Origin of the sequence: Actinomadura sp. NPDC048021 (genome assembly GCF_040653135.1) — a bacterium.
GTDB classification, from domain to species: domain Bacteria; phylum Actinomycetota; class Actinomycetes; order Streptosporangiales; family Streptosporangiaceae; genus Spirillospora; species Spirillospora verrucosospora.
Genome location: NZ_JBEZJQ010000010.1, coordinates 268,064 through 319,019, shown reverse-complemented (window position 1 = coordinate 319,019; position 50,956 = coordinate 268,064). Strand labels below are relative to the sequence as shown.

42 protein-coding genes (1 of these 42 only partly in view) are annotated in these 50,956 nt (G+C 73.5%); 28 read left to right on the top strand and 14 right to left on the bottom strand.

What is annotated here, in order from left to right:
- Positions 1 to 1,109, bottom strand: a 1,109-nt coding sequence (locus AB0C87_RS19475; protein WP_360578754.1) for a maltotransferase domain-containing protein, incomplete at its 3' end; no start/stop codon positions are given.
- A gap of 378 nt (positions 1,110 to 1,487) precedes the next feature.
- Between AB0C87_RS19475 and glgP the strand changes: the two genes are divergently transcribed.
- Positions 1,488 to 4,085 carry an alpha-glucan family phosphorylase gene (gene glgP, locus AB0C87_RS19470; RefSeq protein WP_353835048.1) on the top strand — a complete coding sequence of 866 codons (2,598 nt, stop codon included), beginning with the start codon at positions 1,488 to 1,490 and terminating at the stop codon, positions 4,083 to 4,085.
- Here the strand turns inward: glgP and AB0C87_RS19465 are convergent.
- Both AB0C87_RS19465 and AB0C87_RS19460 read right to left on the bottom strand, forming a co-directional pair.
- Complete coding sequence (locus AB0C87_RS19465; RefSeq protein WP_353835047.1) at positions 4,082 to 4,657, bottom strand: hypothetical protein; 576 nt, start codon at positions 4,655 to 4,657, stop codon at positions 4,082 to 4,084. The genes glgP and AB0C87_RS19465 overlap by 4 nt on opposite strands.
- Positions 4,654 to 4,926 carry a helix-turn-helix transcriptional regulator gene (locus AB0C87_RS19460; protein WP_360578752.1) on the bottom strand — a complete coding sequence of 91 codons (273 nt, stop codon included), beginning with the start codon at positions 4,924 to 4,926 and terminating at the stop codon, positions 4,654 to 4,656. The genes AB0C87_RS19465 and AB0C87_RS19460 overlap by 4 nt, the downstream gene beginning before the upstream one ends.
- Before the next feature lie 116 nt (positions 4,927 to 5,042).
- Here AB0C87_RS19460 and AB0C87_RS19455 point away from each other — a divergent pair, with 116 nt between their 5' ends.
- Positions 5,043 to 6,212: a sensor histidine kinase gene (locus AB0C87_RS19455; RefSeq protein ID WP_360578750.1), complete on the top strand. Its 1,170-nt coding sequence runs from the start codon at positions 5,043 to 5,045 to the stop codon at positions 6,210 to 6,212.
- A gap of 6 nt (positions 6,213 to 6,218) precedes the next feature.
- On the opposite strand, the gene AB0C87_RS19450 is transcribed toward AB0C87_RS19455, so the two are convergent.
- The 3 genes from AB0C87_RS19450 to AB0C87_RS19440 all read right to left on the bottom strand — a co-directional run bounded on the left by AB0C87_RS19450 (position 6,219) and on the right by AB0C87_RS19440 (position 10,933).
- Positions 6,219 to 7,004 (bottom strand): ABC transporter ATP-binding protein, encoded by a 786-nt coding sequence (locus AB0C87_RS19450; protein WP_360578748.1) that lies wholly within the window; start codon positions 7,002 to 7,004, stop codon positions 6,219 to 6,221.
- Between the two features lie 153 nt (positions 7,005 to 7,157).
- Positions 7,158 to 7,934, bottom strand: a complete 777-nt coding sequence (locus tag AB0C87_RS19445) for an SWIM zinc finger family protein (RefSeq protein WP_360578746.1) — start codon at positions 7,932 to 7,934, stop codon at positions 7,158 to 7,160.
- Complete coding sequence (locus AB0C87_RS19440; protein WP_360578745.1) at positions 7,934 to 10,933, bottom strand: DEAD/DEAH box helicase; 3,000 nt, start codon at positions 10,931 to 10,933, stop codon at positions 7,934 to 7,936. The genes AB0C87_RS19445 and AB0C87_RS19440 overlap by 1 nt, the downstream gene beginning before the upstream one ends.
- A gap of 106 nt (positions 10,934 to 11,039) precedes the next feature.
- Here AB0C87_RS19440 and AB0C87_RS19435 point away from each other — a divergent pair, with 106 nt between their 5' ends.
- Entirely contained in the window at positions 11,040 to 11,822 is a 783-nt protein-coding gene (locus AB0C87_RS19435; protein WP_345174775.1) for an enoyl-CoA hydratase-related protein, read from the top strand.
- On the opposite strand, the gene AB0C87_RS19430 is transcribed toward AB0C87_RS19435, so the two are convergent.
- Positions 11,809 to 12,195, bottom strand: coding sequence for a winged helix-turn-helix transcriptional regulator (locus AB0C87_RS19430; protein WP_353835043.1), 387 nt, complete (start codon positions 12,193 to 12,195; stop codon positions 11,809 to 11,811). The genes AB0C87_RS19435 and AB0C87_RS19430 overlap by 14 nt on opposite strands.
- Before the next feature lie 82 nt (positions 12,196 to 12,277).
- Here AB0C87_RS19430 and AB0C87_RS19425 point away from each other — a divergent pair, with 82 nt between their 5' ends.
- The 8 genes from AB0C87_RS19425 (at position 12,278) to AB0C87_RS19390 (ending at position 21,229) form a co-directional block, all read left to right on the top strand.
- Entirely contained in the window at positions 12,278 to 12,943 is a 666-nt protein-coding gene (locus AB0C87_RS19425) for an NAD(P)-binding domain-containing protein (RefSeq protein ID WP_345174779.1), read from the top strand.
- A 67-nt stretch (positions 12,944 to 13,010) separates the two neighbouring features.
- Positions 13,011 to 13,778 carry an SDR family oxidoreductase gene (locus AB0C87_RS19420; RefSeq protein ID WP_345174782.1) on the top strand — a complete coding sequence of 256 codons (768 nt, stop codon included), beginning with the start codon at positions 13,011 to 13,013 and terminating at the stop codon, positions 13,776 to 13,778.
- A gap of 119 nt (positions 13,779 to 13,897) precedes the next feature.
- A complete protein-coding gene (locus AB0C87_RS19415) occupies positions 13,898 to 14,902 on the top strand; it encodes an acyl-ACP desaturase (RefSeq protein WP_345174784.1) in 1,005 nt (334 codons plus the stop codon).
- 98 nt (positions 14,903 to 15,000) lie between these two features.
- Positions 15,001 to 15,813: a protein kinase gene (locus tag AB0C87_RS19410; RefSeq protein WP_353835041.1), complete on the top strand. Its 813-nt coding sequence runs from the start codon at positions 15,001 to 15,003 to the stop codon at positions 15,811 to 15,813.
- A gap of 48 nt (positions 15,814 to 15,861) precedes the next feature.
- Positions 15,862 to 17,820 carry a serine/threonine-protein kinase gene (locus AB0C87_RS19405; protein ID WP_345174787.1) on the top strand — a complete coding sequence of 653 codons (1,959 nt, stop codon included), beginning with the start codon at positions 15,862 to 15,864 and terminating at the stop codon, positions 17,818 to 17,820.
- A 62-nt stretch (positions 17,821 to 17,882) separates the two neighbouring features.
- Positions 17,883 to 19,202 (top strand): hypothetical protein, encoded by a 1,320-nt coding sequence (locus AB0C87_RS19400; protein WP_360578741.1) that lies wholly within the window; start codon positions 17,883 to 17,885, stop codon positions 19,200 to 19,202.
- Between the two features lie 275 nt (positions 19,203 to 19,477).
- Positions 19,478 to 20,257, top strand: coding sequence for an electron transfer flavoprotein subunit beta/FixA family protein (locus AB0C87_RS19395; RefSeq protein ID WP_345174791.1), 780 nt, complete (start codon positions 19,478 to 19,480; stop codon positions 20,255 to 20,257).
- A gap of 21 nt (positions 20,258 to 20,278) precedes the next feature.
- Complete coding sequence (locus tag AB0C87_RS19390; protein ID WP_360578740.1) at positions 20,279 to 21,229, top strand: electron transfer flavoprotein subunit alpha/FixB family protein; 951 nt, start codon at positions 20,279 to 20,281, stop codon at positions 21,227 to 21,229.
- A 48-nt stretch (positions 21,230 to 21,277) separates the two neighbouring features.
- On the opposite strand, the gene AB0C87_RS19385 is transcribed toward AB0C87_RS19390, so the two are convergent.
- From AB0C87_RS19385 to AB0C87_RS19375, 3 genes are all read right to left on the bottom strand, one after another.
- On the bottom strand, positions 21,278 to 23,086 hold the full coding sequence (locus AB0C87_RS19385; RefSeq protein WP_360578738.1) for a serine/threonine-protein kinase: 1,809 nt from the start codon (positions 23,084 to 23,086) through the stop codon (positions 21,278 to 21,280).
- Between the two features lie 48 nt (positions 23,087 to 23,134).
- Positions 23,135 to 24,358: an MFS transporter gene (locus AB0C87_RS19380; RefSeq protein WP_345174794.1), complete on the bottom strand. Its 1,224-nt coding sequence runs from the start codon at positions 24,356 to 24,358 to the stop codon at positions 23,135 to 23,137.
- 178 nt (positions 24,359 to 24,536) lie between these two features.
- Entirely contained in the window at positions 24,537 to 25,058 is a 522-nt protein-coding gene (locus tag AB0C87_RS19375) for a TetR/AcrR family transcriptional regulator (RefSeq protein ID WP_345174797.1), read from the bottom strand.
- A 143-nt stretch (positions 25,059 to 25,201) separates the two neighbouring features.
- Between AB0C87_RS19375 and AB0C87_RS19370 the strand changes: the two genes are divergently transcribed.
- Together AB0C87_RS19370 and AB0C87_RS19365 are read left to right on the top strand one after the other, a co-directional pair.
- Positions 25,202 to 26,377, top strand: coding sequence for a cysteine desulfurase family protein (locus AB0C87_RS19370; protein ID WP_345175205.1), 1,176 nt, complete (start codon positions 25,202 to 25,204; stop codon positions 26,375 to 26,377).
- A 39-nt stretch (positions 26,378 to 26,416) separates the two neighbouring features.
- Positions 26,417 to 27,244 (top strand): DUF1206 domain-containing protein, encoded by an 828-nt coding sequence (locus AB0C87_RS19365; protein ID WP_345174799.1) that lies wholly within the window; start codon positions 26,417 to 26,419, stop codon positions 27,242 to 27,244.
- Between the two features lie 10 nt (positions 27,245 to 27,254).
- Here the strand turns inward: AB0C87_RS19365 and AB0C87_RS19360 are convergent, their stop codons facing one another.
- Positions 27,255 to 28,340 carry a DUF695 domain-containing protein gene (locus AB0C87_RS19360; RefSeq protein ID WP_345174800.1) on the bottom strand — a complete coding sequence of 362 codons (1,086 nt, stop codon included), beginning with the start codon at positions 28,338 to 28,340 and terminating at the stop codon, positions 27,255 to 27,257.
- Between the two features lie 67 nt (positions 28,341 to 28,407).
- Here AB0C87_RS19360 and mnmA point away from each other — a divergent pair, with 67 nt between their 5' ends.
- The 5 genes from mnmA to AB0C87_RS19335 all read left to right on the top strand — a co-directional run bounded on the left by mnmA (position 28,408) and on the right by AB0C87_RS19335 (position 35,955).
- On the top strand, positions 28,408 to 29,484 hold the full coding sequence (gene mnmA, locus AB0C87_RS19355) for a tRNA 2-thiouridine(34) synthase MnmA (protein WP_353834078.1): 1,077 nt from the start codon (positions 28,408 to 28,410) through the stop codon (positions 29,482 to 29,484).
- Between the two features lie 24 nt (positions 29,485 to 29,508).
- On the top strand, positions 29,509 to 30,327 hold the full coding sequence (locus AB0C87_RS19350; RefSeq protein WP_360578734.1) for an LLM class F420-dependent oxidoreductase: 819 nt from the start codon (positions 29,509 to 29,511) through the stop codon (positions 30,325 to 30,327).
- A gap of 33 nt (positions 30,328 to 30,360) precedes the next feature.
- Complete coding sequence (locus AB0C87_RS19345; protein WP_360578732.1) at positions 30,361 to 31,362, top strand: methionine synthase; 1,002 nt, start codon at positions 30,361 to 30,363, stop codon at positions 31,360 to 31,362.
- A 51-nt stretch (positions 31,363 to 31,413) separates the two neighbouring features.
- Complete coding sequence (gene ligA, locus AB0C87_RS19340) at positions 31,414 to 33,582, top strand: NAD-dependent DNA ligase LigA (protein ID WP_345174808.1); 2,169 nt, start codon at positions 31,414 to 31,416, stop codon at positions 33,580 to 33,582.
- Between the two features lie 258 nt (positions 33,583 to 33,840).
- The gene (locus tag AB0C87_RS19335) at positions 33,841 to 35,955 is read left to right on the top strand and encodes an EAL domain-containing protein (RefSeq protein WP_353834074.1); all 2,115 of its coding nucleotides are present in this window, start codon (positions 33,841 to 33,843) and stop codon (positions 35,953 to 35,955) included.
- Between the two features lie 140 nt (positions 35,956 to 36,095).
- On the opposite strand, the gene AB0C87_RS19330 is transcribed toward AB0C87_RS19335, so the two are convergent.
- Positions 36,096 to 36,344 (bottom strand): DUF6458 family protein, encoded by a 249-nt coding sequence (locus AB0C87_RS19330; protein ID WP_345174811.1) that lies wholly within the window; start codon positions 36,342 to 36,344, stop codon positions 36,096 to 36,098.
- A 178-nt stretch (positions 36,345 to 36,522) separates the two neighbouring features.
- Between AB0C87_RS19330 and gatC the strand changes: the two genes are divergently transcribed.
- The 3 genes from gatC (at position 36,523) to gatB (ending at position 40,011) form a co-directional block, all read left to right on the top strand.
- The gene (gatC, locus tag AB0C87_RS19325) at positions 36,523 to 36,822 is read left to right on the top strand and encodes an Asp-tRNA(Asn)/Glu-tRNA(Gln) amidotransferase subunit GatC (RefSeq protein ID WP_345174812.1); all 300 of its coding nucleotides are present in this window, start codon (positions 36,523 to 36,525) and stop codon (positions 36,820 to 36,822) included.
- A 235-nt stretch (positions 36,823 to 37,057) separates the two neighbouring features.
- Complete coding sequence (gene gatA, locus AB0C87_RS19320; protein ID WP_360578767.1) at positions 37,058 to 38,512, top strand: Asp-tRNA(Asn)/Glu-tRNA(Gln) amidotransferase subunit GatA; 1,455 nt, start codon at positions 37,058 to 37,060, stop codon at positions 38,510 to 38,512.
- A gap of 14 nt (positions 38,513 to 38,526) precedes the next feature.
- Positions 38,527 to 40,011, top strand: a complete 1,485-nt coding sequence (gene gatB, locus AB0C87_RS19315) for an Asp-tRNA(Asn)/Glu-tRNA(Gln) amidotransferase subunit GatB (RefSeq protein WP_345175209.1) — start codon at positions 38,527 to 38,529, stop codon at positions 40,009 to 40,011.
- 97 nt (positions 40,012 to 40,108) lie between these two features.
- Here gatB and AB0C87_RS19310 read toward each other — a convergent pair whose 3' ends face one another.
- Positions 40,109 to 41,248, bottom strand: a complete 1,140-nt coding sequence (locus AB0C87_RS19310; protein WP_360578730.1) for a PQQ-dependent sugar dehydrogenase — start codon at positions 41,246 to 41,248, stop codon at positions 40,109 to 40,111.
- A gap of 366 nt (positions 41,249 to 41,614) precedes the next feature.
- Between AB0C87_RS19310 and AB0C87_RS19305 the strand changes: the two genes are divergently transcribed.
- From AB0C87_RS19305 to ilvC, 4 genes are all read left to right on the top strand, one after another.
- The gene (locus tag AB0C87_RS19305; RefSeq protein ID WP_353834072.1) at positions 41,615 to 44,440 is read left to right on the top strand and encodes an EAL domain-containing protein; all 2,826 of its coding nucleotides are present in this window, start codon (positions 41,615 to 41,617) and stop codon (positions 44,438 to 44,440) included.
- A gap of 151 nt (positions 44,441 to 44,591) precedes the next feature.
- On the top strand, positions 44,592 to 46,463 hold the full coding sequence (locus tag AB0C87_RS19300) for an acetolactate synthase large subunit (protein ID WP_353834071.1): 1,872 nt from the start codon (positions 44,592 to 44,594) through the stop codon (positions 46,461 to 46,463).
- 5 nt (positions 46,464 to 46,468) lie between these two features.
- Positions 46,469 to 46,993, top strand: a complete 525-nt coding sequence (gene ilvN, locus AB0C87_RS19295) for an acetolactate synthase small subunit (protein ID WP_345174819.1) — start codon at positions 46,469 to 46,471, stop codon at positions 46,991 to 46,993.
- Positions 46,994 to 47,063: 70 nt separating this feature from the next.
- Positions 47,064 to 48,047, top strand: coding sequence for a ketol-acid reductoisomerase (gene ilvC, locus AB0C87_RS19290; protein ID WP_345174821.1), 984 nt, complete (start codon positions 47,064 to 47,066; stop codon positions 48,045 to 48,047).
- Between the two features lie 80 nt (positions 48,048 to 48,127).
- On the opposite strand, the gene AB0C87_RS19285 is transcribed toward ilvC, so the two are convergent.
- Positions 48,128 to 48,916, bottom strand: a complete 789-nt coding sequence (locus AB0C87_RS19285; RefSeq protein ID WP_360578727.1) for a hypothetical protein — start codon at positions 48,914 to 48,916, stop codon at positions 48,128 to 48,130.
- A gap of 140 nt (positions 48,917 to 49,056) precedes the next feature.
- On the opposite strand from AB0C87_RS19285, the gene AB0C87_RS19280 reads away from it, so the two are divergent.
- The 3 genes in view from AB0C87_RS19280 to AB0C87_RS19270 are tightly spaced (each overlapping or abutting the next) and all read left to right on the top strand, a layout consistent with a single transcriptional unit that may run on beyond the window.
- Complete coding sequence (locus AB0C87_RS19280; RefSeq protein ID WP_360358647.1) at positions 49,057 to 49,641, top strand: PadR family transcriptional regulator; 585 nt, start codon at positions 49,057 to 49,059, stop codon at positions 49,639 to 49,641.
- Positions 49,638 to 50,354 (top strand): ABC transporter ATP-binding protein, encoded by a 717-nt coding sequence (locus tag AB0C87_RS19275; RefSeq protein WP_345174825.1) that lies wholly within the window; start codon positions 49,638 to 49,640, stop codon positions 50,352 to 50,354. The genes AB0C87_RS19280 and AB0C87_RS19275 overlap by 4 nt, the downstream gene beginning before the upstream one ends.
- Positions 50,351 to 50,956, top strand: the 5' portion of a protein-coding gene (locus AB0C87_RS19270) for an FtsX-like permease family protein (RefSeq protein ID WP_360578725.1). 1,371 nt of this gene lie beyond the right edge of the window; the window shows 606 of its 1,977 coding nt (coding positions 1–606); its start codon is at positions 50,351 to 50,353; its stop codon lies off the right edge, out of view. The genes AB0C87_RS19275 and AB0C87_RS19270 overlap by 4 nt, the downstream gene beginning before the upstream one ends.

The following is a 50,956-nucleotide window of genomic DNA, read 5'->3' as shown; positions in this document are numbered from 1 at the left end:
TCGAAGTTGAGGGGGTAGATGTCCTGGTATTTCTTGGGCGGGTTCTCGGCGTGGGCGATGGTGCCGTCGGCGCGGGTGGTGAACCATTCGGGGTGTTGGGTCACCCAGGGGTGGTCGGGGGAGCATTGCAGGGCCAGGTCCAGGGCGACTTCCAGGCCGCAGTCGCCGGCGTGGGCGACGAAGGCGTCGAAGTCCTCCAGGGTGCCCAGGTCGGGGTGGACGGCGTCGTGGCCGCCGTCGGGTGAGCCGATGGCCCAGGGGGAGCCGGGGTCGTAGGGGCCGGCGTCCAGGGTGTTGTTGGGGCCTTTGCGGTGGGTGGTGCCGATGGGGTGGATGGGGGGCAGGTAGACCACGTCGAAGCCCATGTCGGCGATCGCGGGCAGGCGTTTCATCGCGGTGCGCAGGGTGCCCGAGGTCGGGCCGCGCCGCCCCAGGGGGTCGAAGGTCGCGCCTTCGGAGCGGGGGAAGAACTCGTACCAGGCCCCGTACAGGGCTCGTTGCCGGTGCACCACCAGCGGATACCAGTCACTGACCGTCAACAGATCCCGCAACGGATGGCGTTCCAGGACGTCCTCGACATCGGGATCGGCAACGGCCTCCATCCGGTCGGCGACCGGAACGGTCTCGTCCCCGAGGCGCTTGGCCAGCCGCCCCACGGTCGGGCGGTCCTTGCTCGGGACGGCCTCCGCCGCGCGGGCGAACAGCCGCGCCCCTTCCGCGAGCATGAGCTCGACGTCCTGGCCGCGCGGAACCTTGATCTCGGCGTCGTGGCGCCAGTGCGCGATCGGATCGCCCCAGGCCTCCACCCGGAACGACCACGACCCCATCTCCGTCGGCGTCACCCGCGCCGACCACCGGTCGAGCCCGACCCCGACCTCGCTCATCCGCTGCGGCGGCAGTTCCTCGCCGTCCGGCGTCCGCAGCACCACCGCCGCGCCCAGCCGCTCGTGCCCCTCCCGGAACACCGTCGCCGACACCTCGACGGTCTCGCCCACCACCGCCTTCGCCGGCCACCGGCCGCAGTCCACCACCGGCTCGACGTTGACGATCGGGATGCGTCCCAGCCTCGGAATCCCGGGCATGCTGGACGTTCCGGACTCGACGTGCATGTGCCACCCCTACCCTCTCGAGAGATCCAAAACGTCCATGCCCGGAACGCGCCGCCTACTGCCGAGTAGTCGCGGAAGTTTTTCCACGTTCGCCCGATGGTCGCCGTGGCGTGCGGCTCGTCCCCTGGCCGACCTGCGACACGGCTCCTGGCCGACCCCGGCCGTGCCGCGCCGGTCTTGGGAGGGTCGAGATTGGGCAAACGGTCGGCCCGGACGCGGGAGCCCGCCCAGGTGACGAGCGCCCGGGACCGGGCGGGAGCCCCTGTGGGGACGGGGATTCCGGGGACTCGTGCCCCCGGCGGGCCGATCGGTCCGCGAGGTGACGGTGTGGTCCCCGCCGTCGCGCCCATGCCCCCGAAGCGCATAGCGTGACGTTGCGTGAAGGCAATCCGACGTTTCACGGTACGCACCGTCCTTCCCGAGCCCCTCAGGCAGCTCGAGGAGCTGGTCCTCAACCTGCGCTGGTCGTGGCACCACGAGACGCTCGACCTCTTCCGCGACGTGGACCCTGCGCTCTGGAAGGCCGTCCACCACGATCCGGTCAGGCTGCTCGGCGAGGTCGCCCCCGAGCGGCTCGCGCGGCTGGCGGAGGACCGGCGGTTCCTGCGACGCCTCCAGGACACCGCCGAGGACCTGCGCGAGTACCTGACGGCGCCGCGCTGGTACCAGTCGCGCCCAGGGGACTCGCCGGTGAGCATCGCCTACTTCTCACCCGAGTACGGGATCACCGCCGCGCTGCCGCAGTACTCCGGGGGCCTCGGCATCCTCGCCGGCGACCACCTGAAGACCGCCAGCGACCTCGGCGTGCCCATCCTCGGGGTCGGGCTCCTCTACCGGCACGGCTACTTCTCCCAGTCGCTGTCGCCGGACGGCTGGCAGCTGGAGCGCTATCCCCCGATCGACCCCAACGGGCTGCCCCTGACCCTCCTGCGCGAGCGGGACGGGACGCCGGTGCGCGTCGTCATCGGCCTGCCCAAGGGCGGCGGCCTGCACGCGCAGGTGTGGATCGCGCGGGTCGGCCGCGTCCCGCAGCTGCTCCTCGACTCCGACGTCGAGGAGAACGACCAGGCCGCCCGGGACGTCACCGACCGGCTGTACGGGGGCGGCGGCGACCACCGCCTCCTCCAGGAGATGCTGCTCGGCATCGGCGGCGTGCGGGCCATCCGCGCGTACTGCCGCATCACCGGGCATCCGGCGCCGGAGGTGTTCCACACCAACGAGGGCCACGCCGGGTTCCTCGGCCTGGAGCGCATCCGCGAGCTGGCAAAGGAGGAGGCCCTGACCTTCGACGAGGCCCTGGAGGCGGTCCGGGCGGGCACGGTGTTCACCACCCACACGCCCGTCCCGGCCGGTATCGACCGGTTCCCCCGCGAACTGATCGCCCGCTACTTCGGCGGCGCGAACGAGGAGGAGCAGGTCCCCGTCGACCGGATCCTCGCGCTCGGCGCCGAGGACTACCCCGGCGGCGACCGCACCGTGTTCAACATGGCCGTGATGGGCATGCGGCTGGCGCAGCGCGTGAACGGCGTCAGCCGGCTGCACGGCGAGGTCAGCCGGGAGATGTTCGGCGGGCTGTGGGGCGGGTTCGACACCGCGGAGGTCCCCATCGGGTCGATCACCAACGGCGTGCACGCCGGGACGTGGGTCGCGCGCGAGGTGCTGGAGTTCACCGCCCGCGAGCTGCCGTCGGTGATGGAGTCCGGGCGCGGCTGGGAGGCCGTGCGCGACGTCCCCGAGCCGGAGGTCTGGCGGATGCGCAACCTGCTGCGCCGCCGCCTCGTGACGGACGCGCGCCGCCGCCTGCGCGAGTCGTGGCGCCAGCGCGGCGCCAGCGAGGCCGAGACCTCGTGGATCGACGACGCCCTCGACCCCGACGTCCTGACGATCGGGTTCGCGCGGCGCGTCCCGTCCTACAAGCGGCTCACGCTGATGATGAGCGACCCGGACCGGCTCCGCGCGATCCTGCTCGACCCCGACCGGCCCGTGCAGATCGTCATCGCCGGGAAGGCGCACCCCGCCGACGAGGGCGGCAAGCGGCTCATCCAGGAGATCGTCCGGTTCACCGGGTCCGAGGACGTCCGGCACCGGATCGTGTTCCTGCCCGACTACGACATGGCCCTCGGGCAGCTCATGGTGCAGGGCTGCGACGTGTGGATGAACAACCCGCTGCGCCCGCTGGAGGCGTGCGGCACGTCCGGGATGAAGGCCGCGCTGAACGGCGGGCTGAACCTGTCGATCCGCGACGGCTGGTGGGACGAGTGGTACGACGGCCAGAACGGCTGGGCGATCCCCTCCGCCGACGGCCTCGCCGGCCCCGACCGGCGGGACGAGCTGGAGGCCGCCGCCCTCTACGAGCTGATCGAGGACCACGTCTCCGTCACGTTCTACGACCGCGACTCGGCCGGGTTGCCGCGCCGCTGGCTGGAGATGGTCAAGCACACCATCGCCACCGTCGGCCCGAAGGTGCTCGCGTCCCGGATGCTGCGCGACTACGTCGACGACCTCTACACCCCGGCCGCCGTGTCGGAGCGCTCCATGGTCGCCGACAAGTTCGCGGGCGCCCGTGAGCTGGCGGCCTGGAAGCGGCAGGTCCGCTCGGCGTGGCCGCGGGTCGCCGTCGAGCACGTCGAGTCGACCGGGGAGGAGAGCCCCCAGGTCGGCGCGCGGCTGACGGTCCGGGTCGTGGTCGACCTCGACGGGCTCGCCCCCGAGGACGTCGCCGTCGAGGTCGCCTACGGCCGGGTGGACGACGCCGACGCGCTCGTCGACCCGTCCTACCTGGAGCTGGAGGACGGCGGCCCGGCCGAGAACGGGCGGCGCCGCTACACCGGAGAGGTGCCGCTCGGGCGCAGCGGCGCGTTCGGCTACAGCGTGCGGGTGGTGCCGAGCCACCCGCTGCTGTCCGGACGGGCCGAGATGGGCCTCGTCGCGCTGCCGCCCGCGCCGCAGGGCATGACCAACGGCGACCTGCGCTAGCCGGCCTCCCCCTCGTCGTCGGCGGGCGGCGGATCGGGCGTCTGCCAGGCCGCGACGACGAGGGGGAGCAGCGTGTGCGTCGCCAGCAGCGCGAACAGGATCAGGAAGAGCGCGGCGCCGGGGATCTGCGACTCGCGGCCGTCCCGGTCGGCGATCATCGTCGCCACCAGCACCGCGACCAGCACGAACGTGGTGGCCTGGTGCGACGTCGCGAAGGCGCGGAGCCGCGCAGTGAGCTGCCGCTCGTCCAGCTCGCGCTCCCGCCTGGAGGTCAGGCCCCGGGTCACCGCGATCAGCTGGCCGGCCAGCGGTATCCCGCCCACCACCAGGACGCCGAGGATCACGAAGTTGACGATCATCGCGGTGTCGCTCGGGGCCAGCGCCCACGACACGGCGGCGTCCACCCAGAACAGGCCCAGCATGGCCGCGCCCGCCCCCGCCAGCATCCGGCGGGGCCGGCGGCGCGCGTAGCGGGCGGGCAGCCGCCGCTCCAGCTCCTCGTCGAGGGCGGCGAGGCGGTCCGAGCGCCTGCGGCGGGACCGCTCCCTCCATCCGGCGGTGCGGTTCGTCATGACGTGCCTCCGATTCTCGGGAACGGCTTGAGGGAGAAGACGACCTCGACCGGCACCTCGAAGTACTCGGCGATGCGCAGGGCGAGGTGCAGGCTCGGGCTGTACTCGCCCCGCTCCAGGTAGCCGACCGTCTGGTAGTGCACCCCCAGCGCGGCGGCGAGGTCGCGGCGCGAGACGCCGCGCTCCGCCCTCAGCACCGTGATCCGGTTGTGCACGGTCTCCTTCTCGGCGGGCACCGGATCGGCCTTGCGGTTCACCGGCTCGCTCATGCTCACTCCCCGTACGGGTCCTTGGACGGATCACCGTAAGTCTGCATCTGTTGATAGTAGAAGTACTACATCCCGTATCGGATGTGCAAGCGAGCCGAAGCTGGCAGGATGGACACGTGCGACTTGCGAACCGGGGCGGGCGGCCGGTCCCCTGGCCGCCGACCGGCCGCACCGCGGACGCCGCACTGGCCGGCGGGGCCTTCGCCGTCCTGGCCGCGATGACCCTCGTGTCGGTCCACACGGGCCCGCCCTCGCGGATGCCCCTCTACAGCTGGGCGCTGCTGGCGGTCGCCTGCGGGGCGCTGTACTTCCGCCGGAGCCATCCCGTCGCGGTCGCCGCCGTCACGCTCGCCGCCTGCGCCGTCTACTACCCGGTCACCGAACCCGACGGGCCGGCCGTGCTCACGTTCGTCGTCGCCCTCTACACCGCGGCCGCCGAGGGCCACATCACCGCGGCCGTCGTCCTCGTGGGGATCGCGGTGGCCGGGACGGTGGCCGGCGACCGCCGCGACGACGTCAACCACCTCGCCGACGCGGCCGGCTTCCTGCTCATCGGCTGGTTCGTCGCGGTCGTCGCCATCGGCGGCGTCGTCCGCAACCGCCGCGCCTACCTGCGCGAGGCGCAGGAGCGCGCCCGCGTCGCCGAGCGCGGACGCGAGGCCGAGGCCCGCCGCCGGGCCATCGAGGAGCGCCTGCGCATCGCCCGCGAGCTGCACGACGTCCTCGGCCACAACATCTCGCTCATCAACGTGCAGGCCACCGCCGCGCTGCACGGCCTGCGCCGCGAGCCGGAGCGCGCCGAGGACGCCCTCACCGCGATCAAGCAGGCCAGCAAGGACGTGCTCCGGGAGATGCGCGCCACGCTCGGCGTCCTGCGGCAGGTCGACGAGGCCGCCCCGGTCGCGCCCGCCCCCGGCCTCGCCCGGCTGGACGAGCTGACCCGGGGCCTCGCGGCGGCCGGCCTGGAGATCCGCACCGAGGTGGAGGGCGAGCCGCGCCCGCTGCCCGCCGAGGCCGACCTCGCCGCGTACCGGATCGTCCAGGAGGCGCTCACCAACGTCACCCGGCATTCCGGCGCGACGTCCGCCGTCGTCCGCGTCGGCTACGGCGCCGACGGCGTGGTCGTCAGCGTGGCGGACGACGGGACGCCCGGATCCGGCGCGCCGTCGTCCGACGGCAGCGGCATCCGCGGGATGCGGGAGCGCGCCGAGGCGCTCGGCGGCGACCTCGACGCCGGGCCCGGCCCGGACGGCGGCTTCACCGTCCGCGCCCGCCTGCCGCTCTAGTAGGCCCTAGCCCGCCTCCCGGCGCCGGGACCCGAGCGGCTCCGGAACCTGAGCGGCCGCGGAACCCGGCGCGCGAGCCGCGGCCGCCTGCGCCCAGAACCGGGCGGCGCCGGGACCGCCGGACGGGGCGCGCCTCCTGATCGAGATCATGCCGGTCCCGCCCCCGCCCGGCGCCACGGGCCGCGCCCGGTCGACGACGCCGACACCGTCGGCGCGGCGGGCCTCGGCCGCGTCGCGCGTGGTGAGCAGGACTGTCGTGCCGGACGCGGCGATCCGGCGCAGCGTCGCCCAGATCAGGTGGACCGTTCCACTGTCGAGGCCGGACGTAGGTTCGTCCAGGAAGAGCACGTCCGAGCGCCCCAGCAGCGCCAGCGACAGGTCGAGCCGCCGCCGCTGCCCGGCCGTCAGCCGCTCGAACCGCACCCCGGCGGACGCCTCCAGGCCGGTCAGCGCGAGCGCCTCGTCCGCCGCCAGCGGGTCCAGCGTCCAGCGGCGCCAAGCCGTGACGACCTCGGAGACGGTGAGGCCGGGGAAGAGCCCGCCGTCCCGCCACACCGCGCCGATCCGCAGCCCCTCCCGCTCCGCGTACGGGTCGGCGCCCCGGACCCGCACCGTGCCGCCGCAGGGGCGGCGGAGGCCCGCCAGCGCCTCCAGCAGCAGCGTCTTGCCCGACCCCCCGTGGCCGAGCAGCGCGTAGACCTGGCCCTCCGGCACCCCGAACGAGAAGTCCCCGACCGTCCGGGCGCCGCAGCGGACGCGCAGTTCACGCGCCTCCACGACGATTCCACTCATCCCTCGTCGCTCCCCCCAAGGCGGCGCCCGGCCCTCCCGGGGCGCCCACGTGCTGAAAGCCTAGGGAGCGGCCCCTCCGGCAGGCGGTCGAGCCGCGCCGGCGTTCGCACTCCGTAAGATCATCCGTGGCCCGCAGGCGCCGGAGACCTCGGGTCAGTCCTCGTCCTGCCCGGCGAGTGCCTCGTAGACGGGCGCCAGCACGTCGGTCAGCGCGCGGCGCCGGACGCGGACCGGCGGGGGAGCGGCGACGTGGAGCACGAACCCCGGCGGGACGGGCGGCGCCGGCGGGCGCTCGCGCAGCCGGGCCAGCCCGGACGGCGGTGTCCAGAAACCCTCGGCGGTAAGCGGCTCGGCCCGCATCTCCAGCGGGTCGGGCTCCGTCCCGGTGGCGCGCCGCAGCGCGCCGAGCAGCTGGTCCCGGCGCCGCCCGTTCCACTGGAGGACGAGGAACGGGTCGTCGTCGAACGCCTCGGCGAGCAGGTACAGGACGGCGGCGGCGTGCTTGCACGGGTCGCCCCAGTCGGGGCAGTCGCACATCAGGTGCAGGTCGGACGCCGAGTCCGGGAACAGCGCGAGCCCCAGCTCGGCGAACACCCACTCGATCTCCGGTGGCATCTCCCCGGCCAGCAGCCGGGCCCGGAACAGCGCGCGGGACGCCAGCTCCGCCTCCACCGCGCGCCAGCCGTCCTCGTCGATCGCCTCGATGCCGAGCGCCACCTCGTACGGCTCCGGCGCCGAGCCCCGCACCTTCGCGGTCACCTCGTACGCCTCCACCCGCAGGTCGAACACGGTGCCCTTGCGGGCGTAGGCGCGGCCCCGCTCCAGGCGCCCGGCGTCGGCGAACGACTCCACCAGGTCGATGAAGCGCCGCGACCACCACCGCGCCCCGATCGAGCCGCGCCTCGTGCGCGCCCTGACGCCCTCGTCCATCAGTCGCTCACCGCCTCCGGCGACAGCCGCAGGACGTCGCGCAGCTCGGCGACCGACAGCTCGGTCAGCCAGTCCTCACCCGTGCCGACGATCGAGTCGGCCAGGGCCTTCTTGCGTTCGATCATCTCGTCGACGCGCTCCTCCATCGTCCCCACGCAGATGAACTTGCGGACCTGGACGTCGCGGGTCTGCCCGATGCGGAACGCCCGGTCGGTGGCCTGGTCCTCCACGGCCGGGTTCCACCAGCGGTCGACGTGCACGACGTGGTTGGCGGCCGTCAGCGTCAGGCCCGTCCCGGCGGCCTTGAGGGACAGCAGGAAGATGGCGGGTTCGCCGTCCTCCTGGAACCGCTGGACGAGGTCGTCGCGCCCCTGCTTGGACGTCCCGCCGTGCAGCCACAGCACCGGGCGTTCGAGCCGCGCCGCCAGGTAGGGCTGGAGCATCGACCCGAACTCGGCGTACTGGGTGAAGACGAGCGCCTTCTCGCCCTGCTCCAGGACCTCGGAGCAGATCTCCTCCAGCCGTTCGAGCTTGCCCGACCGTCCGGGCAGGCGCGAGCCGTCCTTGAGCAGCTGCGCCGGATGGTTGCAGACCTGCTTGAGCTTGGCCATCGTCGCCAGCACCAGCCCGCGCCGCTTGGCCTCCTCCGCCTCGGCGATCTGCTGGAGCATGTCGTCCACGGTCGCCTGGTAGAGCGACGCCTGCTCGGTCGTCAGGTTGCAGTAGACCTTGATCTCCTGCTTCTCCGGCAGATCCGAGATGATCGACTTGTCGGTCTTGAGGCGGCGCAGGATGAACGGCTGCGTCGCCCGCCTGAGCGCCAGCGCCGCCTGCTCGTCGCCCTCCCGCTCGATCGGGATCGCGAACCGCCGCCGGAACGCGCTCCGCGGCCCGAGCAGCCCCGGGTTCGCGAACTCCATGATCGACCACAGCTCGGTCAGGTGGTTCTCCACGGGCGTGCCGGTGAGCGCGATCCGGCTCCGCGCCGGGATGCTCCGCACCGCCCGGGCCTGCCGCGTCCCGCTGTTCTTGAGCGCCTGCGCCTCGTCGCAGATGACCCGCTCCCACGCGATCGGCGCGAGCATCTCCGCGTCGCGCGCCGCCGTCCCGTAGGTGGTGAGCACCAGATCCGCCCCCGCCACCGCCTCGGCGAGCTCCTCGCCCCGGTGCCGCCCCGTCCCGTGGTGCACGTACACCCGCAGCTTCGGCGTGAACCGCGCGGCCTCCCGCTGCCAGTTCCCCACCAGCGACATCGGGAGAATGGCCAGCGTCGGAGCGGTCGTCGCACCATCTTTTCGTTCGTGAACAAGCAGTGAGAGCACCGAGATGGTTTTCCCGAGGCCCATGTCGTCCGCGAGAAGGGCGCCCAGGCCGAGTTCGTTCATGAACGTCAGCCAGGCGAGCCCGCGCTCCTGGTAGGGCCGCAGCTCGGCGTCCAGGTCCTCCGGGGTGCGCATGGGGGCGAGGCGGCGGTCGGCCTCACCGGAGAGGAGGTCGCCGAGGGGGCCCGCGGCGTCCACCCCGGTCAGGGGGAGGGCGTCGTCGCCGGCGTGCACGATGGCCCTGATCGCCTCGGCGGCCGTCATGCGGCCGCGGCGCGGGTGGCGCAGGAAGTCGAGGGCCGCCTCCAGCTGGTGCTCGTCGAGCTCCACCCACTGGCCGCGCAGGCGGACGAGGGGGGTCTTCAGCCGGGCCAGCTCCTCCAGCTCGGCCTCGTCGATGCTCTCGTCGCCGATGGCGAGGTCCCAGCGGAAGTCGACCATCGACTTCAGATCGAAGCCCGAGGGCGCCGCCGACCCCGCGGAGGCCTCCGGGTCCTCGGGGCGGGTGGTGAGCCTCATGCCGAGCTTCGCCTTGCCCGCCCACTGGGGGAGCAGGACGCCGAAGCCCGCGGCGGCGAGCATGGGGGCCGCCTGGCGGAGGAAGCGGAACGCGCCCGCCGTGTCGAGGAGGAGCTCGCGCGGCGCGGGGCCGTCCAGGGCGGGCGCCAGGTCGGGGAAGAGGCGCAGGGCCCGGCCGAGGCCGGCGAGGAGGGTCTCCTCGGCCTGCGGGATCGACGTGGCCTCGCCGTCCCAGACCAGCGCGGCGGGGACGTAGAGGCTCGGGTCGTCGGTGCCCTGGAGGGCGAACTCGACCCGCCAGGAGCCGCCGTCGCGGGGCTCGGCGTCCTCCTCGAACTCCTCGGCGCCCGGTTCGGCGAGGCGGAAGCAGACACGCAGCGGGCCGGACGGGCGGCGCGCGGCGGCGGCCCACGCGTCCAGCTCGGCGATGAGGTCGTCGGGGTCGTCGCGGGGTTCGCGGGCGACCTCGGGGGACGGGCCGGTCAGCGCCATCACCCAGCGCTCGGCGAGCGGGAGCCGGTCGGGCTCCTTGCGCCGCGATACCAGCAGCGGATGCGGGACGGTGCCCCGCACGGCCGTGTCGACCAGGGCCGACAGCGCCTCGCGCAGGACCTCGGCGGCGGGCCGCCCGCCGTCGGCCGCGCGGCAGGCGGCGGGCATGGCGCGGGCCAGCGCGCGGAACCGCGCCGGGTCGTCGATCACCGGGCGCCAGCGGGCGACGAGGTCGCCGTCCTCGCGCAGCAGGGCGGGCAGGACGTGGCCGCGCCCGGCGAGGTGCACCGCCTCGTCGGCGAGCAGGCACAGGAAGCGCAGGTCGGTGCCCGCGACGACGTCGGCGCTGTGCTCGGCCGCCTGGAGCAGCGCCATCGCGGGGAACGGGGCGAGGACCAGGGCCGGGACCCGCCACGGGCGCAGCTCGGGCTCGTCGCGCACCGGCTCGGGGCCCAGCTCGGCCGACGGCAGCGGATGGTCGCCCGCGGTGGGCAGCGACATCGCCAGCTCGACGCGGAACGCGGCGCGCAGGAGCGGCTCATAGGACGTGCCGGTGAAATCGCAGGTCGCGAAGGGGTGGACGTCCGGGGAGGGCTCGTACGGGCCGGTGCGTTCGGCCCACAGGCAGAGCGCACCGCCATGCCAGGTGGCGTGGGCGACGAGCATGGTCCCCGAAGCTACCAGCAGCCTCGGACACCACCGGGGCCCGCTCCGTGACCGGCCGCTGGTTAGGCTCGGGGCGTCCGCACCGAGTTGCACTGGGAGGGTCGCCGTGGGCGAGTTCGTACGGGTCGAGGTCGAGGACGGGATCGCGACGATCAGGCTGGACCGTCCGAAGATGAACGCCCTGAACGCCCAGATGCAGCGGGAGCTCATCGACGCGGCCCGGCAGGTCACGCAGGACGAGGCGGTCGGCGCGGTGGTGCTGTACGGGGGCGAGCGGGTCTTCGCCGCGGGCGCGGACATCAAGGAGATGGCCCCGATGTCGTACGCGGAGATGTCGGCGGGGCACTCGCGGCTGCTGCAGGACTTCGCCAAGGCGCTCGCCGGGATCCCCAAGCCGGTCATCGCCGCGATCACCGGGTACGCGCTCGGCGGCGGGCTGGAGGTGGCGCTGACCGCCGACTTCCGCGTCGCGGGAGAGGGCGCGAAGGTGGGCCAGCCGGAGATCCAGCTCGGCATCATCCCCGGCGCGGGCGGCACGCAGCGGCTGGCCCGGCTGGTCGGGCCGTCGAAGGCCAAGGACCTGATCTTCTCGGGACGGCACGTCGCGGCGGACGAGGCCCTCGCGATGGGCCTGGTGGACCGGGTCGTCCCCGACGACGCCGTCTACTCCGCCGCCCGGAAGTGGGCGGCGACGTTCGTCGGCGGTCCCGCGATCGCGCTGCGCGCCGCCAAGCAGGCCATCGACCGGGGGCTGGAGGCCGACCTCGACACCGGGCTGGAGATCGAGCGGACGCAGTTCGCGGCCCTTTTCGCCACCGAGGACCAGGCGGCCGGGATGAAGAGCTTCATGGAGGAGGGCCCGGGCAAGGCCACGTTCACCGGCCGCTGAGTTCACCGTCGCCGGGCGCGCGGTCACGCGTGCCCAGCACCTCGTCGGCGTAGCGTTCGGTCCAGCGGCCGAGGGCGGCGAGGGGTTCGAGCATCCCGCGCCCGGGCGGGGTGAGCTCGTACTCGACGCGCGGGGGCGCCTCGGCGTACCGGCGGCGGACCACCAGGCCGTCGCGTTCGAGGCGGCGCAGCGTCTCGGTCAGCACCTTGTGGCTGATGCCGCCGATCCGCTCGCGCAGTTCACCCGGACGCAGCGGGCCGTGCTGGAGCGACCACAGCACGACGCCCGTCCACGTGCCCGAGAGCACGTCGAGGCCGAGCCTCGTCTGGCAGTCGGCGATGTACTCGTACTCGTCCATGGGTTCGCCCGCCATCCTGCCCCCTCCGATACGCACCGGATGGTGCGGAACGGACCGCCTAACGTCCCGACCGACGGTAAACGAACGGGAGGACGTCATGCGGATCGGAGTGCTCGGCGCGGGCGCCATGGCGGACGCGCTCGCCACGCAGTGGGCGCGCAAGGGACATCGGGTGCGGATCGGGGCAAGGACCCCCGCGAAGGCGGTCGCGCTGGCCGGACGGATCGGGCACGGCGCGGCCGGCGGCACGCTGCGGGAGGCGGCGGAGCACGGCGACGCGGTGCTCCTCGCCGTCTGGCACGAGGGCGTCCCGGACGTCCTGCGCGAGGCGGGGCCGCTGGAGGGGCGCGTGCTGATCGACTGCACCAACCCGATGGAGCCGCCGTTCGAGCGGCTCAAGACGGCGGGCGGCCCGTCCGCGGCGCGGCGGATCGCCGACCTCAGCGGCGCGCGGGTCGTGAAGGCGTTCAACACCTGCCACGAGAGCGTGTGGCGGATGACGCCCCCGGCGTTCGGGGGGCGTCCGCTCGGCGTCCCGCTGTGCGGGGACGACGAGGAGGCCCTCGCCGCGGTGCGCGGCCTGGTGCGCGACCTCGGCTGCGTGCCGATGGACGGGGGGAGCCTGGAGCGGGCCGGGCTCCTGGAGGCCGCCACCGCGTTCATGGTGGGGCTGTGGGTGGCGGGCGAGGATCCGGCCGCCATGCTGCCGCCCCCCGAGTACGCTGGGGGCGATCCGGAGCGCACCTCCGAACTCGCGGGCTGAAACGTTATCGGTGTTTTTTGGGCGTGCTGTGGGGGTGCGCGAAGAACCGCCGATAGCATCTGCCGCCATGCGACATGCGTACCGGACCGCGCTCGTGACGGGGGCGTCCAGCGGTATCGGCGAGAGCTTCGCCCGCCTCCTGGCCGGCCGCGGCACCGACCTGGTGATCGTGGCCCGCCGGAGCGACCGGCTGGACGGGCTGGCCCGCGAGCTCGTCGAACGGTACCGGGTGGCCGTGGAGGTCGTGGCCGCCGACCTCACCGATCCCGCGCGGCGCGCCGAGGTCGAGGCGCGGCTGCGCGCCGAGCCGGTCGAACTGCTCGTCAACAACGCCGGGTACGGCGCCTTCGGGGCGTTCGCGGAACTGCCGCTCGACGACCACCTCGCGCAGATCGAGCTGAACGTGGCCGCGCTCGTGCGGCTCACCCACGCCGCCCTGCCCGGCATGATCGCGCGCGGCCGGGGCGGGGTGCTGAACGTCGCGTCGATGGCGGGGTTCGCGCCCTCGCCCGGCAGCGCGACCTACGGGGCGACGAAGGCGTACGTGGCGTCGTTCTCCGAGAGCCTGCACTCGGAGGTCTCGGGCAAGGGCGTCCACGTGACGGCGCTGTGCCCCGGCTTCACCCGCACCGACGACGACGTCCCGGCCAACCTGCTCTGGCTGCGGCGCGACGACGTGGCGCGGGCGGGGCTGGAGGCCGTGGCGACCGGACGCGCGCTGTGCGTTCCCGGCATGCAGTACAAGGCGGCGCTCCCGGCGCTCCGCCTCGTTCCGCGGCCGCTGCTCAGGGCGGCCGTGAACCGGATGTGGCAACAGGCCGCCGACACGCGGTGACGAGGCGTCATGCCGATTTCGCGCGGACCTACAAAAGTTCCGGCGCCTTGCTTGTCGCGGTGCTGACTTGACGGGGCTCGCGCCGACTCGCGACCATCGAACCTACGCTTGAGTAGGTTGTGAACGGCCTGCTGGGCGCCCGCAAAGACGACCTCGTCCAGCGAAGGAACCGCATGTCCGTGACCCCCGAAGAGAAGTCCCAGACCGGCCTCATGCTCGACCTCGAGCCGGTGGTCGAGCAGGAGCTGAACCGGCACCTGTCCATGGCCAAGGAATGGTTCCCGCACCAGTACGTCCCGTGGAGCGAGGGCCGCGACTTCGACGGGCCGCTGGGCGGCGAGCCGTGGTCCATCGAGCAGTCGAAGGTGACTCCCGAGGCGCGCGACTCCCTGATCGTCAACCTCCTCACCGAGGACAACCTGCCCGGCTACCACCGCGCCATCGCCACCGTCTTCGGCCGCGACGGCGCCTGGGGCACGTGGGTGAACCGCTGGACGGCCGAGGAGAACCGGCACGGCATCGCCCTGCGCGACTACCTCACCGTGAGCCGCGCGGTCGACCCGATCGCGCTGGAGCGCGCCCGCATGCACCACATGGAGGCGGGCTACGAGGCCGACCACGGCGACTCGTTCCTGCACGGGACGGCGTACGTGTCGTTCCAGGAGCTCGCGACCCGCGTGTCGCACCGCAACACCGGCAAGGCGTCCGGCGACCCCGTCTGCGAGCAGATGATGACGCGCATCGCCGCCGACGAGAACCTCCACATGATCTTCTACCGGAACCTGATGGGCGCCGCGCTGGAGGCCTCCCCGAACGAGACGATGCGGGCGATCACCGACGTCGTGACGACGTTCCAGATGCCCGGCCACAGCATCGACGGCTTCCTGCGCAAGTCGGTCGTCATCGCCAACGCCGGCATCTACGACCTGCGGCTCCACCACGACGACGTGCTCGTCCCGGTGCTGCGCAAGTGGGGCGTCTTCGACCGCACCGACCTGACGGGCGACGGCGAGAAGGCCCGCGAGGAGCTCGCCGAGTTCCTGGAGCAGCTCGACGCCGCCGCCACCAAGTTCGAGACCCGCCGCGAGGAGCGCCGGGCCCGCCAGGCGGCGCGCAAGGGCTAGCCGGCCCGCGAGGCGGACCCGCGGGAACCCGGGTGACCTGAACCGGACTCGCGCGGACGCCGGGAACCCGGAGGGCGTTTCCTGGCGTCAAAGGGTGCATGGGGACGCACAGGAGACTGGGCGGGTACCGGTTGCTGGGCGAGATCGGCCGGGGGAGCACGGCGGTGGTCCACCTGGCCATGGACGCCGCCGGCCGGGAGGTCGCGGTCAAGGAGCTCGTTCCGGAGCTCGCGGGGGAGCCGGAGGCGATCAGCCGGCTGGCGCGGGAGATGCGGGCGCAGGCGCGGGTGCGCAGCGCCCACGTCGCCCGCCTGCTGGACGGGGCGGTCTCGGCGCCGAGGCCGCACGTGGTCATGCAGTACGTGCCGGGGTGCCCGCTGAACGACCTCGTCCCGGCGTACGGGCCGCTGCGCGGCGACCGGCTCGTCCGGTTCGCGCGGCGGCTGGCGCTGGCGCTCGGGGACGTCCACGACGCGGGCGTGCTGCACCGCGACGTGTCGCCCGGCAACGTCATCGTTCTGGGCGACCGCCCGACGCTGATCGACTTCGGGATCGCGCACGAGTCCGGCGCGGAGCAGATCACCAGGCGCGGCATGGTCGTGGGGACGCCCGCCTACCTGGCGCCCGAGCTGATCGAGGGGGAGCGCGCCACCGCCGCGTCGGACGTGTTCTCGTGGGCGTCGACCGTGGCCTACGCGGCGACGGGCCGCCCGCCGTTCGGGCGCGGGTCGCTGCAGGGGGTGTGCTTCCGGATCCTGCGCGGCCAGGCCGACATCGACGGCGCGCCCGAGCCGCTGGCGGGGCTGCTGCGGGCGGCGTTCCGCCGCGACCCCGCGGAGCGTCCCTCCGCGCGCTGGTTCGCCGGGGCGCTGGCCGGGGCGGCCGAGGGCCACGGGGTGGTGGCGGCCTGATGGCTGGATCTCCCCGGCAGGATGGGCAAGGGTAGGGTTTCGGAAACGATGAGGGGAGCCGTCACGTCCGGGGACCGAATCGGCCACTACAGCGTCCAGCGAACCCTGGGGGAAGGGGGGATGGGCGTCGTCTACCTCGGCGCCGACCCCGAGGGGCGCAACGTGGCCATCAAGGTGCTGCGGCCCGCGGTCGCCGGAGACGCCACGGCGCGTCGCCGGCTGGCCCGCGAGGTCGACTCGATGCGCAGGGTCCACAGCCCGCACGTCGCGGAGATCCTCGACGCCGACGTGACCGCCGACCAGCCCTACATCGTGACCCAGTACGTGCCCGGCCGGACGCTGGAGGAGATCGTCGAGGAGTCCGGCCCGATCTACGGGCCGGCGCTGCAGCGGCTCGGCGTGGGGCTGGCGTCGGCGCTGTCGGCGATCCACGGCGCCGGGATCGTGCACCGCGACATGAAGCCCGGCAACGTGATGCTCGTGGACGGCGAGCCCGTCGTGATCGACTTCGGCATCGCGCAGGCCGCCGACGCGACCCGGCTGACCGCGACCGGCATGGTCATCGGCACCCCCGGCTACCTCGCCCCGGAGATCATCGAGGGTGAGGACGCGGGCCCGCCGTCGGACGTGCACGCCTGGGGCGGGACGGTCGCCTACGCCGCGACCGGCCGCCCGCCCTTCGGCTCCGGCACCTTCGAATCGATCTTCTACAAGATCATGCAGAGCACGCCCGATCTGGACGGCGTGCCCGAGGCGATGCTGCCCGTGCTGCGGTCGGCGATGGCGCGGCACCCGGCCGAGCGGCCGACGGCCGTCAACCTGGTGCAGCTCACGCGCCGCATCCATCTCGAAGCCACCATCACCGACCAGACGCGCGTCGACCGGCACTACCCGGCGGCCGGGGCCGCCGGCGCGGCGGGTGCGGCCGGTGCGCCGGGCGGGCCGGGGCAGCCGGGGCCGGAGGAGACGGCCGCCGACCACTCCCGGCAGTTCTCCATGCCGGCGCCGCAGGACCCGCCGTCGTCCGGGACGTCGTCGGCGTCGCCCGGGATGCCGGTCCCGGCGCCCGCACCCGTCCCGACGCCCGCGCCCGTCCCGGCGCAGCCGAAGGACTTCGTCGGCCAGCTGCCGCCCGCGGCGCCGCCGCCCGTCCCGCCGCCCGGCCCCGCGCCGTTCAAGGCGGGGGAGCAGTACGGGCAGCGCGGCTACGGGCCGCCCGCCCCCTACGACCAGGGCCCCTACCAGGGCGGGTATCCGCCGCCGCAGTACGGGCCCCCGCCGAACCAGCCGCCGCAGGGCGCGCTCCAGCGCGGCCCGTACGAGCCGGAGGCGCGGCAGCGCCCCGACCAGGCCCGTCCCGACCGCGCCGACGGGTCCGAGCGCGACAAGGAGCGGCGCAAGCCCTACGGCTGGTACCGGGTGCTCAGCTTCATCGTCCTGGTGGCGCTGCTGGGGTTCGCCCACATCGCGCCGCTGCTCGCCCTCGGCGTCACCGTCGCCGGCGTGTTCGTCCTGCGGGCGGGCGACAAGGCGGCCAAGGGCATGGAGGGCCGGCAGACGCGGCGGGGCCCGCGCTCGGGCGACGCCGTCGCGGCCGCGTTCCGGACGCCGCTGCACCTTCCCGGCGCGCTGATGTCGACCGTGCTGTGGACGTCGCTCAGCGGCCTCGCGGGGCTGATCTTTCTCGGTGTGCTGATCTTCGCCGATCCGGCGATGACCGCCTCCCGGGCCATCGCCTACGCGGCGATGGCCGTGATCGGGCTGCTCTGCCTCGCGCCGGGCAGCGGCGCGCCCCGCCGCCAGCTGGCCCGCATCTGGGGAGCGGTGCTGCCGCGCGCCGAGGCCGCCCTCGTCGGGGCCCTCATCCTCGGGATCTTCGCCGCGGTGCTGGTCGGGCTGTCGCAGCGGCAGCCGCCCGACACCACGCCGGTGGACGGGATGAGCCAGGATCTGGAGAGCCTGCGCGCCGACGTCCACGACCTCGTGGCGAGCATCCCCGGGACGTGACGCGCGGCGCCTCCGGCGACGGGGGCGCGTCCCCTCTCCGGTCGATAGGGTGGCGACCCATTATGAGCGGTGAGACGAGCCACCAGGCGCACATCGGTCCGTACAGGCTGCTGTCCAGGCTGGGCGGCGGAACCGGCGACGTCCACCGCGCCGCGGGCCCCGACGGCCGCGACGTGGCGATCCGGCTCCTGCCGCCGGGCGCCGCGCCCGACGTCCCGCGGATGCGCGAGGTGCTCAGCCCCTACGTGGCGGACGTCCTGGACGGCGAGGCCGCCGGTCCGCGCCCCTACGTGGTGTTCCGGTTCGTCCCCGGGCGTCCGCTCGCCGAGACGGTCGCCGAGCAAGGGCCGATGGCGGGGGACGCGCTGCGCCGCATGGCCTTCGGGCTGGCCAAGGCTCTCGCCGCCATCCACCTGGCCGGCCTCGCGCACGGCGAGCTGGGGCCGGGAACGGTGCTGGTGGTGGACGACGCGCCGGTCGTCGTCGACTTCGCGTTGACCTCCGGCGCCGGCGCCGCGGACGATGTCCGCGCGTGGGCGGCCACGGTGGCGTTCGCCGCCACCGGCCGTCCGGACGCGCCCGCCGAGGCGCTGCCCGCCGATCTGCGCCCGCTGGTGGCGGCCGCCTCGCATCCCGACCCGGCCGCCCGCCCGTCGGCGGCCGAGCTGGCGGAGGCGGCGTCCCGCCTGAAGCTTCCGGCGGCCGCCGCGTCCCCGGCCGCCGCCCGTCCCGCCGCCGAGGCGCTGGCGCCGCAGGTCCCGGCCCCGGCTCCGGCGGACGTCCCGACCGCGTCCCCCGCCGGAACACGGGAGACGGCGGCGCACGAGGCGGCGGCGCACGACATGGCGGTGACGCAGGGCTGGGCACGGCTGCTCGCGGCCCTGGTCGTGGTCGCCGGCGTCGGGGTCGTGATCATGCTGCCGATCGCGGGTCTCGTCCTGACGCTGGCCGCGGTGACGCTGCTGCGGGTGGCGGGCACGACGGCGCGCGGCTGGGCGTGGGCGGTCGGGCGGACGCTGCTGACCGTCCCCTACGCGGCGGTGTTCACGGTCGCCGTCCCGCTCGGGCTCGCCGCGGTGTCGGCGGTCGGCGGGAAGCTCGACTCGCTGACGTCCTGCGCGTTCGGCGCGGGGGCGGGGGCCGCCGTGCTGTGGACGGCGCCGGGCGTCAGCGCTCCGCGGCGCCAGCTGGAGCGGATGTTCCTGCCGGTGGCGCGGCGGCCGCGCGCGGTCGCCGCCGCGGTCGTGGGCCTCGGCGTGCTGTGCCTGCTCGTCGGCGTCGGCGCGATGACGCTGACGCCGAGCTTCTCCCCGACCTACGGCCTGCAGCGGACGCTGGAGAGCTCGATGGACCGCCTCCAGCACGCCGTCAACGGGGTGTGAGGCATGATGTCCGTCACGTCCGGTTCGGGACGCCGCATGCACCGCAAACCCGCCGCACACGTGGGTAAGGTCTCACGAACTGGGATTTGCCAGTAGGCTACCGACGAGTAACATTATCGTGCACGGCCGAACCGGGGACCCGGCTCCGAAGCACGTTCGGGTGTTTGGCAGGCTGTGACTGCGAAAGCGCATGTCCGCGTCGACCCGCCATGGGCGGCGCCCCTCTGCCGCTTACCTCAGCGGCCAACTGAGTGCAGGGAGGTCGGCCACCGGCCATGAACATCGTCGTCCTGGTGAAGCAGGTTCCCGATACGGAGAGCCCGCGCAAGCTGAAGTCCGATGACAGCACGCTCGACCGCGCCGCGGCGGACGGAGTCATCAACGAACTCTGCGAGTACGCCATCGAAGAGGCGCTGCGCATCAAGGAGGCCCACGGCGGCGAGGTGACCGTCCTCACCATGGGTCCCGACAAGGCCACCGACTCCATCCGCAAGGCGCTGGCGATGGGCGCCGACAAGGCCGTCCACCTCCTCGACGACGGCCTCGCGGGCTCCGACGCGCTGCAGACCTCGTACGCGCTGGAGCAGGCGCTCGGACGCACCGGGTTCGACCTGGTCGTCCTCGGCGCGGAGTCCACCGACGCGCGCACCGGCATGATCGCCGCGATGCTCGCCGAGCGCCTCGGCGTCCCGCAGCTCTCGCTCGCCAACAAGGTCGAGATCGACGGGACGTCCATCAAGGTGCAGCGGCAGACCGACTACGGCTTCGACCGGGTCGAGGCGAGCCTGCCCGCGGTCGTGTCCGTGGTGGAGAAGATCAACGAGCCGCGCTACCCCTCGTTCAAGGGGATCATGGCGGCCAAGAAGAAGCCGGTCGAGACGCTCGGTCTCGGCGACGCCGGCATCGACGCGTCGCGGGTCGGCCTGGCGAACGCCGCGACCGAGGTGGTCGACTTCGCCGAGGCGCCGCCGCGCGCGAAGGGCGAGATCGTCACCGACGAGGGCGACGGCGGTGCGAAGATCGCCGAGTTCCTCGCGTCGAAGAAGTTCGTCTGACCGAGGAAGGGGATTGCAACCATGGCCGAGATTCTCGTCCTCGTCGACCACGTCGACGGTGAGGTCAAGAAGGTCACGCTCGAACTGCTGACGCTGGCGAACCGGCTCGGCGAGGCCGCCGCCGTATGGGTCGGCCCGGGCTACGAGAACGCCAAGGACAGGCTCGCCGAGTACGGCGCCGGCAAGGTCTACGTGGCCGCCGACGAGGAGCTGGCCTCCTACGTCGTCGCCCCGAAGGCCGCGCTGCTGGCCCAGCTCGTCAGCGAGAAGTCCCCGGCCGCGGTGCTGGTGGCCGCGACCGGCGAGGGCAAGGAGATCGCGGGCCGCCTCGCCGTCAAGACCGGCTCCGGCGTGCTCAGCGACGTCGTGGACGTCGCCGACGGCTTCGTCGGCGAGCACTCCATCTTCGGCGGCGCGATCATCGCGCACGCCAGGGTGCGGACGGGCACGCCGATCATCGCGGTGCGGCCGAACTCCGTCGCCCCCGAGGCGGCCCCGGCCACCCCGGCCGAGGAGCAGGTGTCGGTCACGCTCTCGGACGCCGACAAGGGCGCCAAGATCGTGGAGAAGGTCGTCCAGGAGAAGGGCGAGCGCCCGGACCTGACCGAGGCCGCGATCGTGGTCTCCGGCGGCCGCGGCGTCGGCGGCGCCGAGAACTTCAAGATCATCGAGGGGCTGGCCGACTCGCTCGGCGCGGCCGTCGGCGCCTCCCGCGCCGCGACCGACGCCGGCTGGTACCCGCACTCGTTCCAGGTCGGCCAGACCGGCAAGACGGTGTCGCCGCAGCTGTACATCGCGGTCGGCATCTCCGGTGCCATCCAGCACCGGGCCGGCATGCAGACCTCGAAGACCATCGTCGCGGTCAACAAGGACCCCGAGGCGCCGATCTTCGAGCTGGTCGACTACGGCGTGGTGGGCGACCTGTTCCAGGTCGCGCCGCAGCTCACCGAGGAGATCAGCAAGCGCAAGTGATCTCATGCGGACGGCCCGGCGACGCTCGCGTCGCCGGGCCGCCGTCGTTCAGGAGCGCTTGGGCGACGGGTACGGAACCTCCTTGAGCAGCGCGGGCTTCAGAATGTCGTTGACCTCGGCGTAGGGGAGCACGTTGTCGAGCTGCCCGCACGCCGACTCGTACCCCAGGGTCGAGAGGTAGAAGGCCACGCGCAGCCCCGTCGGGGTGAGGGCCATGGTGACCTCGCCGGACCCGACGAACGCGGACGGGTTGTCGGTGCCCTGCGGCAGGCCCGCGCCGCCCGCCTGGCCTCTGCCGCAGTAGGCGCCGCCGGGCTGGCGGGCCTTGATCCTGCCGTCCAGCGGCTTCAGGCCCTGGCCGCTCGGGACGCGGAACAGGTCGGTCGGCCGGTAGGAGGCGCCGGTCCGCAGGTCGACGGTCGCCGCCTGGGACTGGTCCCAGCCCGTCCCGCGCTCGCCGCGCAGCTCGACCTTGTACCAGACCGACAGCAGCCGGTCGCCGCGCAGGAGGATCGCCGGCGTCACGACATCGGTGTAGGCGCCGCGGCCGATGTCCTTCAAGCCGTTGCGGGTCTTCGCCCAGCGCCGTTCGAGCGGCGCCCGCAGCGCCTGGTTGATCTTCCGGTTGAGCGTGGCGTCCCCGCCCGTGACGCGCACGACCCGGCCCTGCGCCTGGAACGTCATCCCGCCGCCGAGTTCCCGCCGCGGCTCGCTGAGCGCCACCAGCCGCGCGACGATCGGCTTGGGCGCCTCCTGCGCCGTGGCGACGTAGACCGCCGCGCCGCCGCCCACGGCCACGGCCGCGGCGCCGCCCGCGACGGCCGCCGTGCCCTTCACGCCGAGCGTGCCGATGACGCCCTTGCCCGCCGCGCCCGCCGCTCCGGCTCCGCCCGTCCCCGCGGCGCCCCCCGACCCGGCGACCCCGGCGGCCCCGGCGGTGCCCGCGGCCCCGGCCGCGCCCGCCGAGGCGCCGCCCCCGCCGAGGCCGAGCGCGGTCAGGGGGAACAGCACCGACAGCGCGGCGGCGGCGCCCGCGAGCGTGCGGATGCCGCGTCCCTCCCAGTCGGTCCCGTACGCGCCCGCCGCGACCGACTCCAGTTCGGAGACGAACGCGGCGGCGCCCGGCGGACGGTCCCACGGGTTCTTCGCCAGCCCGCGCTCGATCAGCGGGCGGAGCGGCCCGGGGACGTCCCCCACCGGGATCGGGGCCGTGAGGTGGCGGCCCATCAGCCCGGCCGGGTTCCCGGCGGTGTACGGGCGGTGTCCCGTCACGCACTCGTAGAACACGCACGCCGCCGCGTACACGTCGGTCGCGGGGGAGGCGGGCTCGTCCCGCCACTGCTCGGGGGCCATGTAGACCGGCGTCCCCGACCGCCCGGACGCGCCCGCGTCCACCGCGATGCCGAAGTCGATCAGCTTGCTCAGCCCGTCGCCGCGCACGATCACGTTCGCGGGCTTGTAGTCGCGGTGGACGATGCCGAGGCCGTGCGCGGCGGCGAGGCCCAGCAGCGAGCCCTTGAGCACCGCCAGGGCGGCCTCGGGCGCCAGCGGCCCCCGCTCGGCGAGCACCGACTTCAGCGGCGCCCCGTCCACCGCCTCCATGACGATCGCCGCGCCGTCCGGCGTCTCGACGAGACCGAACAGCTGGGCGACGTACGGGTTGCGCAGCCGGCTGAGCAGGTCGGCCTCGCCGCGGAACCGTTCGCGGAACTCCGCGTCACCGGCGAGGGCCGGCGCCAGGTACTTGATCGCCGCTGGACGCCCCGTCGCGTCGTGCCGCGCGAGCACGACGCGACCCTGCGCGCCCTCGCCGAGAACGCGCATCTCGCTGTAGCCGGGAACCCGCCATCCGTCCATACCGCCCCCACACACCCGTCGTGGAAGGGGTTATATCGGATGTGGGCCTCAGGCGGCGACGGGTTCCGGCCGGGAGTCGCCCGCCGCCGGAGCCTGCGCCGGGGGCTCGGCCGGGGCGGGGACGGAGATGTCCGCGGTCGCGCGCAGCGGCGCGTACCGGGCGCCCGCCGCGATCAGCAGCGCCAGCACGACGACCACGCCGACGCCGACCCGCAGGGACGTCGCCTCCGACAGGAAGCCGACCACGACCGGCCCGAGCAGCAGGCCGCCGTAGCCCATCGCGCCGACCTGGGCGACGGCCGCGCCGGGACGGTCCGGAGCGGCGGAGCCCGCCAGCGAGATCGTCGTCGGGACGACCGTGCAGACCACGAGCCCGGTCAGGAAGAACCCGGCGATCGCCACCGCGGGGACCGGGGCCAGCACGACGACGGTCATGCCGGCGGCGGTCCCGAGGCCGGCCCCGACCAGCAGCCGGCGGGTGCCGACCCGCATCCGGACGCGGTCGCCGACGAGCCGCCCGAGCAGCATCGCCAGCTCGAACATCGGGTAGCCGGCCGCGGCGACGGCCTCGGTCGCGCCGAGCTCGTCGTGCAGCAGCAGCCCGCTCCAGTCGGCGATCGACCCCTCGGTCATGAAGGCGATGAACGCGAGGACGCCGATCAGGTAGACGGCGGGGGGCATCCGGCGCGCCCCGCGTCCCGTCCCGGACGCGGCGGGCGCGGCGGGGTCGGGCAGGTAGGTGCGGCCGAGCGCGAGCCCGGCGGGCACCGACAGCACCGCGGTGACCAGCACGGTCTCGGTGAACCCGAAACCGGCGGCGGCGGTCGCGACGCCGAACAGGCCGCCGCTCATCGCGCCGACGCACCAGCCGGCGTGCATGCCGCTCATGACGGACCGGCGGTACGCCTGCTCGACGACGCTGCCCTGCGCGTTCATCGCGATGTCGGTGATCCCGAACGTCATGCCGAACAGCGCGACGGCGCCGAGGAGCACGCCGTAGGTGGGGGCGAGCGCCACCGCCGCGTACGACAGGCCCGTCAGCGGCAGGGCGATCCGCAGGACGGCGCGGCTGCCGGCCCGCGCCATCACGCCGCGCAGCGCCTGCATGGCCGCGATCGCGCCGAGCCCCCAGACGAGGACGACGATGCCGATCTCGCCCTCGTTCGTCCCGAACTTGCCGGCCAGCGCGGGCATGCGCGCCACCCACACTCCGGTCAGCAGACCGGCCAGTGCGAAGGTCAGGAACGTCCCCGAACGGGCACGGAACAGCATTGTTCACCTCTTTCTCGTCTCGGCGGGGCGAACCCCGGCGTGTGGCATGCGGCGTCCGCGACGTGCGCCGTCGCGGGACGTGCGCCGTCGTGTGACATAGGTCATGGAACGCTCCAAACCCGTGTGGGCCCGGAACGCCCGGAAGGTCGGGCGGGGCGCGGGCGGCGCGCCCCCGGCGTCAGCGCTCCAGCAACCCCAGAAGCCGCTGTTTCAGCGCTCTGAGCTGCTCGGCGTCGTACAGCCCGGGATCATGGCTGACCACCTCCCAGAGGCCCTCGGCCGCCAGCCTGACGACCGCCGCGTCGCCCGGGTCGGGATCGTCCGCCGGGTCGTGGCCGTGCCAGCGGCGCATCGCCTCGTTCAGCGGCTCGGCCTGCTCGGGGTCGGCGGCCGCGGCCGTGATGGCCGACCACCGCCGGTAGGCGCGGGCCTCACCGGTGAGGATCTCGAACGTGGCCTCGACGTAGGCCCGGGTGTAGGACCCCGGCGTGCCGTCGTCGTAGGAGGCGATCAGGCCGTCGAACTCCTCGATGACCCGCGCCACCATGGCCCGGACGAGCGCCTCCTTGGTGGGGAAGTGGTAGAGCAGCCCTCCCTTGCTGACGCCGGCGCGGTCGGCGACCGCGCTGAGGGTCAGCGCCTGCGTCCCCTGCTCGAAGAGCACGGACTCGGCTGCGTCCAAGAGGGCTTCCCGTTTCATGACGTCCTTACTGTACCGGCTGGACGGTATACGGGCCAACCGGGGGCGGGCGCCCGCTATTCCCCCTGTCGAGGCCCGGCTTCCGGCCGTCGCACCGGGCACCGGAAGGGAACAGGAAGGGCGCGGATACTGTTGTCCGCGTGGTGACCTACCTCGACCATGCGGCGACCACCCCGATGCTGCCCGAGGCCATCGAGGCGATGACGGCGGAGTTGCGCGAGCTCGGCAATCCCTCCTCGCTGCACGCCGCGGGCCGGCGCGCCCGGCGCGTCGTCGAGGAGTCCCGCGAGCTCATCGCCGAGGCGTTCGGCGCCCGTCCGAGCGAGGTCGTGTTCACCTCCGGCGGCACCGAGGCCGACAACCTCGCCGTCAAGGGGATCTACTGGGCGCGCCGCGCCGCCGACCCGGCCCGCACCCGCGTGCTCGTCGGCGCCGTCGAGCACCACGCGGTCCTGGACGCGGTCCAGTGGCTCGCCGACCACGAGGGCGCCCGCGTCGACGTCGTCCCGGTGGACGGGCTCGGCCGCGTCGCTCCGGACGCGCTGCGCGAACTGCTCGGCTCCGGCGACGACGTGGCCCTCGCCACCGTGATGTGGGCCAACAACGAGGTCGGCACCGTCCAGCCCGTCGCCGAACTGGCCGCCGCCGCCGGCGAGCGCGGCGTCCCCCTGCACACCGACGCCGTCCAGGCCGCCGGGCAGCTGCCCGTCGGGTTCGCGGCGAGCGGCGCGCAGGCCCTGACCATCACCGGCCACAAGCTCGGCGGCCCGATCGGCGTCGGCGCGCTGCTGCTGGCCAAGCCGAAGCCGCCGGTGTTCCTCGACCCGGTGCCGCTGCTGCACGGCGGCGGCCAGGAGCGCGACGTCCGGTCCGGGACGCTCGACGCCCCCGCCATCGCGGGCTTCGCCGCCGCCGTCCGGGCCGCGGTCGCCCGCCGCGAAGCCGAGGCGGCCCGCCTCGCCGGGCTGCGCGACGAGCTGATCGCCGCCGTCCGGGACGCGGTCCCCGAGGCGGTGCTGAACGGCGACCCCGACGACCGCCTCCCCGGCAACGCGCACTTCTCCTTCCCCGGCTGCGAGGGCGACGCCCTGCTCATGCTCCTGGACGCGCGCGGCATCGCCTGCTCCACCGGATCGGCCTGCTCGGCGGGCGTCTCCCAGCCCAGCCATGTCCTGGTCGCCATGGACGCGGGCGCCGAGCGGGCCCGAGGGTCGCTGCGGTTCTCCCTCGGCCACACCAGCACCGAGGCCGACGTGAAGGCCCTCGCCGACGCCATCGGCCCGGTCGTCGAGCGCGCCCGCCGCGCGGGCCTCAGCTGACGCTGGTTTGACCTCCCCTTGAACGGGGACAGCGTGGCCGTGACGACGGATGTGAGCCGCGGGCTCAAGCAGGCGGCGGGACACCCTTGGTTCCACCACATGTCCCGGGTGGGGCTGGTCGCGCGCGGCCTGCTCTACCTCCTCATCGGCTGGCTGGCCCTCCAGGTCGCCTTCGGCGGCGGCGGGAAGGAGGCCGACCGCACGGGCGCGCTGGAGACCATCGCCGGCAAACCGGGCGGCCTCGTCCTCATCGCGCTGATGGCGGTCGGCTTCGCCGCGCTCGTCCTCTGGCAGATCGCGGAGGCCCTGCTCGGCCGTCCCGTCCCGGACGGCGACAAGGCGACCAAGCGCCTGATGTCGGCCGCACGCGCCGTCATTTACGCGGTCGCCTTCGTCGGGACCCTCGCGTTCCTCTTCGGCCACCACGGCTCGTCGAGCGACAAGCAGTCCAAGACCTACACCGCGCGGCTCATGGAGGCGCCCGGCGGCCGCTGGCTCGTCCTGGCGGTCGCGGTGGGCTTCCTCGTCGTGGGCGCGGTCATGGTCGTGAACGCCTTCCGGCACAAGTTCATGAAGGAACTCAAGTCCTGGGAGATGGGCAGGACCGCGCGCCGCGTCGTCAAGCCCCTCGCGATCGTCGGCAACACCGCCCGCGGCCTCGTCGTCGCCGCCGTCGGCGCCTTCCTCGCCTACGCGGCCGTCAGCTTCCAGCCCGACAAGGCCCAGGGCCTGGACGGCACCCTCCGCGAGTTCGCCTCGACCCCCGCCGGCCCCTGGGGCCTGGCCGCCATCGCCCTCGGCGTCATCACCTTCGGCCTCTACAACTTCTGCGAAGCCCGCTACCGCAAGGTGGACGCGAGCAACTAGCCCCTGGGAGTCACGGCTGGTAGGGGGCCAGGGCTCGCCAGCCGGGGTCGCTGGTGGAGGCGACCTTGGCCTTGCCCTCCGGCCAGCCCGCGGCCAGCTGGTCGAGTTCGGAGATGACGCCGGAGTCGGGGTCGGCGTACAGGTGGAAGACGCGCAGGCCGTCGCCGGTCTCGCGGACGGCGAGGACGGCGCGGTCGCCGAGCTTGGCGAGCTTCTTCTCGAACGCGCGCAGCGCGCCCGACGACGGCTCGACGGGGAGCCGGTCGGGGTTGCTGTTGGCGTACGGGACGGTGATCGCCACGTGCAGGTCGCAGAGCGGGTAGTCCTGCCGGTGCAGCGGGAACCGGGCGCCGAGGCGGGCGGGGTGGCCGCGGGGCGTGCGGCCCTCGCCGGTCAGCCAGGCCGGCTCGGCGAACGGCTCGGAGATCTGCTCCACGACCGCGGACAGCATGGACGGCGGGAGGGAGTCGATCGGCGCCTCGGTCGCGATCGTGACCTCGCCGATCCAGCGGGCCACGTCGTCCTCCCCGAGCGCCCAGTGCAGGACGTTCAGCGCGACCTGGAGCTGCTGCTCCTCGGAGACGAACAGGAAGTCGGGGTGGTAGGCGGTGATGTGCACGCGGGCGCGGTCGGCGTCGGCGCGCATGCCGAGCCGGACGTACTCCAGGTCGAACTCGTGGTCGCCGAGGATGAGGTCCTGGCCGAGCATCTCCGGGTCGGCCTGGCGGGACGGGTGGAAGCTCCAGCCGCCCGCGGCGGAGCCGGACGGGGCGGAGCGCGCCCAGCGCTCGGTCAGGCCGCGCAGCTCGGGGTCGCCGCCGCCGGTGACGGTCAGCGAGGGGTGGCGGTCGTCGGCACCGCCGATCTCCCACTGGAGCTCGGGGTGGATCTTGTGGACGAGGCGGGACAGCTCCTCCATCGTCTCGGCGGACAGGCCCTCACCGGGCGCGGCCGGATCGGACTCCTCGGACGGCTCCGGCCCGGCGGCCAGCGAGGCCTCGATCGTCGGGCGGGCCTGCGCCCACCACTCCCAGAACTCGCTGATGGCGGGCGGTGCGGCGGCGGACGCCTCGCGCGGACGACGGAAGATTCCCATAGCGGCCCCAATCGTACGCGGAAATGGAGTCGGGAGACCGGGCCACGCCGCGTACGCTCGAAGGACTATGCCTCTCCGTGTACTCGCCGCCATGTCGGGCGGCGTCGACTCCGCCGTGGCCGCCGCCCGCGCCGCCGAGGCCGGGCACGATGTGACCGGCGTCCACATGGCCCTGTCCAGCAATCCCCAGTCGTACCGGACGGGGGCGCGCGGCTGCTGCACCCTGGAGGACTCCCGGGACGCCCGCCGCGCCGCCGACGTGATCGGCATCCCGTTCTACGTGTGGGACCTCGCCGAGCGCTTCCACCGGGACGTGGTGGAGGACTTCGTCAGCGAGTACGCGGCGGGCCGCACCCCGAACCCGTGCCTGCGCTGCAACGAGAAGATCAAGTTCGCGGCGCTGCTGGACCGGGCGATGGCGCTCGGCTTCGACGCCGTCTGCACCGGCCACTACGCGCGGCTGGACGGCGGCGTCCTGCGGCGCGGCGTCGACGCGGGCAAGGACCAGTCGTACGTCCTGGCCGTCTGCACGCCCGAGCAGCTCGCGCACGCGCTGTTCCCGCTCGGCGACACCTCCAAGGCCGACATCCGGCTGGAGGCGGAGCGCCGCGGCCTCCAGGTCGCCGACAAGCCCGACAGCCACGACATCTGCTTCATCGCCGACGGCGACACGCGCGGCTTCCTGGCCGAGCGGCTGGGGTCGGCGCCCGGCCCGATCGTCGACGCCGACGGCAACGAGGTCGGCGAGCACGACGGCGCCTACGCCTACACGATCGGGCAGCGCAAGGGCCTGCGGATCGGCACCCCGGCGCCGGACGGGCGGCCCCGCTACGTCCTCGACATCTCCCCGGTCACCAACACCGTGACGGTGGGGCCGCGCGAGTCGCTGGACGTCCACGAGATCACCGGCGAGCGCCCCGTGTGGCTGAGCGAGGCCCCGCGGGGCCCGTTCGAGTGCCAGGTCCAGCTCCGCGCGCACGGCGAGGTCCACGACTGCACGGCCGAGCACACCGGGAACGAGCTGCGCGTCCGCCTGGCCACGCCCGCGCGGGGCGTGGCGACCGGCCAGGCCGCCGTCCTCTACGACGGCGACCGCGTCCTCGGGTCGGCCACGATCGCGGAGACCGCGCGCGTCCCCGCCTGACCAGGGTGCCGGAAGGAGAGCGCGATGCGGTTCGGTGTCTCGACGTTCGTGACCGATGAGGGGATCGGCCCCGCCGCGCTCGGGCGGGCGCTGGAGGAGCGCGGGTTCGGGTCCCTGTTCGTCACCGAGCACACGCACATCCCCGTGAAGCGGGAGTCGGAGTATCCGGGCGGCGGCGAGCTGCCGCGCATCTACTACCGGACGCTCGACCCGTTCGTCGCGCTGTCGGCGGCCGCCGCCGTCACCGCGCGCCTCCGGCTCGGGACGGGCATCGCGCTGGTCGTCCAGCGCGACCCGATCACGCTGGCGAAGGAGGCCGCCTCCCTCGACCTGGTCTCCGGCGGACGCGCCGTGCTCGGCGTCGGCGCCGGCTGGAACCGGGAGGAGATGCGCAACCACGGCACCGACCCGGCGACCCGGATGCGGTTGATGCGCGAGCGGGTGCTGGCGGTCAAGGAGCTGTGGACGAAGGAGCGGGCCGAGTTCCACGGCGAGTTCGTCGACTTCGACCCGGTGTTCTCCTACCCGAAGCCCGTCCAGGACCCGCATCCGCCCGTGCTGGTCGGCGGCTCGGGGCCGACGGCGCTCGACCGGGTCGCGGAGTACGGCGACGGATGGATGCCGCTCTACGGCCGCGGAACCGGTGATCTCGCCGCCCGGATCGCGGACCTGCGCGAGCGGGCGGGACGCCGGGTGCCGGTGACGGTGTTCGCCGTCCCGGCCAGACCGGAGGCCGTCGCCGAGCTGGAGGCCGCGGGAGCCGACGAGGTCCTGTTCAACCTGCGGACCGAGCCGGAGGACGACACGCTCCGCCGCCTCGACCGGCTGGCCGCGCTGCTGTGATCGCCGCCCCGCGGCGCCGATAGGCTTTACAGGGTGACGAGCTTTCCGTGGCAGGCCGGGACGGCGACCGGCGTCGGGTCCTATCCGGGGGAGGACCCCGCCGAGGCGCTGCGGATCGTCCTCGGCGAGGTGCCCGAGCTGCCGCACCTGCCCGAGCTGCCCGCGCGCGGCCCCGGCGCCGATCTGGCGGGGCGGACCGCCGGCCTGCTGGTCGAGATGCCCGTGCACCTGGAGCCGTCCGGTTGGCGGTTCTCCGACCGCCCCGGGCGCGACACGCAGCGCTCCCGCGACCACCTCGCCCGTGACCTGGACGTCCTTGAGGAGGTCGCGGGCGGCCACGACGGCCCGTTCAAGATCCAGGTCTGTGGGCCGTGGACGCTGGCCGCCTCGATCGAGCTGCGGCACGGCGACCGGGCGCTGAAGGACCCCGGCGCCGTCCGCGACCTGACCGCCTCGCTGGCCGAGGGCGTCGCCGCCCACGTGGCCGGCGTCCAGCGCCGACTCCCGGCGGCGCAGATCATCCTGCAGTTGGACGAGCCCAGCCTGCCCGCCGCCCTGGCCGGGACGGTCCCGACCGCCAGCGGCTTCTCCCGCCTACGGGCGATCGAGGCGCCGATTGCCGAAGAGGCCCTCCGCACCGTGATCGGCGCGACGGACGCCTACCCCGTCGTGCACTGCTGCGCCCGGAACGTCCCCTACGACCTCCTGCGCGGCGCCGGCGCGAAGGCCCTCTCCATCGACCTGCGCCTGGTCCCGAGACGCGACGACGACGCCGTGGGGGAGGCGATCGACGCGGGGATCGGCCTGTTCCTCGGCGCCGTCCCCGCGACCGACGCCGCCCTTCCGCCCCTCAAGGCGACCGCCGAGCCGGTGCGGGAGCTGTGGCGCCGCTTCGGCTTCCCCGCCCAGCGGCTGGCCGAACAAGTCGTGATCACTCCGGCCTGCGGCATGGCGGGCGCCTCGCCCCGCCACGTCCGCGCCGCCCTCGCACGCTGCCGCGACACCGCCCGGATGCTCTACGAAGCGGCTCTCTAGAAGGGCGCGCCGAGGGCTCATATTGTCGGTCCCGTTGGCGAGAATAGGGGCATGACCATGAGCGACGGCGTTCCGACCGAGGCGCGGCAGCGCCACAAGGAGCTGAGCGAGCGGCTCGACGAGGCCAACTACCGGTACTACGTCCTCGACCAGCCGACGCTCTCCGACGCCGAGTACGACCGGATGATGCGCGACATCCGGGCGCTGGAGGAGCGGTATCCGGAGCTGGTCACGCCCGACTCGCCGACACAGCGGGTCGGCGCGCCCATCGTCACCGACTTCGCGACCGTCCAGCACCTGGAGCGGATGCAGAGCCTCGACAACGCGATGAGCGCCGAGGAGCTGCTCGCCTGGGACGAGCGGGTCGTCAAGGAGGTCGGCGAGGTCGCCGGCTACCTGTGCGAGCTGAAGATCGACGGCCTGGCGATCGCGCTGACGTACGAGAAGGGGCGGCTCGTGCGCGGGGTCACCCGCGGCGACGGGCGCACCGGCGAGGACGTCACCAACAACGTCCGCACCATCGCCGACATCCCCGCCCGGCTGGCCGGCGAGGGCTGGCCGGACGTCCTGGAGGTCCGCGGCGAGGTCTTCCTGCCGGTCGAGGGGTTCGAGCAGGTCAACGCGGTCCAGATCGAGGCGGGCAAGGAGCCCTTCGCCAACCCGCGCAACGCGGCGGCGGGCTCGCTGCGGCAGAAGGACCCGCGGGTGACCGCGCACCGGCCGCTCGGCATGCTCGTCCACGGGTTCGGCGCGTGGCGGGGCGGGGAGCAGCCCGACAGCCAGTCCGGCGCGTACGAGCTGATGCGCGGCTGGGGCCTGCCGGTCAGCGACCGCTACAAGGTCGTCTCCGGGCTCGGCGCCGTCCGCGAGTACATCGAGGAGTACGGCGAGGACCGGCACGGCACCGCCTACGAGATCGACGGGGTCGTCGTCAAGGTCGACCAGTTCGCGCTGCAGCGCCGGCTCGGGTCGACGAGCCGGGCGCCGCGCTGGGCGATCGCGTGGAAGTACCCGCCGGAGGAGGTCAACACCAAGCTCCTCGACATCAGGGTCGGCGTGGGGCGGACCGGGCGCGTCACCCCCTACGGGGTGATGGAGCCGATCAAGGTCGCCGGGTCCACGGTGGAGCGGGCGACGCTGCACAACGCGAGCGAGGTCAGGCGCAAGGGCGTGCTGATCGGCGACACGGTCGTGCTGCGCAAGGCGGGCGACGTCATCCCCGAGATCGTCGCGCCGGTGACCGGGCTGCGCGACGGGTCCGAGCGCGAGTTCGTCATGCCCGACACCTGCCCCGAGTGCGGGACGGAGCTGGCGTACGAGAAGGAGGGCGACGTCGACATCCGCTGCCCGAACGCCAGGAGCTGCCCCGGCCAGCTGCGCGAGCGGCTGTTCTACCTGGCGAGCCGCAAGGTGCTCGACATCGAGGCGCTCGGCTACGTCGCGGCGACCGCGCTCACCCAGCCGCTGGAGCCGAGCGACCCGCCGGTGAAGAACGAGGGCGACCTGTTCCACCTCACCGTCGACCAGCTGCTCCCGATCAGGAGCCCGGTCCTCGACCAGCGGACCGGCACGGCCAAGACCGACCCGAAGACCGGCGAGCCGAAGGTGGTGTCGTTCTTCGCCAACAAGGAGGGCGAGCCGAAGAAGACGGTCGAGATCCTCTTCGAGGAGCTGGAGAAGGCCAAGCGGCAGCCGCTGTGGCGGGTGCTGGTGGCGCTGTCGATCCGGCATGTCGGGCCGTCCGCCGCCCAGGACCTCGCGCGCGAGATGCGCTCGCTCGACGCGATCGCCGAGGCGACGGAGGAGGAGCTCGCCGCGGTGGACGGCGTGGGGCCCACCATCGCCGCGTCCATCAAGAAGTGGTTCGAGGAGCCCTGGCACCGCGAGATCGTCGACAAGTGGCGCGCCGCCGGCGTCCGGATGCGGGACGAGGGGGCCGCGGGGCCGCGCCCGCTGGAGGGCGTCAGCGTGGTGATCACCGGATCGCTGGAGGGGTTCAGCCGCGACTCGGCGACCGAGGCGGTGCAGCGGCTCGGCGGGAAGGTGTCCGGGTCGGTGTCGAAGAAGACGGGCTTCGTGGTCGTCGGCGACAGTCCAGGGTCGAAATACGATAAAGCGGTCAAGTTGGGCGTGCCGGTCCTGGCCGAGGAGGGGTTCCGGGTCCTCCTCTCCGATGGGCCAGATGCGGCCAAAAACGTAACTATGCGCGCGGACGCCTAACACGGCGTGGTTGCGGGGGTTTCGACCAGGGTTGCGTTACTCAGGGGTACACTTCCACTACCCAGCGACGAGGGACGGACGCGGAAAGGAAATAACGGAACGTACGCAACCGGTTTCGCGAAGTTGAGCGAAGGCCGTACCCTCCCTCACATCACGACCCACACCTGAAATCTCCGGACGTAACACCCGGGGGGCGTCCCCCGAGGTCGGGGACGCCCGGTGCCGGGGGGCGACCCCCCGCAGCCCCCCGAGGATGTGATGAAGGACCCGAACAACACGCGGAACACGGCGCCACGCCGTGGCTCCCCGTTGTGGATCTACTTCGTCGTCGTCATCCTGCTCGGCCTCGCCGCCGCGGCCGCCGCGTTCTCCGGGCTGACCCGCGCCGACCTGGACGCGCTCGCCGGAACCCCCGTGTTCTGGATCCTCGGCTGCTTCATCATCTTCGGCGAGCTGCGGCCGATCATCACGCCCGGCAGCACCGAGAACAACGGCGCCACCACCTCGACGACGTTCTCGTTCGCCGCGCTGCTGTACGCCGGGCTGCCCATCGCCGCCGCCCTCCAGGCCGTCGCCGTGATCACCTGCGGGATCTTCCGTTCCCGCTCCCCGCACCGCATCGCCTTCAACGTCGCGCAGTACACGCTCAGCCTGGCCGCCGCCCAGCTCGTCCTCGCGCTCTCCGGCGACCTCGCGACCCCCTCGCAGCTGTGGGTGCCGCACGGCTCCGACCTGCCCGCGATCGCGCTCGCCGGCGCCGTCTACTTCGTCTGCAACGACACCCTCGTCGGCGCCGCCGTCGCGCTGCACGCCCGCGTCTCGCTCGTCAAGGCGCTCCGCTGGGACCTGGCCTACCAGGTCCTCGTGCACCTGGCGCTGCTCGGCCTCGCCCCGCTGATGGTCATCGCGATGGACCGGTCCGCCGTCTTCGTGCCGCTGATCGTCCTGCCGTTCATCGCCGTCTACCTCAACGCCTCCGTCTCGGTCCGGCGCGAGCACCAGGCGCTGCACGACGGGCTGACCGGCCTGCCCAACCGCAAGCTGCTGATCGTCCGCACCGAGGAGGCCCTCGCCGAGGCGCGCGGCGCGGAGCGGCGGCTCCCGCGCGCCGCCGGGCTCGGGGCCCGGCGCCGCAAGGCGGCCGACCCGCCGGACCACCGCGCCGGGCTGTTCCTGCTCGACCTCGACCGGTTCAAGGAGGTCAACGACACCCTCGGGCACCCCACCGGCGACCGGCTGCTCCAGCTCGTCGCGCACCGGCTCACCCACAGCGTCCGCCCCGGCGACCTCGTCGCGCGGCTCGGCGGCGACGAGTTCGCGGTGCTGCTGCCCACCGTGCGGGACGAGGCCGCCGCCCGCGAGGTCGCCGCCCGGCTGCGCGCCGCGCTCTCCGAACCCGTCCGGCTGGACGGCATGTCGTTCGATCTGGAGGCCAGCGTCGGCATCGCGCTGTTCCCCGACCACGCGCCCGACTTCGAGCTGCTCCTGCAGCGCGCCGACGTCGCCATGTACAACGCCAAGGAGGCCCGGACCGGCGTCGAGACGTACTCGCCCGGCAAGGACCGCAACTCCCCGGCCCGGCTCAGCATGCTCGGCGATCTGCGCCGCGCCATCGACCGCTCCGAGCTGGAGCTGTTCTACCAACCGAAGATCTCGCTGCGGGACGGCCACCTCGTCGGCATGGAGGCCCTGCTGCGCTGGCGCCACCCCGACAAGGGCCTCCTGGAGCCCGAGGCGTTCCTGTCGGTCGCCGAGCAGACGTACCTGATGCGCTCGATCACCCACTACGTCGTGCAGGCCGCGCTCGCCCAGACCGCCGCGTGGTGGCGGGCGGACATGCCGGTCCAGGTCGCGGTGAACGCCTCGGGACGCGACCTGCTCGACACCGGGCTCACCGAGGTCATCGAGGAGGGCCTGCTCGCCCGCGGCCTGCCCGCCGCCGCGCTCCAACTGGAGATCACCGAGCGCATCCTGATGAACGAGCCCGCCTACGCCTCCGACACGGTGAGCGCCCTCGCCGAGCTCGGCATCCCGCTCAGCCTGGACGACTTCGGCACCGGCTACTCCTCCCTCGTGCGGCTCAAGCGCCTGCCCGTCGAGGAGATCAAGATCGACTCATCGTTCGTGGGGCGCCTGGCCGACTCTGCCGACGACGCCGTCATCGTCCGCTCGATCGTCGACCTCGTCCGCACGCTCGGGCTGCGCTCGGTCGCCGAGGGCGTCGAGGACCCGGCCACCGCAGAGCGGCTGCGGGAGATGGGCTGCGACGCCGCCCAGGGCTGGCACTTCTGCCGTCCCATGGACGCCGCGACCGCCACCGACTGGCTGTACTCCTTCGCCGTCCCCTCGGTGAAGGCGCCCGGAGGCGCCTGACCGCCACGGCCGAACGCCGATGGGGGCAGGGACCGTTTCGCACCAGAAGGGTCTTCCAGCGGACGCGCGGGCAGGGCGCCGCCCAGGTGAGGGGGCGCCCTGCCCGCCGCGGGGCGTGATGCGTGGGGCGGTGTCCGCGGTCAGTAGCGGCGACGGGCCTCGTAGTCGTCGGCGTAGTACTCCTCGCGCACGGCCGCGGGCGGGGGACGGCGGTCGACGGCGCGGCGGGCGGACATGATCCGCACGATGCCGACGACGAGGCCGATCACGCCGCCGATCATGAGGATGACGCCGACCAGCCGGATGTCGATGCCGCTGATGTCGTAGTTGACTGCGTATGCCAGGATCGCGCCGATGATGATCAGGGCGATGCTGCCGCCGATGGTCACGGCGGTCTCCTCTCGTTCGTCCCGGGGGTGGACGCAAGAAGCGTTCCCTCTGTGCGGGGATGAAACGGGCGACCTGGGCGACCCGCCGCGGGCACGCCCGCGTAAACGGGTCGGGGTGCGGGGGCGCGGGCCCATAGGATGGCCGTGAACCCACTTCATCGCAGGAACGGTTTCTTCAATGTCCGCCATCACCCGTGACGAGGTGTCGCACCTCGCCCGGCTGTCCCGGCTGGCGCTCGGCGACGATGAGCTCGACCATCTCGCCGCCCAGCTCGACCAGATCATCTCCGCGGTCGCGCGGGTGCAGGAGGTCGCGGCGGAGGACATCCCGCCCACCTCGCACGCGCTGCCGCTGACCAACGTCTACCGGACGGACGAGGTGCGGGAGTGCCTCCGGCCCGAGCAGGCCCTCGCCGGCGCCCCGGCCGCCGAGGAGCAGCGCTTCCGCGTGCCGCGGATCCTCGACGAGGAGGCCTGAGCGGTGACCGGAACGGAGCGCAGCGGAGTGGAGGGCGCCGCTCAGGCGGCAGGCCCGGGGGGTCTGGGGGGTCGCCCCCCAGAAGTCACGCGTGCGGTGACCGGAACGGAGCGCAGCGGAGTGGAGGGCGCCGCTCAGGCGGCAGGCCCGGGGGGCCTGGGGGGCCGTCCCCCCAGAAAGGACACGTGCGGTGAGTGAGCTGGTCAGGAAGAGTGCGGCGGAGCTCGGGGAGCTGATGGCCGCGGGTGAGGCGTCGGCCGTCGAGGTGGCCGAGGCGCACCTGGACCGCATCGCGGCGGTGGACGGCGGCGTCAAGGCGTTCCTGCACGTCGACCGCGAGACGACGCTGGCACAGGCCCGCGAGGTGGACGAGCGGCGCGCGGCGGGGGAGGAGCTCGGCCCGCTGGCCGGCGTCCCCATCGCGCACAAGGACGTGTTCACCACCGCGGACATGCCCACCACCGCCGGATCCAAGATCCTTGAGGGCTGGCGGCCGCCGTACGACGCGACCGTGACGGCGCGGCTGCGGCAGGCCGGGCTGGTGATCCTCGGCAAGACGAACATGGACGAGTTCGCGATGGGCTCGTCCACGGAGAACAGCGCCTACTTCGTCTCCCGCAACCCGTGGGACCTGGAGCGGGTCCCGGGCGGGTCGTCGGGCGGGTCGTCGGCGGCGGTCGCGGCGTACGAGGCGCCGCTGTCCACCGGCACCGACACCGGCGGCTCCATCCGGCAGCCCGCCGCCGTCACCGGCATCGTCGGGATGAAGCCCACCTACGGCGGCTCGTCCCGCTACGGCGTCATCGCGTTCGCGTCCTCGCTCGACACGCCCGGCCCGTTCGCGCGCAACGTGCTGGACGCGGCGCTGCTGCACGAGGCGTTCAGCGGCCACGACGTCATGGACTCCACCTCGGTGGACCAGGCCGTCCCACCGGTCGTGGAGGCCGCGCGCCGCGCCGACGTCAACGGGCTGCGCGTCGGGGTCGTGAAGGAGTTCGCGGGCGACGGCTACCAGGCGGGCGTCTCGGCGCGCTTCAACGAGGCGGTCGAGCTGCTGGAGTCCCTCGGCGCGAAGGTCGTCGAGGTGTCCTGCCCGCACTTCTCCTACGCGCTGCCCGCGTACTACCTGATCGCGCCGTCGGAGTGCTCGTCCAACCTCGCGCGTTTCGACGCGATGCGGTACGGCCTGCGCGTCGGCGACGACGGCAGCCGCAGCGCCGAGGAGGTCATGGCGCTGACCCGCGCGGAGGGCTTCGGGCCCGAGGTGAAGCGGCGCATCATGCTCGGCACCTACGCGCTGTCGTCGGGCTACTACGACGCCTACTACGGCAAGGCGCAGCAGGTCCGCACCCTGATCAAGCGCGACTTCGAGGCGGCGTTCGAGCAGGTGGACGTGCTGGTCTCGCCGACCACGCCGACCACCGCGTTCCCGATCGGCGAGCGCGCCGACGACCCGATCGCCATGTACCTGGCCGACCTGTGCACGATCCCGGCCAACCTCACCGGCAACGCCGCGATCTCGGTGCCGTGCGGCCTGGCGGACGGCCTGCCCGTCGGCCTGCAGATCATGGCCCCCGTCCTCGGCGACGACCGCGTCTACCGCGTCGGCGCCGCCGTCGAGCGGGCCCTCGAAGAGCGCTGGGGCGGCCCGCTGCTGGCCCAGGCCCCGGAACTGGTGGAGGCGAAGTGACCACTCCGGCCCTGATGGACTACGACGAGGCGCTGGCGAAGTACGAACCGGTCCTCGGCATCGAGACGCACATCGAGCTCGGCACCGCGTCCAAGATGTTCTGCGGGTGCCCGACGGCGTTCGGCGCGGAACCGAACACGCAGGTGTGCCCGGTGTGCCTGGGGCTGCCGGGATCGCTGCCGGTCACCAACCACGCCGCGATCGAGGGCATCATCAAGATCGGCCTCGCGCTGAACTGCGACATCGTGGAGTGGTGCCGGTTCGCCCGGAAGAACTACTTCTACCCGGACATGCCGAAGAACTACCAGATCTCGCAGTACGACGAGCCGATCTGCGTGGACGGCCACCTGGACGTCGAGGTCGACGGCGAGACGTTCCGGATCGGGATCGAGCGCGTCCACATGGAGGAGGACACCGGCAAGTCGCTGCACGTCGGCGGCTCGACCGGGCGCATCCACGGCGCCGAGTACTCCCTCGTCGACTACAACCGGGCGGGCATCCCGCTGGTGGAGATCGTCACCAAGCCGATCCCGGCGACCGGTGACCGGGCGCCGCTGGTGGCGCGGGCGTACGCGACGGAGCTGCGCGAGCTGGTCCGGTCGCTCGGCGTGTCGGACGTGCGCATGGAGCAGGGCTCGATGCGCTGCGACGTGAACGTCTCGCTGATGCCGCGCGGCGCCGAGAAGTGGGGCACCCGGACCGAGACCAAGAACGTCAACTCGCTGCGGTCGGTCGAGCGGTCCGTCCGGTCGGAGATCGAGCGGCAGGCGGGCGTGCTGGACGCGGGCGGCACCGTCGTCCAGGAGACCCGGCACTTCCACGAGGACACCGGCCGCACCACGAGCGGGCGCAGCAAGGAGGAGGCGCAGGACTACCGCTACTTCCCCGAGCCCGACCTGGTGCCGATGGCGCCGTCGCGGGAGTGGGTGGAGGAGCTGCGCGCCACCCTGCCGGAGCTGCCGGCCGCGCGCCGCGCCCGCATCCAGCGGGAGTGGAAGCTGTCCGACCTGGAGCTGCGGGACGTCGTCAACGCCGGCGCCGTCGACCTCATCGAGGCGACGGTCGCGCAGGGCACCGACGCCCCGGCCGCCCGCAAGTGGTGGATGAACGAGCTGTCGCGGCGCGCCACCGAGCAGGGCGTCGAACTGGCCGAGCTGCCGATCACGCCCGAGCAGGTCGCCCGCGTCCAGGCGATGATCACCGCGGGCGAGCTGAACGACAAGCTGGCCCGCAAGGTGTTCGAGGGCGTCCTCGCGGGCGAGGGCGGCCCGGACGAGGTCGTCGCCGCGCGGGGCCTGAAGGTCGTCAGCGACGAGGGCGAGCTGTCCTCGGTCATCGACCAGGTGATCGCCGGCAACGCCGACGTGGCCGACAAGATCCGCGCCGGAAAGGTCGCCGCCGCCGGCGCGCTCGTCGGCGCCGTGATGAAGGCCACCCGCGGCCAGGCCGACGCCGGCCGCGCCCGCGAGCTGATCCTGGAGAAGCTCGGCGCCTCCTGACCCTCCGGTCCGGGGGTTCCGAACGTCCGCCGAGGCGTCTCACCCATGGCGAGACGCCTCGGCGAACCCGAACGCGTCCCCGGTCGGGTTGTGCTGGTCAGGGGTGGGGGACGTCGATGATGCGGTCGTCGCCTGGGCGGGGTTGGCCTCGTCCGTCCTTGTTGCTGGTCGTCACCCACAGTGAGCCGTCGGGGGTGCGGACGACCGCGCGCAGCCTTCCGTAGTGGCCCTGGAAGCGGGCGAGGGGGCGCCCCACCTTGCCGTTGTCGAGGGGGACCTGCCAGAGGCGCTCGCCGCGCAGAGCGGCGGCCCACAGGGAACCGTTCGCGTAGGCGAGGCCGGACGGCGACGCCTGGTCGGTCGTCCAGGTCAGGAGCGGGTCGGTGAAGCCCTTGCGGTGGCCGACGCCCTCGACGACCGGCCAGCCGTAGTTGCCGCCCTTGCGGATCAGGTTGATCTCGTCGAAGCGGTCCTGGCCGAACTCGGTGGCGTACAGGCGGCCCGCGTCGTCCCAGGCGAGGCCTTGGACGTTGCGGTGCCCGTAGGTCCAGACGCGGGTGCCGAACGGGTTGCCGGGCGCGGGGGCGCCCTCGGAGGTGACCCGGAGGATCTTGCCGCCGAGGGAGTTCCTGTCCTGCGCCATGCCGGTCTCGCCGGTCTCGCCGGTGGTGACGTAGAGCATCCTGTCGGGGCCGAAGGCCAGGCGCCCCCCGTTGTGGATGGAGCCCTTGGGGATGCCGGTGACGATCGGTTTCAGGTCGCTGAGACGGCCGTCATAGGTGGCGCGCACGACACGGTTGTCGGACGCGGCCGTGTAGTACAGGTAGACGAAATGGTCGGTGCCGTAAGACGGGGACACCGCGACGCCGAGGAGACCGCCCTCACCTTTCGCGTCCACACCGGGCACCGTGGCGACCGTCGTCGCGCGCCCGGACGGCGTGACGCGCAGGAGCCGGGCGGTGTCCCGTTCGGTGACCAGCGCGTCGGCTCCGGGCAGGAACGCCACGGCCCACGGCACCTTGAGGTTCTCGGTGACGGAGCGGGGCATGCCGGGCCCGCCGCCGGTCGCGGACGGGGTGGCGGACGCCGGCGGCGGGGTCCGGCCCTCTCCGCCTCCGGACGGCGAGGACGAGCAGGCCGCGAGGAGCGCGGCCGCCGAGGCCACGACGACCGGGGCGAGGATGGTGTGCTGTCGCATGGGCGCCTCCCGCAGGTAGTACGGATCCCGGGTGCTCACCGTTCCCTGTTACGCAGCGTAATCCCGGGCAAGCAGGCGATCCGGGGATGTTCGGCTTTCGGACGTCCCAAACGGATCCGAGACGAGGCCGTTCGTCGCGGGAAGGTCGCCCAGCCTCAATCGCTCCGTGACCTACCGAACGTACAGTGAGCGACACGGTGATCCCGTAGTGCAGCAACGTCGCTGATCCCCGGGCAGGCGAGGCCGGTGCGCTCGCCACCGGTCCGCGCCGATCCGGCGCGGGGCACCATCCGTGACCTTCGGGCCGTTATCCAGGCGGCGAGGGTCGTGGCCCCCAACTCCCCTGGCGCGGCGCGGCCTCCGCCAGGGCCGATCAGCCCATCGGGCAGGAAGGGACGCGGCGCGATGAGCGGCGACTACGCCAGGCGGGTACCGCCGCGTGCGCTGCCGGTCGCCCTGGCGGCGATCGTCGGTGTGCTGTACGCCACCGGCTCGCTGCTCGGCTGGGGCGGCCGCGCCTTCATCGCCTGGACCGAGGCCGGCGCCGCGGGCGCCGCCGCGATCTCCCTGCTGCTGTCGTCCCGGCGCCCCGACGGGCCGTCCGCCGATCCGGCGGCCGCCCCCGGCGGCATCTGGCGCGCGTCCTGGCGGTGGTACGGCATCGCCGCCGCCTCCTGGTTCGTCGGCGCGGTCGGCGGCGCGCTGGCGTACGGTTCCGGCCGCAGCGCCCTGTCGCTGTCGGTGCCCGACCTGTTCTACCTGGTCGCGCTGGTCGCGCTCGTCATCGGGCTGGTCGCGCCGATCCGGCTGCCCCGCGACGCGGGCACGTGGCTGCGCTACGCCGCCGACACCTACGTCTGCGCCTGCGCGCTGTTCGTCCTCGGCTGGGTGGCGCTGTTCGGGAACCTGTACCACCGGTCGGGGGAGTCGCCGCCGGAGTTCCTGCTGGAACTGCTCTACCCGCTGATCGACATCGTGTTCGTCTGCGGGGCGCTGCCGTTCGTGCTCGGCGCCGCGCGCGGGCACCGCCGCCTCGCCTGGATGGGGTACGGCGCGCTGGCGGCCATCGCGGCGGCCGACATCGTGACCACGTTCGTCCGGCTGGACGGGGGCGGGTCCGCCGAGGATCCGTCCGACATCCTGCGCCTGGCGGGGCTGCTGCTCCTGCTGCTGGTGCCGTGGACGGGCCCGGCCGCCGAGCCGGAGCTGCCCGTCGACGACATCCCCGAGGACGTCGCGGCGCCCGCCGAGGAGTGCGGCCGCATGATCGGCCCCGGTCTCGCGCCCGCCGCGGTGGCCGCCGCGGCCGCGCTGTTCATCGCGGGCCACTCGATCGCCGGCAACGACGGCCTGGAGCCGGCGATCTCGATCGCCGCGGGCTCGGCCGCGCTGGTGCTGATCGCGCGCCTGGCGGCGCTGCTGCGGGAGAACGAGGCGCTGCGCCGGGCCGTGGACACCGGCGAGGAGCACTTCCGGGCCCTGTCGGAGAGCATCGACGACGCGGTGCTCATCTGCGACCTCGACGCCACCGTCCGGCACGCCAGCGCGGGCGCCCTGCGGACCTACCGCTACACCCAGGACGAGCTGCTCGGCCGCCCGCTGAACGAGATCATCCACCCGGAGGACCTGCCGCGCGTCCAGCAGGTGTTCACCGAGTTCCTGGACGAGCCGTCCGACGTGGGTCCGCAGGACGCGCTGCGCGTGTCGTGCCGGCTGCGCGCGGCCGACGGGACATGGCTGCCGACGGAGTCCACGATCTCCCGCTACAAGGGGTCGGGCGGGGCGCCGTCCCGGCTGCTGGTCACCACCCGCGACCTGAGCGAGCGGGCGGCGCTGCAACGGCAGGTCGCCCATCTGACCTTCCACGACGGCCTGACGGGCCTGCCGAACCGGTCGTACTTCGAGGAGCGCACGCGGGAGGTGCTGTCGCGGCAGGCGTCCGGCGGCAAGGCCGCGGTCGTGTTCGTCGACATCGACGGGTTCACCGCCGTGAACGACTCCGACGGCCACGCGGCCGGCGACCAGGTGCTCGCGCAGGCGGCCCGGCGGCTGCGCGCGAACGTCCAGGCCGACGACACGGTGGCGCGGTGGGGCGGCGACGAGTTCGCGGTCCTGGTGCAGCTCCCGCCGGACGACCGTGAGACGCGCGCCACAGTCGAACTGGCCGGTCGGCTCCTTCGCGTGCTTTCGGTCGACCCATACCAGGTCGGCAACAAGCACATCGTGCTGACGGCGAGTGTCGGCATCGCCTTCGCCGCCGACGCGGAGCAGCCGAACGGCGGCGGATCGGACGCGGGGCGCAGGCTCCGCCGCAGCGCCGCCGAACTGATCCGCAACGGCGACCTCGCGATGGCCCGCGCGAAGGAGCTCGGCGGCGGGCGCGTCGAGGTGTACGCGCCGCACATGCACGCCGACGTCGTCCGGCGGCTGGAGCTCGGCAGCGACCTGCAGGCGGCGCTCGCCGAGGAGCAGTTCTCCGTGGAGTTCCAGCCGGTCGTCGACCTGGCCACGTCCCGCGTGACCGGCGTGGAGGCGCTGCTGCGCTGGCGCCGGGGGAGCGAGGCGGTGCCGCCGGAGGAGTTCATCGGCCTGGCCGAGGAGTCCGGGCTGATGATCCCGCTCGGCGACTGGATGCTGCGGGAGGCGTGCCGGGAGGTCGCCCGCTGGCGCGGCGACTCGTGGGACGTGGGCCTGTCGGTGAACTTCACCGCCCGGCAGATCGCCGCGCCCCGGTTCGTGGAGTCGGTCGCGGCGGCGCTGGCGGAGACGGGGCTGCCGCCGCAGGCGCTCACGCTGGAGGTGCGCGAGGAGGTCCTCGTCGAGGACGCCGACCAGAACGTCGAGCGCCTGTCCCAGCTGCGCGACCTCGGCGTCCGGCTCGCGATCGACGACTTCGGCACCGGGTACGCCTCGCTGGCCTACCTCGGGCAGCTCCCGGTCGACATCATCAAGATCGATCCGTCGTTCGTGGCGGGGCTCGGTTCGGACGAGACCCTGACGCTGCTCACCCGGACGATCGTGCGGCTCGGCAGCGACCTCGGGCTGACCGTGGTGGCGGAGGGCATCGAGCGGCCCGAGCAGCTGGAGCTGCTGCGGGAGATGGGGTGCCCGCGCGGCCAGGGGTTCCTCGTGGCGCGGCCGATGGCGGCGCAGCGGGTCGAGTCGCTGGTGCGGACGAACCTCGCGGGCAAGGCCCGTCCGGGCGACGTCCCGCTCCCGCTGCCGGGGTGACCGCGGTGCGCGGGGCGGTCATGCCGGGAGGCGCCCCTGCCGGACGACACTCCGTCTCGACATATGAGACAATGCGTCCAAGGATTTGACCGTTGGCCGGACATCGGCGAAAGTGGGCACGTGCAGAGCACCTCCACCATCCTCGTAGTACTTGGTCGGCGCGCAGGCTGACCAAGCTTTCCGTCCTGCGCGCCTCCCCTCGACCGCTCCACGGCGGCGGGGGTTTTTTGTTGCCCGGCGAGCCAAGACTCACTCCCCAAGGAACCGCAGAATCATGACGATCGAACAGATGACGGGAGCCCAGGCGCTGGTCCGCGCCCTGGAGAACGTCGGCGTCGACACCGTGTTCGGGATTCCGGGTGGCGCGATCCTCCCGGCGTACGACCCGCTGTTCGACTCCAGGAAGCTGCGCCACATCCTCGTCCGGCACGAGCAGGGCGCCGGCCACGCCGCCCAGGGCTACGCGATGGTGACCGGCAAGGTGGGCGTCTGCATGGCCACCAGCGGGCCGGGCGCGACGAACCTCGTCACGGCGATCTCCGACGCCTACATGGACTCGGTGCCGATCGTGGCGATCACGGGGCAGGTCGCGTCCTCGCTGATCGGCACCGACGGCTTCCAGGAGGCCGACATCGCCGGCATCACGATGCCGATCACCAAGCACAACTTCCTGGTCACCCAGGCCGAGGACATCGGCCGCACCATCGCCGAGGCGTTCCACATCGCGGGCACCGGGCGGCCCGGCCCCGTCCTGGTCGACATCGCCAAGGACGCCCTGCAGGCCACGGTCGGGTTCGAGTGGCCGGTCGCGCTGCAGCTCCCCGGGTACCGGCCCGTCACCCGGCCGCACTCCAAGCAGGTCCGCGAGGCGGCACGGCTGATCGTCCAGGCGCGGCGCCCGGTGCTGTACGTCGGCGGCGGCGTGCTGAAGGCGGGCGCGGCCGCCGAGCTGAAGGTGCTCGCCGAGCTGACCGGCGCGCCGGTCGTCACCACGCTGATGGCCAAGGGCGCGCTGCCCGACAGCCATCCGCTGAACATGGGCATGCCGGGCATGCACGGCACGGTCGGCGCGGTCGGCGCCCTGCAGCGCGCCGACCTGCTGGTCGCGCTCGGCGCCCGGTTCGACGACCGCGTCACCGGGAAGCTGGACGGGTTCGCGCCGCACGCCAAGGTCGTGCACGCCGACATCGACCCGGCGGAGATCTCCAAGAACCGGCACGCCGACGTCCCGATCGTCGGGGACGCCCGCGAGGTGATCGCCGACCTGGTCGTCGCCCTGCAGAACGAGCACGAGGCGGGCCGCAAGGGCGACTACACCGACTGGTGGCGCCAGCTCAGCGCCTGGCGCGAGACGTACCCGCTGGGCTACGACACCCCCGACGACGGCTCGCTGTCGCCGCAGTACGTCATCGAGCGGATCGGGCAGATCGCCGGGCCGGACGCCTACTACGTCGCGGGCGTCGGGCAGCACCAGATGTGGGCCGCGCAGTTCATCAAGTACGAGCGGCCGGGCGCGTTCCTGAACTCCGGAGGCGCCGGGACGATGGGATACTCCGTCCCGGCGGCGATGGGCGCCAAGGTCGGCGCGCCGGACTCCACGGTCTGGGCGATCGACGGCGACGGCTGCTTCCAGATGACGAACCAGGAGCTCGCGACCTGCGCGATCGAGGGCATCCCGGTCAAGGTCGCCGTCATCAACAACGGCAACCTGGGGATGGTCCGGCAGTGGCAGACGCTCTTCTACGAGGGCCGCTACTCCAACACGAACTTGCACTCGGCCAGGCGGATCCCCGACTTCGTCAAGCTCGCCGAGGCGTACGGGTGCGTCGGCCTGCGCTGCGAGAAGGCCGAGGACGTCGACGAGGTCATCGCCAAGGCCATGGAGATCAACGACGCCCCCGTCGTGATCGACTTCGTCGTCCACCAGGACGCCATGGTGTGGCCGATGGTCGCGGCCGGCACCGCCAACGACGACATCAAGATCGCCCGGGACATGGCGCCCGACTGGGAGAACGGAGACTGACCCCGATGAGCCTGCACACCCTCTCGGTGCTGGTGGAGAACAAGCCCGGCATCCTGGCTCGGGTCGCGGCGCTGTTCTCCCGGCGCGGCTTCAACATCGAGTCCCTGGCGGTCGGCACCACCGAGCATCCGGAGATCTCCCGGATGACGATCGTGGTGAACGTCGCCGACCTGCCGCTGGAGCAGGTCACCAAGCAGCTGAACAAGCTGATCAACGTGCTGAAGATCGTCGAGCTGGATTCCTCGGCGTCCGTCCAGCGCGAGCTCGTGCTGGTCAAGGTGCGCGCCGATGCCGAGACCCGCTCGCAGGTCCTGGAGACCGTGACGCTGTTCCGCGCCAAGGTGGTGGACGTCGCGCCCGACGCCGTCACGATCGAGGCGACGGGCAACCGCGACAAGCTGGACGCGTTCATCAGGATCCTGGAGCCGTTCGGCATCAAGGAGCTGGTGCAGTCGGGCATGGTGGCCATCGGCCGCGGCGCCCGGTCCATCACCGACCGCTCGCTGCGGTCCATCGAGCGCAGCGCCTGACCCGCGACCCGCACGCCGCCCTCGGGCGGCACCAACCACACCAACGAAAGGCAACAGCACTGTGGCTGAGATGTTCTACGACGACGCCGCCGACCTGAGCGTGATCCAGGGCCGGCACGTGGCGATCATCGGCTACGGCAGCCAGGGGCACGCGCACGCGCTCTCGCTGCGCGACTCCGGCGTCGACGTGCGGGTCGGGCTCCGCGAGGGGTCGGCCAGCCGGGAGAAGGCGGAGGCCGAGGGCCTGCGCGTGGTCACCCCGGCGGAGGCCGCCGAGGAGGCCGACCTGATCATGCTGCTGGCCCCCGACCACCACCACCGGGAGATCTTCGAGAAGGACATCAAGCCCGCCCTCGTCGAGGGCGACGCGCTGTTCTTCGGCCACGGCTTCAGCATCCGCTACGACCTCGTCCAGCCGCCGGAGGGCGTGGACGTGGCGATGGTGGCGCCGAAGGGCCCGGGCCACCTCGTGCGCCGCCAGTTCGTCGCCGGGCGCGGCGTGCCGGTGATCGTGGCCGTGGAGAAGGACGCGTCCGGCAACGCCTGGCCGCTGGCGCTGTCCTACGCCAAGGCCATCGGCGGCCTGCGCGCGGGCGGCATCAAGACGACCTTCACCGAGGAGACCGAGACCGACCTGTTCGGCGAGCAGGCGGTGCTGTGCGGCGGCGTCTCCGAGCTGATCAAGACCGGGTTCGAGGTGCTGACCGAGGCCGGCTACCAGCCGGAGGTCGCCTACTTCGAGGTCCTCCACGAGATGAAGCTGATCGTCGACCTGATGTACGAGGGCGGCGTGTCCAAGATGTACTGGTCGGTGTCCGACAACGCCGAGTACGGCGGCTACAGCCGCGGCCCGCGCGTGATCACGCCGGAGACCAAGGCCGCGATGAAGAAGATCCTCGGCGAGATCCAGTCCGGCGAGTACGCCAAGGAGCTGGTGGACGAGTTCGAGGGCGGCCAGAAGAAGTTCACGCAGTACCGCGAGGAGCTGGCGCAGCACCCGATCGAGAAGACGGGCGCCGAGCTGCGCCCGATGATGAGCTGGCTCAACGACTGAGCCGTTCCGTGACGGCGCGGGGACCGGTGCGCGGTCCCCGCGCCTTCGCATGCCCGGCGGCGCCGCGCGGGCCCGTGTGCTCAGCGGCGGAGGAGGCGGCGGATCCTGGCGCGCAGTGAGGTGGGCTCGGCGACCTCGGCCACGAGCAGGGCCAGGTGGCCGCCCTTGGTGAAGTAGACGGTGACGTCCTTGGTTCCGACGGCCCGCCGCTGCGCCGCCGCCTTGACCCCCTCGGCGCGCACGGACCCGAATCGGGCCTCGCGGGTGACGCCGAGCGCGGTCGCGGTGACGTGCACGTCCCAGCGCCCCGGTTCCACGGCGGCCGGGTCGGCGACGACCTCGAACCCTCCGGACCGGCCCGCGCGGGGATCGGCGACGAAGCCGTGCTCCTTGCCGGACGAGCGTTCCCGCAGGACGACGTCGACGGACGTCCGGCCGGTCTCGACGCGCTGGAGGGCGGCGGCCCCGCGGATGCGCACCTTCCTGCCCTGCCAGCAGACGGCCTCCAGGCGGTGCTCGACGCCGACCTCGGTGGTGATGTCGGCGTCCTGCCGGGAGACGCCGCGCAGGTAGGGGTACATCGCGTAGATCCGGCCGCCGACCACGACCGCGCCCGCCGGGGCCCCCTCGACCTCGTCCCGGATCAGCCGCTCCAGCTCGTCGCGCAGGCCGTGCTGGATGCAGAACGCCCTGAGCCGAGCGGACGCGGGCATCGCCGCGCGGGCGGCCTCGCTCAGCCCCTCCTCGCCGAGGACGCGGCGGGTGCCCTCCAGGAGCCGCTCCCGCTGAGGGCCGTCCAGGGCCAGGAAGCGGTGGTCGTACACGCGCAGGACGTCGCGCAGGACGCTGATGGTGCTGTCCGAGGTCACGGGGCATCTCCTGATCGGCCGGGGACTTCGGTCACGGTAAGGCCCCGACCCGTCGCGCACAGTGAAAACCGGCCGGTGTGTCGTCTCGGATGCATACTCGGTATTGCCTGCCGCATACTCGGTATGCATACTTGGTAGGCATGTCCATCCGTCACGGTCTGCTCGCCCTGCTGTCCCAGGGGCCCCGCTACGGCTACCAGCTGCGCGCCGAGTTCGAGTCGTCCACCGGCGCCACCTGGCCGCTCAACATCGGCCAGGTCTACTCCACCCTGTCCCGCCTCGAACGCGACGAGCTCGTCACGCGCGGGGACGCCGACGACGAGGGCCGGTTCGTCTACCGGATCACCCCCGCGGGGGAGGAGGACGTGCGGCGGTGGTTCGCCACCCCCATCGCCCGCTCCGACCGCCCCCGCGACGAGTTGGCGATCAAGCTGGCGATGGCCGTCACCACGCCCGGCGTCGACACCGCGCACGTCGTCCAGACCCAGCGCACCGCCACGCTGCGCACCCTGCAGGACCTCACCCGCCTCAAGGCCGGCGCGCCCGCCGTCCCCGCCGACCAGGGCGACCGCGCGTGGCGGCTCGTCCTGGAATCCATGATCTTCCAGGCGGAGGCCGAGGTCCGCTGGCTGGACCACTGCGAGGCCTACGTCGCCCGCGCCGAGGCCACCGCGCCCGCCCCGGTCGAGGCGCCCGCTCCGGTCGACGAGGAGGCGCGGCGATGAGCCTTCTTGCGATGCGGGAGGTGTCCCGCGACCACGGCGCCGGCCCGTCCCTCGTCCACGCGCTGCGCGAGGTGACGCTGGACGTCGCGGCGGGGGAGTTCGTCGCCGTGATGGGCCCCTCGGGCTCCGGCAAGTCGACCCTGCTGACGCTCGCCGGCGGGCTCGACCATCCCACGGCCGGCCGGATCCTGGTGGACGGCGCCGACCTCGCCGGACTCGGCCGGGCCGGGCGGGCCGCGCTGCGCCGCCGCGGCGTCGGCTACGTCTTCCAGGACCTCAACCTCATCCCGAGCCTCACCGCGGCCGAGAACGTCATGCTGCCGCGCGAGCTGGACGGCGTCCGCGCCCGCACGGCCCGCCGCGAGGCGCGTGAGGCGCTCGCGGAGGTCGGCGTCGCCGAGCTGGCCGACCGCTTCCCCGACGAGATGTCCGGCGGCCAGCAGCAGCGCGTCGCGATCGCCCGCGCGCTGGTCGGCGAGCGGCGGCTCGTCCTGGCCGACGAGCCGACCGGGGCGCTCGACAGCCACACCGGCGAGGACGTGCTGCGCGTGCTGCGGGCCCGCTGCGACGCGGGCGCGTCCTGCCTGATGGTCACGCACGAGTCGCGGCACGCCGCCTGGGCCGACCGGATCGTGTTCCTGCGCGACGGCCGGATCGTCGACGCCACGCCCGGTGCCACCGGCCCCGAGAGCCTCCTTCAGGAGAACCTGTGAACCGCTACGTCTTCGCGCTGCGCATGGCCCGCCAGGACGCGCTGCGCGCCAAGGGCCGCACGGCGCTCGTGCTGTCCATGATCGGCCTGCCGATCGGCGTCGTCGTCGCCCTGGCCGTGCTGCGCTCGACCGCCGGTGCGGGGGCCGACGCGGAGTCCGGCGCCCCGAGCGCCGCCGAGTCGGCCGTGCTCGCGATGATCGTCGCGATGGTCGTGCTGGAGGTCGTCCTGCTCGCCGGGCCGGCGTTCATGGTGGACGTCCGGCGGCGGCGCCGCGAGCTCGCGCTCGTCGCGGCGTCGGGCGGCGCGGGCCGGCACCTGCGCGCCGTCGTCCTGGCGAGCGGCCTGCTCCTCGGCGGGATCGCCGCGCTGGCCGGGGCCGGGCTCGGCATCGCCGCCGCGGCCGTCGTCGCGCGGCTCGGGTCCGGACCGGACGGGCTCGGCCCGCTGACCGTGCCGTGGACCGTCGTCGCCGTGACGATGCTGCTCGGCGCCGGCAGCGGGGTGCTCGCCGCCCTGGTGCCCGCGCGCCAGGCCGGCCGGATGGACGTGGTCGCCGCCCTCGCCGGCCGCCGCGAACCGCCCGGCCGGGCGCGGCGCGGT

What these genes read in the sequence shown, in the direction of transcription:
- AB0C87_RS19465 (WP_353835047.1), bottom strand. Translation starts at nt 4,657, where the DNA reads ATGACGAACCGCACCGCCGGATGGAGGGAGCGGTCCCGCCGCAGGCGC.
- AB0C87_RS19460 (WP_360578752.1), bottom strand. Translation starts at nt 4,926, where the DNA reads ATGAGCGAGCCGGTGAACCGCAAGGCCGATCCGGTGCCCGCCGAGAAG.
- AB0C87_RS19450 (WP_360578748.1), bottom strand. Translation starts at nt 7,004, where the DNA reads ATGAGTGGAATCGTCGTGGAGGCGCGTGAACTGCGCGTCCGCTGCGGC.
- AB0C87_RS19445 (WP_360578746.1), bottom strand. Translation starts at nt 7,934, where the DNA reads ATGGACGAGGGCGTCAGGGCGCGCACGAGGCGCGGCTCGATCGGGGCG.
- AB0C87_RS19440 (WP_360578745.1), bottom strand. Translation starts at nt 10,933, where the DNA reads ATGCTCGTCGCCCACGCCACCTGGCATGGCGGTGCGCTCTGCCTGTGG.
- AB0C87_RS19430 (WP_353835043.1), bottom strand. Translation starts at nt 12,195, where the DNA reads ATGGCGGGCGAACCCATGGACGAGTACGAGTACATCGCCGACTGCCAG.
- AB0C87_RS19425 (WP_345174779.1), top strand. Translation starts at nt 12,278, where the DNA reads ATGCGGATCGGAGTGCTCGGCGCGGGCGCCATGGCGGACGCGCTCGCC.
- AB0C87_RS19420 (WP_345174782.1), top strand. Translation starts at nt 13,011, where the DNA reads ATGCGACATGCGTACCGGACCGCGCTCGTGACGGGGGCGTCCAGCGGT.
- AB0C87_RS19410 (WP_353835041.1), top strand. Translation starts at nt 15,001, where the DNA reads ATGGGGACGCACAGGAGACTGGGCGGGTACCGGTTGCTGGGCGAGATC.
- AB0C87_RS19405 (WP_345174787.1), top strand. Translation starts at nt 15,862, where the DNA reads ATGAGGGGAGCCGTCACGTCCGGGGACCGAATCGGCCACTACAGCGTC.
- AB0C87_RS19400 (WP_360578741.1), top strand. Translation starts at nt 17,883, where the DNA reads ATGAGCGGTGAGACGAGCCACCAGGCGCACATCGGTCCGTACAGGCTG.
- AB0C87_RS19395 (WP_345174791.1), top strand. Translation starts at nt 19,478, where the DNA reads ATGAACATCGTCGTCCTGGTGAAGCAGGTTCCCGATACGGAGAGCCCG.
- AB0C87_RS19390 (WP_360578740.1), top strand. Translation starts at nt 20,279, where the DNA reads ATGGCCGAGATTCTCGTCCTCGTCGACCACGTCGACGGTGAGGTCAAG.
- AB0C87_RS19385 (WP_360578738.1), bottom strand. Translation starts at nt 23,086, where the DNA reads ATGGACGGATGGCGGGTTCCCGGCTACAGCGAGATGCGCGTTCTCGGC.
- AB0C87_RS19380 (WP_345174794.1), bottom strand. Translation starts at nt 24,358, where the DNA reads ATGCTGTTCCGTGCCCGTTCGGGGACGTTCCTGACCTTCGCACTGGCC.
- AB0C87_RS19375 (WP_345174797.1), bottom strand. Translation starts at nt 25,058, where the DNA reads ATGAAACGGGAAGCCCTCTTGGACGCAGCCGAGTCCGTGCTCTTCGAG.
- AB0C87_RS19360 (WP_345174800.1), bottom strand. Translation starts at nt 28,340, where the DNA reads ATGGGAATCTTCCGTCGTCCGCGCGAGGCGTCCGCCGCCGCACCGCCC.
- mnmA (WP_353834078.1), top strand. Translation starts at nt 28,408, where the DNA reads ATGCCTCTCCGTGTACTCGCCGCCATGTCGGGCGGCGTCGACTCCGCC.
- AB0C87_RS19350 (WP_360578734.1), top strand. Translation starts at nt 29,509, where the DNA reads ATGCGGTTCGGTGTCTCGACGTTCGTGACCGATGAGGGGATCGGCCCC.
- ligA (WP_345174808.1), top strand. Translation starts at nt 31,414, where the DNA reads ATGACCATGAGCGACGGCGTTCCGACCGAGGCGCGGCAGCGCCACAAG.
- AB0C87_RS19335 (WP_353834074.1), top strand. Translation starts at nt 33,841, where the DNA reads ATGAAGGACCCGAACAACACGCGGAACACGGCGCCACGCCGTGGCTCC.
- gatC (WP_345174812.1), top strand. Translation starts at nt 36,523, where the DNA reads ATGTCCGCCATCACCCGTGACGAGGTGTCGCACCTCGCCCGGCTGTCC.
- gatA (WP_360578767.1), top strand. Translation starts at nt 37,058, where the DNA reads ATGGCCGCGGGTGAGGCGTCGGCCGTCGAGGTGGCCGAGGCGCACCTG.
- gatB (WP_345175209.1), top strand. Translation starts at nt 38,527, where the DNA reads ATGGACTACGACGAGGCGCTGGCGAAGTACGAACCGGTCCTCGGCATC.
- AB0C87_RS19305 (WP_353834072.1), top strand. Translation starts at nt 41,615, where the DNA reads ATGAGCGGCGACTACGCCAGGCGGGTACCGCCGCGTGCGCTGCCGGTC.
- ilvN (WP_345174819.1), top strand. Translation starts at nt 46,469, where the DNA reads ATGAGCCTGCACACCCTCTCGGTGCTGGTGGAGAACAAGCCCGGCATC.
- ilvC (WP_345174821.1), top strand. Translation starts at nt 47,064, where the DNA reads ATGTTCTACGACGACGCCGCCGACCTGAGCGTGATCCAGGGCCGGCAC.
- AB0C87_RS19280 (WP_360358647.1), top strand. Translation starts at nt 49,057, where the DNA reads ATGTCCATCCGTCACGGTCTGCTCGCCCTGCTGTCCCAGGGGCCCCGC.
- AB0C87_RS19275 (WP_345174825.1), top strand. Translation starts at nt 49,638, where the DNA reads ATGAGCCTTCTTGCGATGCGGGAGGTGTCCCGCGACCACGGCGCCGGC.